This window comes from Nonomuraea endophytica, from assembly GCF_014203235.1.
Classification (GTDB): domain Bacteria; phylum Actinomycetota; class Actinomycetes; order Streptosporangiales; family Streptosporangiaceae; genus Nonomuraea; species Nonomuraea endophytica.
Genome location: NZ_JACHIN010000016.1, coordinates 170,680 through 226,602, shown reverse-complemented (window position 1 = coordinate 226,602; position 55,923 = coordinate 170,680). Strand labels below are relative to the sequence as shown.

Annotated in this window: 49 protein-coding genes and 2 pseudogenes (2 of these 51 cut by a window edge); 21 read left to right on the top strand and 30 right to left on the bottom strand. The window is 70.1% G+C overall.

Annotation, left to right across the window (positions count from 1 at the left end; genetic code table 11):
* A protein-coding gene (locus HNR40_RS43655; RefSeq protein WP_184972340.1) for a hypothetical protein crosses the window boundary here: on the bottom strand, window positions 1-1,418 show its 5' portion. Its footprint begins 346 nt before the window's first position; the window shows 1,418 of its 1,764 coding nt (coding positions 1-1,418); it begins with the start codon at window positions 1,416-1,418; its stop codon lies beyond the left edge, outside the window.
* Between the two features lie 174 nt (window positions 1,419-1,592).
* On the opposite strand from HNR40_RS43655, the gene HNR40_RS43650 reads away from it, so the two are divergent.
* On the top strand, window positions 1,593-2,273 hold the full coding sequence (locus tag HNR40_RS43650) for a DUF899 domain-containing protein (RefSeq protein ID WP_184972338.1): 681 nt from the start codon (window positions 1,593-1,595) through the stop codon (window positions 2,271-2,273).
* Here HNR40_RS43650 and HNR40_RS43645 read toward each other — a convergent pair.
* From HNR40_RS43645 to HNR40_RS43615, 8 genes and pseudogenes are all read right to left on the bottom strand, one after another.
* Window positions 2,241-3,068, bottom strand: a complete 828-nt coding sequence (locus HNR40_RS43645) for a vWA domain-containing protein (protein WP_312896754.1) — start codon at window positions 3,066-3,068, stop codon at window positions 2,241-2,243. The two genes, HNR40_RS43650 and HNR40_RS43645, sit on opposite strands and share 33 nt — an antisense overlap.
* 27 nt (window positions 3,069-3,095) lie before the next feature.
* Window positions 3,096-3,308, bottom strand: a pseudogene (locus HNR40_RS57620) (BatA domain-containing protein); the annotation flags it as partial.
* Complete coding sequence (locus HNR40_RS43640) at window positions 3,309-4,259, bottom strand: VWA domain-containing protein (protein ID WP_184972334.1); 951 nt, start codon at window positions 4,257-4,259, stop codon at window positions 3,309-3,311.
* Window positions 4,256-5,140 carry a DUF58 domain-containing protein gene (locus HNR40_RS43635; protein ID WP_184972332.1) on the bottom strand — a complete coding sequence of 295 codons (885 nt, stop codon included), beginning with the start codon at window positions 5,138-5,140 and terminating at the stop codon, window positions 4,256-4,258. The genes HNR40_RS43640 and HNR40_RS43635 overlap by 4 nt, the downstream gene beginning before the upstream one ends.
* Window positions 5,141-5,144: 4 nt before the next feature.
* Window positions 5,145-6,110 carry an AAA family ATPase gene (locus HNR40_RS43630; RefSeq protein ID WP_184972330.1) on the bottom strand — a complete coding sequence of 322 codons (966 nt, stop codon included), beginning with the start codon at window positions 6,108-6,110 and terminating at the stop codon, window positions 5,145-5,147.
* A 9-nt stretch (window positions 6,111-6,119) separates the two neighbouring features.
* On the bottom strand, window positions 6,120-6,905 hold the full coding sequence (locus tag HNR40_RS43625) for a S1C family serine protease (RefSeq protein WP_184972328.1): 786 nt from the start codon (window positions 6,903-6,905) through the stop codon (window positions 6,120-6,122).
* An 85-nt stretch (window positions 6,906-6,990) separates the two neighbouring features.
* Entirely contained in the window at window positions 6,991-7,293 is a 303-nt protein-coding gene (locus tag HNR40_RS43620; protein ID WP_184972326.1) for a YrhB domain-containing protein, read from the bottom strand.
* Window positions 7,294-7,309: 16 nt separating this feature from the next.
* A complete protein-coding gene (locus HNR40_RS43615) occupies window positions 7,310-8,830 on the bottom strand; it encodes a toxin glutamine deamidase domain-containing protein (protein ID WP_184972324.1) in 1,521 nt (506 codons plus the stop codon).
* Window positions 8,831-9,172: 342 nt separating this feature from the next.
* Between HNR40_RS43615 and HNR40_RS55575 the strand changes: the two genes are divergently transcribed.
* The 4 genes and pseudogenes from HNR40_RS55575 to HNR40_RS43605 all read left to right on the top strand — a co-directional run bounded on the left by HNR40_RS55575 (window position 9,173) and on the right by HNR40_RS43605 (window position 12,947).
* The gene (locus HNR40_RS55575; protein ID WP_246510311.1) at window positions 9,173-9,847 is read left to right on the top strand and encodes a hypothetical protein; all 675 of its coding nucleotides are present in this window, start codon (window positions 9,173-9,175) and stop codon (window positions 9,845-9,847) included.
* A gap of 57 nt (window positions 9,848-9,904) precedes the next feature.
* Window positions 9,905-11,023: pseudogene (locus tag HNR40_RS55570) on the top strand (DUF2075 domain-containing protein).
* Between the two features lie 15 nt (window positions 11,024-11,038).
* A complete protein-coding gene (locus tag HNR40_RS55565; RefSeq protein WP_246510305.1) occupies window positions 11,039-12,013 on the top strand; it encodes a hypothetical protein in 975 nt (324 codons plus the stop codon).
* Window positions 11,898-12,947 (top strand): DNA/RNA helicase domain-containing protein, encoded by a 1,050-nt coding sequence (locus HNR40_RS43605; RefSeq protein WP_246510375.1) that lies wholly within the window; start codon window positions 11,898-11,900, stop codon window positions 12,945-12,947. The genes HNR40_RS55565 and HNR40_RS43605 overlap by 116 nt, the downstream gene beginning before the upstream one ends.
* Here the strand turns inward: HNR40_RS43605 and HNR40_RS43600 are convergent.
* From HNR40_RS43600 to HNR40_RS43585, 4 genes are read right to left on the bottom strand one after another with little or no spacing between them, the layout of a single operon-like run.
* On the bottom strand, window positions 12,916-13,767 hold the full coding sequence (locus HNR40_RS43600; RefSeq protein ID WP_184972320.1) for an endo alpha-1,4 polygalactosaminidase: 852 nt from the start codon (window positions 13,765-13,767) through the stop codon (window positions 12,916-12,918). The genes HNR40_RS43605 and HNR40_RS43600 overlap by 32 nt on opposite strands.
* A gap of 1 nt (window position 13,768) precedes the next feature.
* Complete coding sequence (locus HNR40_RS43595) at window positions 13,769-15,085, bottom strand: ABC transporter substrate-binding protein (RefSeq protein WP_184972318.1); 1,317 nt, start codon at window positions 15,083-15,085, stop codon at window positions 13,769-13,771.
* Between the two features lie 3 nt (window positions 15,086-15,088).
* Complete coding sequence (locus HNR40_RS43590) at window positions 15,089-15,955, bottom strand: carbohydrate ABC transporter permease (protein ID WP_184972316.1); 867 nt, start codon at window positions 15,953-15,955, stop codon at window positions 15,089-15,091.
* Window positions 15,952-16,881 carry a carbohydrate ABC transporter permease gene (locus HNR40_RS43585; RefSeq protein WP_184972314.1) on the bottom strand — a complete coding sequence of 310 codons (930 nt, stop codon included), beginning with the start codon at window positions 16,879-16,881 and terminating at the stop codon, window positions 15,952-15,954. Before HNR40_RS43585 ends, HNR40_RS43590 begins: the two co-directional genes overlap by 4 nt.
* Window positions 16,882-17,041: 160 nt before the next feature.
* Between HNR40_RS43585 and HNR40_RS43580 the strand changes: the two genes are divergently transcribed.
* Together HNR40_RS43580 and HNR40_RS43575 are read left to right on the top strand one after the other, a co-directional pair.
* Window positions 17,042-17,932, top strand: coding sequence for a carbohydrate kinase family protein (locus HNR40_RS43580; protein WP_184972311.1), 891 nt, complete (start codon window positions 17,042-17,044; stop codon window positions 17,930-17,932).
* Window positions 17,929-19,197 carry an alpha-glucosidase/alpha-galactosidase gene (locus tag HNR40_RS43575; RefSeq protein WP_184972309.1) on the top strand — a complete coding sequence of 423 codons (1,269 nt, stop codon included), beginning with the start codon at window positions 17,929-17,931 and terminating at the stop codon, window positions 19,195-19,197. The genes HNR40_RS43580 and HNR40_RS43575 overlap by 4 nt, the downstream gene beginning before the upstream one ends.
* On the opposite strand, the gene HNR40_RS43570 is transcribed toward HNR40_RS43575, so the two are convergent.
* Together HNR40_RS43570 and HNR40_RS43565 are read right to left on the bottom strand one after the other, a co-directional pair.
* Complete coding sequence (locus tag HNR40_RS43570) at window positions 19,177-19,968, bottom strand: DeoR/GlpR family DNA-binding transcription regulator (RefSeq protein WP_184972307.1); 792 nt, start codon at window positions 19,966-19,968, stop codon at window positions 19,177-19,179. The genes HNR40_RS43575 and HNR40_RS43570 overlap by 21 nt on opposite strands.
* Window positions 19,965-21,254: a family 4 glycosyl hydrolase gene (locus tag HNR40_RS43565; protein WP_184972305.1), complete on the bottom strand. Its 1,290-nt coding sequence runs from the start codon at window positions 21,252-21,254 to the stop codon at window positions 19,965-19,967. The genes HNR40_RS43570 and HNR40_RS43565 overlap by 4 nt, the downstream gene beginning before the upstream one ends.
* A 99-nt stretch (window positions 21,255-21,353) precedes the next feature.
* Here HNR40_RS43565 and HNR40_RS43560 point away from each other — a divergent pair, with 99 nt between their 5' ends.
* Together HNR40_RS43560 and HNR40_RS43555 are read left to right on the top strand one after the other, a co-directional pair.
* Window positions 21,354-21,653, top strand: a complete 300-nt coding sequence (locus HNR40_RS43560) for a nucleoside triphosphate pyrophosphohydrolase (protein ID WP_184972303.1) — start codon at window positions 21,354-21,356, stop codon at window positions 21,651-21,653.
* A gap of 48 nt (window positions 21,654-21,701) precedes the next feature.
* Window positions 21,702-22,202: a hypothetical protein gene (locus tag HNR40_RS43555; protein WP_184972302.1), complete on the top strand. Its 501-nt coding sequence runs from the start codon at window positions 21,702-21,704 to the stop codon at window positions 22,200-22,202.
* Here HNR40_RS43555 and HNR40_RS43550 read toward each other — a convergent pair.
* Together HNR40_RS43550 and HNR40_RS43545 are read right to left on the bottom strand one after the other, a co-directional pair.
* Window positions 22,187-22,480: a hypothetical protein gene (locus HNR40_RS43550; RefSeq protein ID WP_184972300.1), complete on the bottom strand. Its 294-nt coding sequence runs from the start codon at window positions 22,478-22,480 to the stop codon at window positions 22,187-22,189. The genes HNR40_RS43555 and HNR40_RS43550 overlap by 16 nt on opposite strands.
* Window positions 22,481-22,483: 3 nt before the next feature.
* A complete protein-coding gene (locus tag HNR40_RS43545) occupies window positions 22,484-24,217 on the bottom strand; it encodes a hypothetical protein (protein ID WP_184972298.1) in 1,734 nt (577 codons plus the stop codon).
* A 131-nt stretch (window positions 24,218-24,348) separates the two neighbouring features.
* Between HNR40_RS43545 and HNR40_RS43540 the strand changes: the two genes are divergently transcribed.
* Genes HNR40_RS43540 through HNR40_RS43525 form a run of 4 tightly spaced genes read left to right on the top strand, consistent with a single transcriptional unit; the run spans window position 24,349 to window position 28,615 of the window.
* Window positions 24,349-25,146 carry a hypothetical protein gene (locus tag HNR40_RS43540; RefSeq protein WP_184972296.1) on the top strand — a complete coding sequence of 266 codons (798 nt, stop codon included), beginning with the start codon at window positions 24,349-24,351 and terminating at the stop codon, window positions 25,144-25,146.
* A complete protein-coding gene (locus HNR40_RS43535) occupies window positions 25,143-26,783 on the top strand; it encodes a peptidoglycan-binding protein (RefSeq protein WP_184972294.1) in 1,641 nt (546 codons plus the stop codon). Before HNR40_RS43540 ends, HNR40_RS43535 begins: the two co-directional genes overlap by 4 nt.
* Window positions 26,776-27,453, top strand: a complete 678-nt coding sequence (locus HNR40_RS43530; protein ID WP_184972292.1) for an ABC transporter ATP-binding protein — start codon at window positions 26,776-26,778, stop codon at window positions 27,451-27,453. Before HNR40_RS43535 ends, HNR40_RS43530 begins: the two co-directional genes overlap by 8 nt.
* Window positions 27,440-28,615: an ABC transporter permease gene (locus HNR40_RS43525; protein WP_184972290.1), complete on the top strand. Its 1,176-nt coding sequence runs from the start codon at window positions 27,440-27,442 to the stop codon at window positions 28,613-28,615. Before HNR40_RS43530 ends, HNR40_RS43525 begins: the two co-directional genes overlap by 14 nt.
* Before the next feature lie 69 nt (window positions 28,616-28,684).
* Here the strand turns inward: HNR40_RS43525 and HNR40_RS43520 are convergent, their stop codons facing one another.
* A complete protein-coding gene (locus HNR40_RS43520) occupies window positions 28,685-30,238 on the bottom strand; it encodes a PucR family transcriptional regulator (protein ID WP_184972288.1) in 1,554 nt (517 codons plus the stop codon).
* Window positions 30,239-30,337: 99 nt separating this feature from the next.
* Between HNR40_RS43520 and HNR40_RS43515 the strand changes: the two genes are divergently transcribed.
* The gene (locus HNR40_RS43515; protein WP_184972285.1) at window positions 30,338-30,862 is read left to right on the top strand and encodes a DinB family protein; all 525 of its coding nucleotides are present in this window, start codon (window positions 30,338-30,340) and stop codon (window positions 30,860-30,862) included.
* Here HNR40_RS43515 and HNR40_RS43510 read toward each other — a convergent pair.
* Window positions 30,855-31,601 carry a TetR/AcrR family transcriptional regulator gene (locus HNR40_RS43510; protein ID WP_184972284.1) on the bottom strand — a complete coding sequence of 249 codons (747 nt, stop codon included), beginning with the start codon at window positions 31,599-31,601 and terminating at the stop codon, window positions 30,855-30,857. The two genes, HNR40_RS43515 and HNR40_RS43510, sit on opposite strands and share 8 nt — an antisense overlap.
* Before the next feature lie 49 nt (window positions 31,602-31,650).
* Here HNR40_RS43510 and HNR40_RS43505 point away from each other — a divergent pair, with 49 nt between their 5' ends.
* The gene (locus tag HNR40_RS43505; RefSeq protein WP_184972282.1) at window positions 31,651-32,586 is read left to right on the top strand and encodes an ATP-binding cassette domain-containing protein; all 936 of its coding nucleotides are present in this window, start codon (window positions 31,651-31,653) and stop codon (window positions 32,584-32,586) included.
* Window positions 32,583-33,359 carry an ABC transporter permease gene (locus HNR40_RS43500; protein ID WP_184972280.1) on the top strand — a complete coding sequence of 259 codons (777 nt, stop codon included), beginning with the start codon at window positions 32,583-32,585 and terminating at the stop codon, window positions 33,357-33,359. Before HNR40_RS43505 ends, HNR40_RS43500 begins: the two co-directional genes overlap by 4 nt.
* A gap of 2 nt (window positions 33,360-33,361) precedes the next feature.
* Here the strand turns inward: HNR40_RS43500 and HNR40_RS43495 are convergent, their stop codons facing one another.
* The 4 genes from HNR40_RS43495 to HNR40_RS43480 are packed head-to-tail and all read right to left on the bottom strand — an operon-like array spanning window position 33,362 to window position 39,133.
* Complete coding sequence (locus HNR40_RS43495) at window positions 33,362-36,037, bottom strand: ATP-binding cassette domain-containing protein (RefSeq protein WP_184972278.1); 2,676 nt, start codon at window positions 36,035-36,037, stop codon at window positions 33,362-33,364.
* On the bottom strand, window positions 36,022-37,194 hold the full coding sequence (locus HNR40_RS43490) for an OmpA family protein (protein WP_184972276.1): 1,173 nt from the start codon (window positions 37,192-37,194) through the stop codon (window positions 36,022-36,024). Before HNR40_RS43490 ends, HNR40_RS43495 begins: the two co-directional genes overlap by 16 nt.
* Window positions 37,191-38,387, bottom strand: coding sequence for a hypothetical protein (locus tag HNR40_RS43485; protein WP_184972274.1), 1,197 nt, complete (start codon window positions 38,385-38,387; stop codon window positions 37,191-37,193). The genes HNR40_RS43490 and HNR40_RS43485 overlap by 4 nt, the downstream gene beginning before the upstream one ends.
* Entirely contained in the window at window positions 38,384-39,133 is a 750-nt protein-coding gene (locus HNR40_RS43480) for a hypothetical protein (protein WP_184972272.1), read from the bottom strand. Before HNR40_RS43480 ends, HNR40_RS43485 begins: the two co-directional genes overlap by 4 nt.
* Window positions 39,134-39,217: 84 nt before the next feature.
* Between HNR40_RS43480 and HNR40_RS43475 the strand changes: the two genes are divergently transcribed.
* Entirely contained in the window at window positions 39,218-39,916 is a 699-nt protein-coding gene (locus HNR40_RS43475; protein ID WP_312896750.1) for an NUDIX hydrolase, read from the top strand.
* Here HNR40_RS43475 and HNR40_RS43470 read toward each other — a convergent pair.
* Window positions 39,913-41,811 (bottom strand): 5'-methylthioadenosine/S-adenosylhomocysteine nucleosidase family protein, encoded by a 1,899-nt coding sequence (locus HNR40_RS43470; protein ID WP_184972270.1) that lies wholly within the window; start codon window positions 41,809-41,811, stop codon window positions 39,913-39,915. The genes HNR40_RS43475 and HNR40_RS43470 overlap by 4 nt on opposite strands.
* A 15-nt stretch (window positions 41,812-41,826) precedes the next feature.
* Window positions 41,827-42,354 (bottom strand): hypothetical protein, encoded by a 528-nt coding sequence (locus HNR40_RS43465; RefSeq protein ID WP_184972268.1) that lies wholly within the window; start codon window positions 42,352-42,354, stop codon window positions 41,827-41,829.
* Window positions 42,355-42,442: 88 nt separating this feature from the next.
* Here HNR40_RS43465 and HNR40_RS43460 point away from each other — a divergent pair, with 88 nt between their 5' ends.
* Complete coding sequence (locus HNR40_RS43460; protein ID WP_184972266.1) at window positions 42,443-44,137, top strand: 5'-methylthioadenosine/S-adenosylhomocysteine nucleosidase; 1,695 nt, start codon at window positions 42,443-42,445, stop codon at window positions 44,135-44,137.
* On the opposite strand, the gene HNR40_RS43455 is transcribed toward HNR40_RS43460, so the two are convergent.
* Window positions 44,112-46,736, bottom strand: a complete 2,625-nt coding sequence (locus HNR40_RS43455; protein ID WP_312896749.1) for a helix-turn-helix transcriptional regulator — start codon at window positions 46,734-46,736, stop codon at window positions 44,112-44,114. The two genes, HNR40_RS43460 and HNR40_RS43455, sit on opposite strands and share 26 nt — an antisense overlap.
* A gap of 67 nt (window positions 46,737-46,803) precedes the next feature.
* Here HNR40_RS43455 and HNR40_RS43450 point away from each other — a divergent pair, with 67 nt between their 5' ends.
* Window positions 46,804-47,895: an epoxide hydrolase family protein gene (locus HNR40_RS43450; protein ID WP_184972262.1), complete on the top strand. Its 1,092-nt coding sequence runs from the start codon at window positions 46,804-46,806 to the stop codon at window positions 47,893-47,895.
* On the opposite strand, the gene HNR40_RS43445 is transcribed toward HNR40_RS43450, so the two are convergent.
* Entirely contained in the window at window positions 47,892-49,682 is a 1,791-nt protein-coding gene (locus HNR40_RS43445) for an APC family permease (protein ID WP_246510303.1), read from the bottom strand. The genes HNR40_RS43450 and HNR40_RS43445 overlap by 4 nt on opposite strands.
* 419 nt (window positions 49,683-50,101) lie before the next feature.
* Between HNR40_RS43445 and HNR40_RS43435 the strand changes: the two genes are divergently transcribed.
* Both HNR40_RS43435 and lysA read left to right on the top strand, forming a co-directional pair.
* Window positions 50,102-50,353: an SAV_915 family protein gene (locus HNR40_RS43435; protein ID WP_184972258.1), complete on the top strand. Its 252-nt coding sequence runs from the start codon at window positions 50,102-50,104 to the stop codon at window positions 50,351-50,353.
* Window positions 50,353-51,669 (top strand): diaminopimelate decarboxylase, encoded by a 1,317-nt coding sequence (gene lysA, locus HNR40_RS43430; protein ID WP_184972256.1) that lies wholly within the window; start codon window positions 50,353-50,355, stop codon window positions 51,667-51,669. Before HNR40_RS43435 ends, lysA begins: the two co-directional genes overlap by 1 nt.
* A 210-nt stretch (window positions 51,670-51,879) precedes the next feature.
* Here lysA and HNR40_RS43425 read toward each other — a convergent pair whose 3' ends face one another.
* The 3 genes in view from HNR40_RS43425 to HNR40_RS43415 are tightly spaced (at most 3 nt apart) and all read right to left on the bottom strand, a layout consistent with a single transcriptional unit that may run on beyond the window.
* A complete protein-coding gene (locus HNR40_RS43425; RefSeq protein WP_184972255.1) occupies window positions 51,880-52,548 on the bottom strand; it encodes a response regulator in 669 nt (222 codons plus the stop codon).
* A complete protein-coding gene (locus HNR40_RS43420) occupies window positions 52,545-55,085 on the bottom strand; it encodes a DUF4118 domain-containing protein (protein WP_184972253.1) in 2,541 nt (846 codons plus the stop codon). Before HNR40_RS43420 ends, HNR40_RS43425 begins: the two co-directional genes overlap by 4 nt.
* A 3-nt stretch (window positions 55,086-55,088) precedes the next feature.
* On the bottom strand, window positions 55,089-55,923 hold the 3' portion of the coding sequence (locus tag HNR40_RS43415) for a potassium-transporting ATPase subunit C (protein WP_184972251.1). 20 nt of this gene lie beyond the right edge of the window; only the last 835 of its 855 coding nucleotides appear in the window; its start codon lies off the right edge, out of view — the gene reads right to left on this strand; its stop codon occupies window positions 55,089-55,091.

Genomic DNA, 55,923 nt, shown 5'->3' with positions numbered 1-55,923 from the left:
TGCTCGTCATCACTCCACTCTGCATAGGTTGAGCCGGCCAGCAGCAGGTTTGTCAGCGCGCCGGTTCGTTCGGCCAGGTTGATGTGCGCTTCTCGTGCGTAGCTGCTTGGGTCGAAGGGATGGAAGCGCCCCATGTCCAGCTGCTTCATGTAGTCCGCCCCCGCCTTCATCAACGTGTCGGCCGCAGTGGAGTCCTGCATCAGCGCGCCCAGGAATCGGGCGCTCACCGTGGGGTCGAGTTTGTCCCAGGGTTCCCTGGGCTCCAGGTACGGCACGTCCGGCGAGTTCCGCATGGCCTGGCCCCGAGCGAGTTTGTCGAGGATAGGCGTGATGTCTTGGGCCAGAACCCGGCTGATCGGCGAATCGGCGAAGGTGCCGATGCCGCCGCCCACCCACCAGGTGTGCTCGGATCCGATGCTGTTGATGACCGTGATCCACGCACGCTCGCGCATGTCGACGGACCCGGCGCCGGGTTTTAGCGCCCCATGCAGTGCCCTGGCGAGCGTCTCTTCATAAGCGGGAACGCCTGATGACCTGATGGTGTACGCATCCAGCATGACCCCGGCTTCGTTCGGATGCTCGGCCAGCAGGCGGCGGAATGCCTCTGGATTCGACTCGTATGCCTTGGCCAGGTTGTGCAGGTTCCAGTTGGGATCGGTGGGAAATGTGTCGGAGTTCGGTGGGCGGTTCAGCAGGTTGGCCGCTACCCGGTTGAGGAACGTACCGGACTGCGGGGCCAGCGCAACGAGGGTGGTGAGGATGTCCGACGGAGCAGTATCGATCATCTTCTGCCACTCGTTCCCGAGCCGCCCGGAGCTCTCAGCGGTGGCGAAGACCTTGGACAGCAGTCCGGGCGAGGACTCACCGGCGCGCTTGAGCGTGTCCGAAGTCAGTCCTCTGCGCGCCCCCGCGGCCTGCGTGTTCATCCAGTCACGGAGCAATTTCTGGAAGGTCGTGGGACCGAGCGCGGTCAGCAGGGCCGCCGAGTAGCCCGGGTCGTCGGTCCTGCCCTTGAGCGCGCCAAGGGCCTTCTCCACCCCGGCCCAGCTTTGCCCGGACAGGAACTGGTTGTGATGTTCGAGCGCGGCAGTGATCGCACTCGCGTCCAGCTTGGCGGCCTCCGCGGCCTCGGTCACGCTGCCGAAGGTAAACGTGCCTGTCAGCATGCCTTTCTGCTGGGTCGGCACGATCCCTTGAATGGTGTCTATGCGCCATTTGAGATCCCGCTGCGACTCGTGGAAGAACGCCCAGACGCGGTGCATCGCGGCAGCACCCCCTTGGCCGGTCCAGCCCTCGCCCGCCTCCGTGATCGCCGCCTCAAGCCCCGGACGCGTCCTGCCGAGGATGTTCTTCCCGGCTTCCATCTCGCGGATCAACTTCTCCGCGCCAAGGGGATCGATCCCGACGAACTCCCCCATGACCCCTCCCTGAGGGCGTGGCTACACGCCAGGAGTCAAACACAACGGGCGCATCAGGTGAACCCGTAACACCTCACCGTATTGAGTGACCTGACCTCCACCGATGAATTTCGCCGTCAGGGTAGGTCTACCTCTGTGCACGGCAAGTCACAGCGATGATCAATGGGGGAACCCATGAGCACCAACGCACTTCCGCCCGTCGTCGACGCCGACACCTGGCAGCGTGAGCTGGATGCGCTGCGTACCAGGGAGAAGGCAGCGACCCGGGAACTGGACGCGATCGCCGCCCAACGCCGCCGCCTCCCGATGGTGAAGATGCCCGACTACACCCTGGAGGGCGAGAACGGGAAGATCCGGCTAACGGACATCTTCGACGGCAAGAGGCAACTGATCGTCTACAACCACATGTGGTTCCCGGACGAGGAATGGCAGTGTTCAGGCTGTACCGGGCTCACCTCGCAGTACACCCGGCTGCACTTCCTGGACAACTACGACGCCCGGTTCGTCATCGTCACGCAGGGCCCGATCGACGAAGCGCTCGCCTACAAACGACGCGTAGGCAACCAGATGGCTTGGTACTCGACGGCGAACAGCTCGTTCGGCGCCGACGTGGGCGCGGGACCGGGTGAAGGATTCGCGGTCAACGTGTTCCTGCGCGACGGCGACAGCGTGTACCGCACCTGGCACACGAACGGCCGAGGTACCGAGCAGATCAGCCACACGTTCCCGCTGATCGACCTGCTGCCCTACGGTCGGCAGGAGGAATGGCAGGATTCGCCCGACGGCTGGCCGAAGTCGCCCGCCTACAGCGGCTGGCCCGAATCACCGGACATCGCCGCTCGATACGGGACGTAGGGGCCGGTTCCACCAGAGGGACAGAGCCAGGGCCAGGGCGATGAGGACGGCGCCGCCGGCAGCGAAGTAGGCGGCGGTGTCGATCCGCTGCTGGACGACGGTGAAGCTGCCGGGCAGTGTGTCGAGGGCGGTTTGGAGTTGGCCGGCGTTCTCGGCTCGGTGGTAGGAGCCGCCGGTGGTCTGGGCGATCTGCTTGAGTGACGGCTCGTCGATCGTGCGGGGGTTGCGGCCGCGGTCGAAGCCGCCGCGACCGCCGCCGCCCCAGCCGAACCCGCGCCCGTCGAACTGGGAGTTGTCGCAGACCATCGGCGCCGGGTTCGTGGTGCCGAAGCCGATGGTGAAGACGCGGACGCGCCGCAGCGCCGCTTCCTGGGCGGCGATCTGCGGGTCGACGCCCTGGGTGTTGGCCCCGTCGGTGAGCACGACGACCGCCGCGCCGGCGAAGCCTGAGCCGGAGTCCGCGGGGACGTCCGCTCCGGTGGGGGCGACCGACGGGTCGACCTCGGCGATCGCGTCGATCGATGCGAGCATGGCCTGCCCGATCGCGGTGCCCCGGGAGACGGTCAGGCCGTCCAGGGCCTCGATGAGCGTGTCGGTGTCGTCGGTGGGCGGGACGAGCAGGCCGGCGCTGCCCGCGAAGGTGACCAGTCCGATGCGCGGCCCGCCTCGCTGCGACTCGATGAACTGCGCCGCCGCCTTCCGAGCGGCGGTGATGCGGTTGGGGTCGACGTCCGTGGAGCACATGGAGCCGGAGGTGTCGAGCGCGAGCAATATCGTCGCCGAGGTGGACGGCACCGGCACGGACGCCTGTGGCCGCGCGGCTCCGAGTGCCAGGAGCGCGAGTCCGGATATGAAGAGCGCCGGGGGAATTTTCCGAATCCATCGGGTACGGCTCGGCAACGCGCTGCGTACCAGAGCAAGTGAGGTGACACGGACGGAGGCACGCCGGCGGCGGCGCCGGGCCCACTCACGGATGGCGAAGATCAGCGGGATGAGCAGAATGGACAATAGCGCCCACGGCCATGAGAACGTCATTCAGATCACCCGTCCGGACCTGAGCACGGTGAGCGCGGCGCCCGCGGTGAGCAGCACCAGGGCGAGGACGATCAGCCCGCCGGCCAGGGGCAGCGGCTCGTCGGAGACGGTGAGCCGCAGGTCGATCGTGTCGGCGATGCCGTCGAGGCGCGCGGTGTCGGAGGCGGGGTGGTAGGCGCCGCCGGTGGTCTGCGCGATCAAGGTGAGGGTGTCCTGTTCGAGCGAGGTCTGCAGGTGGTAGCCGTCGACCTTGACCGTCGTCCCGGCTGTGGTGCCGACGCCGACGGTGTGGATGTGGACGTTCGCGCGCTGTGCGATGGTCGCGGCGGGTTCGACGTCTGCGCCCTGGTTCTGCCCGTCGGAGAACATCACGATCGTCGCCGACGGCCAGTAGCCGATGTCGGGCGCGGTGCCGTCGCGCCCGATGGTGACCTGTTTGCCGGTGATCGCCGACAGTGAGGCGGTGATGGCCGTCCCCAGCGAGGTGCCGCCGGTGATCTTCAGCCGGTCGATGGCCTTGAGCGCGACGGAGTGGTCGGCGGCGGGCCGGGCGGTGGTGAGCGCGCCTCGTTCGAACGCGACGACACCGATGTCGACGCTGTCGGGCTGCGCCGCCACGAACGCGCGGGCCGCCCGTTGCGCGGCCGCCAGCCGGGTGGGCGCGACGTCGTCGGCGCCCATGCTGTTGGAGACGTCGATGGCGAGGATGACGGTGCCCGCCGTCCGCGGCACCGGCACCATGGCGGCTGGTCCCGCGGTGGCGAGCGCGAGCACCCCGACGCCGGTGATTGTCAGACTTACTCCGAGGTACGGCCGGCGGCCATGCGGCACGGCGACCCCCGCCTCCGCGAGCAACGCCGTCCGGCGGCGCGCCGTGACGACGGCCGCCCAGGCGAGCGCAGCCATGACGAGCAGCCCGACGACCAGCAGCAGCGGGGAGGAAAGGGTCATGGCGACCGGTCCCGGGTCCGGGCGACGACCTCGACGAGGGCCTCGACCAGGTCGCGGTCGGTGCCGATGCGGTGGACGGGTACGCCGGCCCGCCGCATGCCCGCCGTGAGCCGGGCGTCGCGGGCGTCGACGGCGGCCCGGAAGCGTACCCGGAGCAGCGGGTCGGCGGAGTCGACGACGAGTTGCTCGCCGGTCTCGGCGTCCTCGACGACGATCAGCCCGGCTTCGGGAAGCACGTCGTCGGCGGTGTCGGTGATCCGCAGGGCGACCACCTCGTGCCGCCGGGCCAGGCGCTGGAGCGAACGTTCCCAGTCGCCGTCGCCGATGAAGTCCGACAGCACGACGACAAGTGCGCGGCGGCGCGCCAGCCGGCCGGCGGCGTCGAGCATCTCGGCCAGGTCCGTGGTGGTGGCGCCGCGTGCCTCGGCGGTGCGTACCAGCTCGGCGCCGATCCGCAACGCGTGCCGCCGGGACGTGCCGGGCGGCACCACGCGCAACACCCCCGCGTCGAACAGCAGCGCGCCGACACGGTTGCCACCCCTGCCGAACAGCCGGGCGAGAACAAGCGCCAGCTCGGCGAGCACCTCGTGCTTGCCGCGCCCCGGCCGGCCGGCCGCCATCGACGCCGACCGGTCGAGCACGAGCCACACCGTCAGCTCGCGGTCCTCGGTGAACACCCGCAGGTGCGGCTCGTCCAGCCGCGCGGTCACGTTCCAGTCGATGTGGCGGGCGTCGTCGCCGCTCGTGTACGCCCGCAAACCGGTGAAATCAATCCCGGAGCCGCGATGCGCGGTGCGGTGGGCGCCTTGGAGCCGACCGTCGAGCCTGCGGACGACCTTCCACTCCAGGCGGAGCAGGAGCTTCTCGGGGGCGGTGGCCATGGGTTCAGCGGTTCTGCAGGACGACGTCGGGCGCCCGGACGGCCCCGAGCACCCTGGTGATGATCGTGTCCGGGTCGACGTCGTCCGCGTGCGCCTCGTAGGACAGGACCAGGCGGTGCCGTAAAACGTCGAGTGCCAGCTCGGACAGGTCGTGCGGCAGGGCGTAGTCGCGGCCGCGCAGGAAGGCCAGCGCCCGCGCGCCCGTGACGAGCGCGATGGACGCGCGCGGGCTGGCGCCGTAGGTGACGTACCGCTCCAGCTCACCGAGCCCTGCGGTCGCGGGGGTACGCGTGACGGCGACGAGCCGAACCGCGTAGTCGACGATGGCCGGATCGACGTACACCTGCTGAGCACGGGCCCGCATCGCGATCAGGTCCTCGGCCGTCACCGTCGGCTGCGGCGGCTCGGGCGGACGCAGCGCCCGTGCGACGATCGCCTGCTCCTCCGACTGCGTCGGATAGTCCACGACCACCTTCATCATGAACCGGTCGACCTGCGCCTCGGGCAGCGGGTAGGTCCCCTCGGACTCGATCGGGTTCTCCGTCGCCATCACCAGGAACGGCTCCGGCACCCGGAACGTCTCACGGCCGATCGTCACCTGGTGCTCCTGCATCACCTCCAGAAGGGCGCTCTGCACCTTGGCCGGGGCACGGTTGATCTCGTCGGCAAGCAGCAGGTTCGCGAAGACCGGGCCGAGCTCGGTTCGGAACTCGCCGGAGTGCTGGTGGTAGACCCGCGTACCCACGAGGTCGGCGGGCACCAGGTCCGGCGTGAACTGAACCCGCTGGAAACTCCCGTCGATCGCGGCGGCCAGCGACTTCACCGCGAGCGTCTTGGCCAGACCGGGCACGCCCTCCACCAGCAGATGACCGTCCGCGATCAGCGCCACGGCCATGCGCTCCAGCAGGACGTCTTGCCCGACGATCGTACGTTTGACCTCGAACAACACCTGTTCAAGCGGATGGGTCATGGCCTTCCTTCAGATCTGGGGCCCGCCCGGCGGGCCGTCCCCTTCGTCGCCGCCCAGCGCCACGCCGATCGGCACCGCGAACGCGATCCCGGCGAACGCCTCGTCGCCGCCCGGATCTGCGATCGACACCACGACCCCGATGACCAGGCCGCGAGCATCCAGCAGCGGACCGCCGGAACTGCCCGGATTGACCGAGGCATCAAACTGGATGAGCCCCCTCAGATCACCCTCCTCGGACGTACGGTCCAGACCCGACACCACGCCCGTGGAGACGCTGTACGTCAGCCCAAGCGGATTCCCAATCGCCACGACCGGCGCACCCACCGAGACCGCGCCACCGAGCGTGGCCGGAACGACGATCTCCGGCAGCTTCTCGGGCTTGAGCGTGGCGATGTCCCGCTTGGGATTCGACGACGCCACGGTCGCCTTCGCCTTGGTGCCGTCCGCGAACGTCAGGGTGACGTCCTTCGCACCCTTGACGACGTGGTGCGCCGTCAGGATCGTCCCGTCCTCGGCGGCGATCATCCCGGTCCCGAACGCCTTGCCGGCCTGGATGACCACCACCGACGGCCCGACCTTCTGAAACACCTCGGGCGTGGTCAACGTCGCGCTGGGGGTCGGCGTCGGACTCGGCCCGGGCGCGGCCTCACCACCGTTCCCGCCACTGCTTCCCAGCCAGTACGCCAGCAGTGCCACGGCCAGCAGCGCACCGCCTGCGACGACGAATCGCCGAACCCGCCCGGCCCCGGCCCCCTGAGCCTCGACCGCACCGGCATCCTGCGGCACGCGCTCCATCGCCCCATCGTCATCAAAGTCAGCGAAAAGCGCTATAAAGCCCGCCTAAGAACTCTATGAGAGCCCATCGGGCGGGCGGGGCCGTCTACTTGCCGTCAGGGGACAGGCCGTGCTCCGCGAGGTAGGCGGCGAGCTGTTGATCTTCTGGCAGTCCGTTCATCATCCAGGTGTCGCCGCTGCCCTTGACCACGACGATCGGGCCGTACCCGGGGCCGCGCACGTGAGCGAAATCGCGCGTCTCAACGAAACGTGCCGTGTTCCAGGGGAAGACGAAACACCATCCGAGGTCGTCTATTGTTTCGTCGCCGTAAAAGGCCAACGGCTCCTCGGCGGTTGAGAAGCGTGCGAGACAGCGCTCGGCCAGCACTTTGGCCTGCTCGATGTCCAACGCTCTTTCCTCCTGGCTAGTTCGTGCGCAGAAATTCGATACGGGAATACGTCTCCGGCGTCGCCCACGTTCCGGACTGGCCGTCGACGAAGTATATCTTTCCACCACGGTTCACCACGTTGAAGACGTGACCCGCGCGAGGTAGCCCAGTTCGTGGATCGACGCGGATGCCGTGGACGATTCCGCGGGCGCCGTCTCCTGACTTGAGCATCTCCGAGACGATCTCGTCATAATCTTTGACCTGGCGGAACGCCCGTCCACCGCCGACGCTGTCGGTCACACTGCCAGGCCATTTGAATGGGTGTGCTGGATGGTGCGGAACGGCGGATATAGGCGGGGAACCTCCGAGAACACGATCCACGACCACGACGCAGCTCTGGCAATTATTGCTGTATTCCCAGGCCCGTGTGGAGAACTGCGGATTCACGTCCTTAATGTTGGCGAAGTTCGCGTCGAACTCCGTCTGCTTCGCGTTGCCGGCATGACGAGTGATGGCCGGATCCTGGAAGGGCGACTTCGCTGAGATCCCTGGGTGGCTACCGTTGTTGAGTCCCTTGGGGAGGCGGTTCGCGGACGTGATCCCGGTGCCCGCACCCGCCGTGGCGACGCTGAGCATGATGTCGGGCAGGAGACGGCCGAACCAGCGGCCAGGGTCGTTCTGCAGAGTTTCCAGATCTACGAGCGCCTTGGCGAACTCGACCGGTTGCCGCCTGGCGAAGTCGGCCGTTTCTCCCGCCCCGCGAAGGCGGTTCAGATAGCCGACCGGATCAGTGATCAGGCCGAGCTGTGACCAGTTCCAGGCGCCTTTGAGCAGCGCCCAGCCTCCCTCGTTCGCGCCCTGGACGAACGGCTCCGCGATCTTGTCAACGTACTGCTGGGCGGCCTTGCCGATCTCCGGTCTGCCCAGTTTCACGCTCAGCCGGCCGATGTTGGCCGCCCAGAAGTCTCCGTACCATGCGATCCCCTTGTCGATGAGTGAGGTCGCCTGCTCCGCGAGGTCCTCCACCGGAGAGCCGGTTCGGCTGCGCGCGCCGAGCACGCCAAGGCTGGGTGCGGGCGTCTCCAGGAGCTGGGCACGGCGTCGCCGGAGGTCATCACGCTGCTCGAGAAGCCGACCACCGGCCATCGCGACTGTTTGACCCGCCGTAGTGGCCAAGCCCAGTCTGGACAACACTCCGGAAAGCTCTCGCCCCGCGTCCTGCCAGTTTCTTCCCACGCGGCCGAATTCATCGTCCAATGCCTGCATGAGTGCGGGCGAGCCGCCGACATATCCGCCGGGTGATGGCGGGAGAGCCGCCGGAGACGGGCGGACATGCGGAGGGTTGACGCCGGCCGGTTTCCCCTGGGCCGTCGCGATCTGCTCGACAGCGTCGAAGGCGCGGAGAAATGCTTGGCGCACAATCCTGTGCTGCTCGGTCAAACCCTGGTGTATGCGTGAGGCTCCGGGTCCGAGCAAGGCGCCGTCACCGAAGAGGTGAAATGCCCGCTCTAGGGCGTTTCCCTGCTCTTCGGCCAATTTCGCGATCGCGGCCAGCATCCGCTGGGCTTCTTCGGGAGGGACCATACACTCCCACCTGACATCTGTGGGGTCGCGATATTAGCCGTACACCTGACTCACTCACAAGTCGCGAGCAAGGACCGCTTTTGGTGATTACATGAAGACGGCCTTCAGCATCATCTGAGGCCCGACTACGCGTCCGTCAGCGGCACCTGATCGACAATCTCCATCGATGGGCAGGTGTCGCTGCGGCACCTGCGCCGCTACGCTTTTGATGACCATGTGATGCGGCCCGACGGGCTTCCGCGGTCGTCTGGCTTCGGCCGGTGCGGATACGCCTCCACCCGCACGAGTGACTTCGTGCTGCCTGGGGGACGATCTGTGACGGCGCTGCGGCTCTCTGTCGAGAATCTGCTGGTCTCGCCGAACGAGGCCGCGTTCGCGGAGGTGATCGCCGAGCACGTGCGGGTGACGACGGGACGTCGCGCTTCTCCTTCCGAGGTCAAGTCCTGGCAGCGGAGCCTGCCCGTCCTCGCGCGTGATCTGGCCGACGCCGGGCTGCACCGGGTCGAGATGCTGGTGGAGTACAAGCTTCCGCTCACCAGCAAGCGGGTCGACGTGGTGCTCGCCGGAGTCCATCCCCGCACCGGCGAAGACTCCTACGTCGTCGTCGAGCTCAAGCAGTGGACCCGCGCCGAACCGTCCGAACTGGGCGAACACCTCGTCATCGTGGACGGTCTGCCGGGCGGCGAACGGCTCCACCCCGCCGAGCAGGTACGCCGCTACTGCGAGTACATGTGCGACTTCCTCGGAGCACTCCAGCCGAACACCGTGCACGGCGCCGCCTACCTGCACAACGCCATGGACCTGGACATCGACGGACTGCCGGAACAGGTCCGCGACGAACGAAGCCGCCTGTTCACCAAACAACGACGCGGCGAGTTCCTCCGCTACCTCAGCGAACGCCTGTCCGACAAACCGGGCGCCGACGCCGCCGACCGGCTCCTATCCAGCGCGGTCGCGCCCAGCAAACAACTCATGACCTACGCCGCCTAAGAGATCCGCGAGCGCGAGCAGTTCACCCTCCTGGACGAACAACAGATCGCCTACGAAATGGTCATGGGCGCCGTCGACAAGGCACGACGAGCCGACACCAAACAAGTCGTCGTGGTCACCGGCGGACCCGGCAGCGGCAAAAGCGTCATCGCCCTCTCACTACTCGGCGAGCTCTACCGCCAAGGACGCTCGGCACTGCACGCCACCGGATCACAATCGTTCACCCAGACCATGCGCCGCTACCCCGGCCGCGGCAGCACCCGGATCAAGAACCTGTTCAAATACTTCAACAGCTTCACCGACGCCGAGCAGAACGGCATGGACGTGCTGATCTGCGACGAGGCCCACCGCATCCGCGAAACCTCCACCAGCCGCTTCACCCCGGCCGCCAAGCGCACCGGACGCGGCCAGCTCGACGAACTGCTGTCCGCGGCGCGGGTCCCGGTCTTCCTGCTCGACCAGCACCAAGTGGTACGGCCCGGCGAACTCGGCACCGTCACCGGCATCGAACAATACGCCCGCGCCAAAGGACATGACGTCCGGCTCGTCTCACTCGACGAACAGTTCCGCTGCGGCGGCAGCCGCAAATACGAACAATGGGTACTCCGCCTGCTCGGCCTGGCCGACGGCGGACCCATGGAGTGGGACGGGGACCAGGACTTCCACCTCCAACTCGCCCACTCCCCCCAAGAACTCGAGGCCTACCTCAGCAACAAGAGCGGAACCGCCCGCATGACCGCCGGCTACTACTGGCCCTGGAGCGACCCCCGCCCCGACGACACCCTCGTCAACGACATCGTCATCGGCGACTGGACCCGCCCCTGGAACGTCAAGAACGACCGCGCCGTCGGCGACTACCCACCCAGCATGCTCTGGGCCAGCGAACCCAACGGCTTCGGACAGGTCGGCTGCGTCTACACCGCCCAAGGATTCGAATACGACTGGAACGGCGTCATCCTCGGCCCTGACCTGACCGTCCGCGACGGACAGATCATCACCGACCGCACCTAGAACAAGGACCCGGCCTTCAAAAGCCGCAAATCCGTCCCCGACCGCGACTTCGACCAGCTCATCCGCAACATCTACAAAGTCCTACTCACCCGCGGCATGCGCGGAACAGCCATCTACGCGGTCAACCCCGAACTACGGGACCACCTCGCCAACTTGATGCGGTGAGAAGGAGCAGCTTTCGTGGCGTCGCGCTGTCTCTACCACGCAACCGCCGGCGAACTCGCCGCGCTCATCTCCGCGGGCAGGCTATTAGCCGAGCTCAGACGCGGCTATGACGAGCTGATCGGCGGCGAACTCAACCCGCAGGAAGTCGATTCCTGGCGCAACAGCATCCCCTCCGTCATTGGCCTCCTGCTGGAAGCCGGCCTGGACGACGTGCAGGTGCTGATAGAGCTGAAGACACCCATCAGCGACGTGCGGATGGACATGGTTCTGATCGGCTCCATTCCGGGCACCGGACAGATGTCACTGGTCGTGGTGGAGAATAAGCAGTGGCAATGGGCCGCGCCCGGACCGGCGCCCGAACTGGTCATCCTCTCCAGGTCGCCGAACGCCCGGCCGTACTCACACCCCATCAGGCAGGTCTGGGACTACCGCCAGGTCCTCGTGGACTATATTCCGCTGGTACGGCAGGCGGCCCAGGTTCACTGCATCGTCAACATGCACAATGCCGTAAGCGCGAATCTGGCGGCCATCCGGCCGAAGGCCGTCGGGCTGGAATATGACACCTCCCTGGTCCGGATGTTCTGCTCCGACCATCGGGAGCAGTTCAAGAAGGCGCTGCGGGCCGTACTCTCGCCGGAAAAGGCGGCTGACCACGCTCAGGAGTTTCTCGAGACGCCGGTGCTGCCGACGGAAAGCCTGATGGCGCTGGTGAGTGAGAGTGTGTGCGAGCGGTCGGTCTTTCCTCTGCTCAATGAGCAAAGGGACGCCTTCGAGTATGTGAGGGGCTGTGAACGCGAGCAAGCGGGGTGCGCCCTAGGAGGCGGTCCTGATCGTGGGCGGTCCGGGCACCGGGAAGAGCGTGATCGCCGTGGAACTGCTGGGCGCGCTGAACCGGCACGGCATCCGTGCGGTGCACGCCACCGGCAGCAAATCCTTCACGCTGACCTTGCGCGACAACGTGGAGAAGGTGAATCGGCGTGCCGCGCGTAGTTTCTCCTACTTCAACAGCTACACCCATGCGACGCCGCACGACATCGACGTTCTGATCTGCGACGAGGCCCACCGCCTCCGGGAGACGTCCGACCGCCGCCGCCACTTCGACGGCCCGCGGCAGGGACGGCCTCAGGTGCAGGAGCTGATCGAGGCGGCCGCCGTTCCGGTGTTCTTGCTCGATGAGCACCAGCTGGTCCGCCGCGGCGAGGTGGGCTCCGTTCGGCTGATCCATGACGCCGCGAACGACATGGGGGTGAAGGTTCAGCAGATCGACCTGCGCCACCAGTTCCGGTGCGGCGGTTGTCCGGAATATGTCACCTGGGTGGAGCAGCTCCTGGGGCTTGGGTGGGAGCACGGCCCACAACCGTGGCGGCCTCTGGAGACCTTCGAGCTGTACGTCGCCCGTACTCCCGCGGGCATGGAGGATTTTCTACGCGCCAAGCAGGATGAGGGCCGCACTGCCCGGATGGCGGCCGGCTTCTGCTGGCCGTGGAGCGACCCTCTGGCTGACGGAACCCTGGTGGAGGACGTTCAGATCGGTGACTGGCGTCGCCCCTGGAACTCGCGGGCCGAGCGGGAGAAGAACGGTGTCCCTCCGTCCAGTCTCTGGGCCACCCACCCGGCGGGGTTCGGGCAGGTCGGCTGCATCTACACCGCTCAGGGCTTCGAGTACGACTACGCGGGCGTCATCTTCGGAGAGGACCTGGTCTGGAGGGGCGAAGGATGGCAGGCGAACCGGCAGGCGAACAAGGATTCCCAGGTCAATGGCGCGCCCCGGTTCGGTGAGCTGGTCCGCAACACCTATCGGGTGCTGGCCACCAGGGGAATGTCCGGAGCGGTGCTGTTCTCGAAAGACCCGGAGACCAACCACATGTTCGAGCGGCTCGGCATTCCCTTGCTCAGCGGCAGGGGGTCCAGGGGGTGGCGGTGAGGGCGAGGGTTTTGAGGATGGTGCTTCTGGAGGCCTTGTTCGCGGGTGGGCACGTCGTGCTTGCCTTGGCGCCTTCGTCGGTGTATTCGATCTGGAAGACGGGCTTTCCGGCGTCCAGGAAAGTGTCGAGGACTTCGCATTCTTTCCAGGCCTGGCAGCTTTCGTTCACCGCGTAGTCGAACCTGTCGGCGAGGGCGTCTACCTGGTCCAGGTCGTTTTTCAGGCCTACGGACAGGCCGTAGGAGTGGGCCAGGTCGGCCAGGGCCTTGTTGTAGGCGAGTTGGTGGGCGCTGGTCAGGGGGAAGCCGGTGTTCTCGTTCTGGAAGGCGTCCACGTTGTCGAATTCGACGGAGTCGAAGCCCGCCTGGTCGCATTTGGCGACTCTGGCTTCCATGATGGGCAGCAGGATGCTGCGTTTGCGGATGTCGAGCCATTTCTCGCCCGGCCAGTTGTCCAGGTCGTTGCCTTTGACGGAGGCGGGGAAGCTGTTCTTGTCGGGGCGCCAGTCTTCCCAGCTTCCGGCTGAGACGTAGCAGATGGCGTGGGCGCCCGCGTTGTGGATGGCGGTTACTGCCGCTTTGTTCGGGGTCACCTTGTCGGGGCCGTAGAGGTCGATGTTGTAGACGTTGGGCTTCACGCAGGCGCCTCCGGTGTACGGCACGGCGCAGAGGTTGAGGCGGATGCCGCCTACCGTTCCGGCCCCGGTGGCCGTGGGCTGCAGCTGGTACTGCCAGCGGTCCGACGTCGAGGGGACCCAGGCGGCCGGGCTCGGGCTCAGCAGGGTGGTCAGCAAGAGGGAGGTCAGGGCGAGGAGGTTCATGTCATCCCCTTTCGAAGAGGGCGTTGACCTGGGTGTTGGCCGCGGTGAGTGCGGAGGGGGCGTCCTTTTCGCCGAGCCATACCTGTTCCATCGCGGTGCCGACGATCTCGTTGATCTCGTCGGCGTGGTCGCTCACCGGGAGCAGGAACGTGCCGTCCTTGTCGTTCGCCTGGTCGACGAAGAGCTTGACGTCGCGGCCCGCCGCCTCGTGTGCCTGGAGCGCCTTCTCCGATGAGGAGGTGATGGCGGGGAAGACGACGGCGGCCTTGGCGACGAGGTCCTGGCAGGCGGTGGAGCCGAGGAACTTGACCCACTTCCAGGCGGCGTCCTTGTGCTTGGTGCCGGAGTAGATGGAGTCGGCCAGGCCGTTGAAGGCGGATTTACGGCCCAGCGGGCCCTTGGGCAGGGGCGCGAAGGCGAACTTCTGCTCTTTCGCCCCCAGGTAGGTGGTGATCATCCAGGAGCCGGTGACGCCGAGCGCGCCCTTGCCGGCGGCCAGGACGGCGTCGGTGCCGAGTGTGCTGGTCTTGTCGTAGGGGGCGATGTATCCCTTTTCGATCAGGCGGCGGTACCAGGCCGCGGCTTCGGCCAGCTTCGGGTTGTCGTAGAAGTACTTGGTGCCGAACGGGTTCTTGTCGATGAAGGAGAAGCCGTTGGAGACCGCCAGGTTGCCCCAGCTGTTCTGGCCGAGGGAGCCGTCGTTGAGCTCGGGCACCATGCCGTACACGGCGACCTTGGTCTTGTCGAAGCCCGGCTCGTCGCCTCGTTTGCCGTTCTTGTCGATGGTGAGGCGGGCTATGGCCTTTTCGTAGGTGCCGCCGTCGGTGGGGTTCCAGGTGAGGTCGGAGAGGTCTACTCCGGCCTTCTTCACCAGGTCGGTGTTGTAGATGACGGCCATGGTGTCCCAGTCCTTGGGGAGGCCGTATCGTCCGCCGTCCTTCACCCAGGATTCGGCGAGGCCGGGGCGGTACTGCGCCAGGTCCACCTTGTCGGCTTCGACCATGGGCTGGATGTCGAGGAGCTGGCCGTTCTTGACGAACTGGGGGTAGTAGGACGCCTGCATGGTGATGACGTCGGGGGCCCCGCCGGCGACCATCTGGGTGGTGAGGTTCTGCCAGTACTGGTCCCAGGCGTTCTGGGTGATCTTGATGGTGATGTCGGGGTTGGCCTTGGTGAAGGCGTCGGCGCACTGCTGGTAGGCGGGTTGCTGGATGTCGTCCCAGAGGCCGTAGGTGAGCGTCACCTTGCCGGGTGTCTGCTGGGCGCCGCCGCAGCCGGCCGCCGCCAGCAGGGCGAGCACCAAGATGCCTCGCTTCATGATTTATCCCTTCATTCCAGAGAACTGGATCGAATCCACCAGGCGGCGGCCGAAGACGGCCACGAGCAGCAGCACGGGGATCACCGACAGCACCGAGCCGGCCATCAGGCCCGTCCAGTCGGGGTGGGTGTTGGGCGACTGCTTGAGGAACAGGCCGAGCGCGGTGGTCAGCACGCGGGTGTCCTCGCCGGGCGCGACGAGCAGGGGCCACAGGTAGTCGTTCCAGGTCCAGACCGCGGTGGTGAGCGCGAGCGTGAACAGCGGGCCCTTGGTCATGGGCAGGACGACACGCCAGAAGATGGTCCATTTGGTCGCGCCGTCGATCAGCGCGGCCTGCTCGACCTCGCGGGGGAAGCCGAGGAAGAACTGGCGCAGGAAGAAGACGGCGAACGGGGTCATCAGCAGGCTCGGGGCGATGAGGCCGGCCGTGCTGTCGAGCAGACCGAGCTCTTTGACCAGCACGAAGTTGGGCAGAAGCGTGAAGATCGGCGGGACCATCAGCGCGCCGACGAACAGGCCGAACAGGACGTCGCGCCCGAAGAACTGCAGGCGGGCGAAGGCGTAGCCGGCCATCCCGCAGAACAAGGTCTGAAATATCGTGATCAGGCCGGTGTAGACGATCGAGTTGCCGAGATAGCGGAAGAAGTTCAGCTCCGCCCCCGACCCCCCGGCCGCCCGCGACTCCTCAGGGCTCACCAACCCCAAAACCCGCTCAAAGTTAAACAAAGTAGGGTTCTGCGGGAAAAATCCGGAATTGTCTCCTGCCAGCTCTCTACCCGGCGTCATCGCCGTCCTGATCATCCAGTAGAGCGGGAACAACGAGATGACGATGGCCAGGATCAGGCAGGCCCACCCGAGTGCGCGTCTCATGACAGGTCCGAGGTCGAGGCGCGCAGAAGGCGCAGCTGTACGAAGGTCAGCACGCCCAGCACGAGCACCAGGGTCAGGGCCATGGCCGAGGCGTAGCCCATCTGGAAGTTCGTGAAGGCCCGCTGGTAGATGTAGAAGTAGATCACCCGGGTCGCGTTGACCGGGCCGCCGCCCGGCTTGGTGGCGACCGCGACCGTGTCGAAGAGCTGCACCGCCGAGATCAGCGAGATGACCAGCACGAACGCCAGGATCGGCCGCAGCAGCGGCAGCGTGACCTTGAAGAACAGCCGCAGTTCCCCCGCGCCGTCGATCGCGCTCGCCTCGTAGATCTGTTTGGGGATCAGCAGCATCCCCGCATAGAGAAGCAGCGCGGTGTAGCCGGTCCCGCTCCACGAGTTGATCAGCGAGATGCTCGGCAGCGCGAGGTCAGGCGAGGTCAGGAAGCCCTGGTTCTGCAGTCCGACACCGACGAGCAGGTGGTTGACGAAGCCGAGGTTGGCGTCGAGCAGCCACATCCACAGCAGCGCCGTGGTGACGCCCGGGACCAGCCACGGCACGACGAGCAGCGTCCTGACCACCAGGGATCGGGTCAGCCTGTGCAGCAGCGCCGCGAGCAGCAGCCCGAGGCCCACCTGGACGGCCACCGTCATGACGACGTAGAACCCGGTGACCTTCATGGCGTTCCAGAACAGCGGATCGGCGACCAGCCGCTCGTAGTTGTCGAGGCCGACGAACTCGGGCTCGGACAGCATGTTCCAGTCGGTCATCGAAAACCAGGCGCCGCGTACCGCCGGATAGAGGTAGAACACCCCGAACCCGATCAGGACGGGGGCCAGGAAGACGAGCGCGAGCCGGCCGTCGCCCCGTTTGCGGGTCCGGGGTGCGGCATGTTTGACGGACGCCGGCCGTACCAGCGTCGACGTCATCGGCGCCCGCCGTTCGGCGGCGGGCTGACTGGGCCGGGCATGGGACCTCCTGGCGGGGGGATTGCGTTGGAGCCCATCATGATGACTTTCGAAAACTTGTCAATGCCCTCGGAAACGAAAGTATTGACAAGTTACTGAAGGCGCTGCGAGGGTCCGGGGCATGGACTTCGACCTACTCGTCGTCGGTGACGCCAACCCGGACGTGATCGTCGCCGGCGCGCCCCGGGTCCCCGCCTTCGGTCAGCGCGAAGAGCTCGTCGAGGCGGGACGGCTGACGCTCGGCGGCTCCGGGGCGATCACCGCGTGCGGCGCGGCCCGGCTCGGCCTGCGGACCGCCTTCGCCGGCCGGGTGGGCGATGACGCGGCGGGCCGGTTCGTCCTCGATGAGCTGGACAAACGCGGCGTCGACGTCTCGTTCTGCGTGGTGGATCCGGGTGCCGAGACGGCGCTCACGGTCGTGCTCACCGACGGGAGCGACCGGGCCATTCTGACCGCGACGGGCTGCCTGGACCGGATGACGGTCGCCGACATTCCGGACGGCCTGCGGGCCGCCCATGTGCACGTCTCATCCTATTTTCTGCAGCCGGGGCTGGGCCCGGGGCTGGCGGAGTTCTTCCGCACGGTCGCGGCCACCACCTCGCTCGACACCAACGACGACCCGTCCGGCCGGTGGAAGGGCCTGGACGAACTGCTCGCCGTGACCGACTATTTCCTGCCGAACGACCGCGAAGCGCTCGCCGTCACCGGCGCCGCCACCGTGGAGGCGGCGGCGGCCGAGCTCGCCAGGATCACCACGCCGGTGATCAAGTGCGGCGCCGACGGCGCCCTCGCCGTGCACGACGGCGCCGTGATCCGCGTTCCCGCCACACCTGCCCAGGTCGTGGACACCGTGGGCGCCGGTGACAGCTTCAACGCGGGCTTCCTCGCCGCGCGGGCGAACGGCCTCGCCGTACGGCGGAGCCTGGCCGTGGCCGCGAAGGCGGGAACCCTCTCGACCCGAGCCGCGGGGGGCACAGCGGCGCAGCCCACCTGGGAGGAAGCCACTTCATGAAGATTGTTTTCGTCGGCGCGGGCAGCGTCGTGTTCACGCAGGGCCTGCTGGCCGACCTGATGGCCTTTCCGGAGCTCAAAGACGCCCATATCGCCCTGCACGACATCGACGCCGAGCGGCTGGACGTGGCCGAGGCGGTCGCCCGGCGCATCGGCGTCACCAACCTCAGCGCCAGCCTCGACAGGAAGAACGCGCTGGAGAACGCCGACTTCGTGATCAACATGATCCAGGTCGGCGGGCACGCGGCGACCGTGACCGACTTCGAGATCCCCGCCCGCTACGGCCTGCGCCAGACCATCGCCGACACCATCGGGGTCGGCGGGGTCTTCCGCGCGCTGCGCACGTTCCCGGTGCTCGACGCCCTGGCCGCCGACATGAACGCGGTCTGCCCCGACGCCTGGCTGCTCAACTACACCAACCCGATGGCCATGAACGTCTGGTACCTGTCCGGCAAAGTACGCAACGTCGTCGGCCTGTGCCACTCGGTCTACTGGACCATGCACGACCTTGCCGCCCTGGTCGGCGTGCCGTACGAGGAGGTCACCTACCTCGCCGCGGGCGTCAACCACCAGGCGTGGGTGCTGCGCTTCGAGCGCGACGGCGAGAACCTCTACGACCGGCTCGACGTCCGCGACCCCGAGCTGAGCCGCCGGGTCCGGGTGGAGATGTTCCGCCGGCTCGGCTACTACCCGACCGAGACCAGCGAACATTCCGCCGAGTACCTGCCGTGGCTGCTCAGGCACGACAGCGAGATCGAACGGCTGCGCATCCCGGTCGGCGACTATGTCCGCATCAGTGCGGAGAACCTCGCGGAATACGGGCGCACCCGCGACGCCGTACGGCATGGTCAGGCCCTGACCGTCGAGGGCACGAACGAGTACGCCCCGCAGATCATCCACAGCATCGCGACCGGCACGCCGCGCATCGTCTACGGCAACGTCGTCAACGACGGCCTGATCTCCAACCTGCCCGCGGGCTGCGTGGTCGAGGTGCCGTGCGCGGTCGACAGCGGCGGCGTGCGGCCGACCAGGGTGGGCGCGCTGCCGCCGCAGTGCGCGGCGCTCAACCAGGCCTACGTCAGCGTCGCGGAACTGACCGTCCGCGCCGCGCTGGAAGGGCGTCCCGACCATGTACGGCATGCCGTCATGGTCGACCCCAACGCCTCGGCGACCCTTCCGTTGGAGGACATCTCCCGCATGTGCGACGACCTGACCCGGGCGCACTGGGACCTGCTGCCCGATTCTCTACGCCAGCTGAACCTCTAGCCCGCCCGCGCGCAACGACTCCACGACCTCGGGATCGGCCTGCTCGCCGGTGATGAGCAGGTCGACGCCGTTCAGCGGGCAGATCGGGGCCATCTCGATCACGCCGAGCTTCGTGGAGTCGGCGACCATGATCCGCCGGGTGCCCGCCCTGAGCATGCGCTGCTTCATCTCCGCGTCGGGCAGGTTGACGTTGGTGAACCCGCCCTCCGGGTGCACCCCGCCGCAGCCGAGGAAGACCTTGGCGGCCCGCACGCCCTCCAGGAGCTTGCTGGCCAGCGGGTCCACCAGCGAATGCTGGGCACGGCGCAGGCTGCCGCCGGTCACGATGATCGCGAACCTCGGGAGCGCGGGCTCCAGCTCCAGCGCGGTGCGCAGGCCGTTGGTGAACACCGTCACGTCGGTCAGATCGGTACGCGCCACCATCTCCCTGGCCACGTACGTGGTCGTGGTGCCGGCGCCCATGAGCACGCTGTCACCGGAACGCACCAGGTGGGCGGCGAGCTTGGCGATATGGGCCTTCTCGACGGCGGCGGCGCCGAGTGACTGCTCGAACGACGGTTCGCCGGGCGCCGCCGGAGGACCGGCCGCCACCGCTCCGCCGCGGACGCGTCGTACTTTGCCGTGCTCTTCGAGCGCGTCGAGGTCCGCGCGGACGGTCACGCTCGACACGCCGAACGCCTCGGCCAGCTCGGCCACCCGCGCGAACTCCTGCTCCATCAGCAGGCCGAGCATGCGCTCGCGCCGCACCTCCGTGGGCACGGGCTCGGTCATCGCCGCACCCCTTCCGGCATGAGGTCGCCGTGGGCGTCGATCAGCTCGTCGCACAGCGCCTCGATGGCGTGCAGCGGCAGCGTCGCGGCGGTGTTGGGGTCGACCATCGCGGCGTGGTGGACGTGCCGCCTCTCCCCATCGAGTACGGCGCGCACGGTCAGCTCCACCACGTTCTGGAAGGTCCGGTTGAGCGCGACGAGCTGGACCGGGAGCTCGCCGATCCGCTTGGGGTGGATGCCGGCGGCGTCGACCAGGGCCGGAACCTCCACGCAGGACTCGCGCGGCAGGTTCTCGATGAGGCCTTCGTTCGGGACGTTGACGTAGACCTCCTTGGGCTGGCCGGTCAGCATGGCCAGCATCGCCACGGACGCGGGCTCGGGGTGCTGCCAGCGCACCAGCAGCGAGCGTCCCGCCGACAGCGCGCGCCTGGTCTCCTCGTAGCGGTGCAGGGTCTGGCCGCTGCGCCTCAGGTATTCCTCGACCTGGACGCCGAGGCGCGAGGTCTCGTCCTTGTGCCGCATGAACCAGGGGAAGTACTCGGCCGCGTGCTCGCTCGACTCCGTCGGGAAATATCCGAAACGCCGGTAGATCTCCACGCGGACATGCTGATCGTCGGCGGCCAGGGCGGCATCGAGCTCCGGATAGAGCGAACGCCCCTCGGCCTCGAACCGCAGCACGAACGACTGATGATTCAGCCCCGCCGTGACGAACTCCACCTCGTCCAGCCCCCTGCCCACCAGATCGGCGAGATACAGGTGGGTGTCGCAGACCGCGTGACACGAGCCCGCGAACCTGGTGAAACCGGTGGCGAGCTGCACCGCCAGACCGGTCATCGCCATCGGATCACTGCAGCTCAGCAGCCACGCCTCGGGGCACAACTCGGCCATCTCGTGACCCAGCTCGACGAACGTCGGGATGCCGCGCAGGCCGCGGAAGATGCCGCCTATGCCGATGGTGTCGCCTATGGTCTGGCGCAGGCCGTACCGGTGGGGGATCTCGAAGTCCTTGAGCGTCGCCTCGAACCCGCCCACGTCAATGGCCGCCACCACAAAATCGGCCCCCGCCAAAGCCCGCCGCCGTTCAGCACTCACGCTGATCACCGCCCGCGCGTCCGCCTCGGCATCCAGCGACCTGACCAGCGCCTCCGCCGTGGCCCTGAGCCCCGGATCGCCGTCATGAAGCACGATCTCCAACTGCCCGCGCAGAGCAGGGTTGAGCAGCAGGTCAGAGAGCACCCGGCGGACCAGCTCAACGTCGCCCAGCCCGACGAGAACGATCCGTCGCATCGCCCACCTCCTGTGCTGAGCAATCTAGACGACCCCCGCGCCTCCACGGTACGGGCTCTCTGATCGACCTTCGCGAGCGCCTCGTTAGGCTCGCGCGTCATGGGGAAGCTGGTGCGGGACAACATCCCGGAGATCATCCGCCAGAACGGCGGCGAACCGGTCGTTCGTGTGCTTGACCTGGCGGAGTATCGCCAGGCGCTGGTGGAGAAGCTGTTCGAGGAGGCCGCCGAACTCCGCGACGCCTCGGCCGATGAGGTCGCCGAAGAGATCGCGGACGTGTACGAGGTGCTCCGAGCCATCGCCACCGCCGACGGGCACGACTGGGCCGTGATCGAGAAGGCTGCCGCTGCCAAGCTTGAGGAGCGGGGGGCGTTCCGGGACCGGCTCTACCTGGCGTGACACCTTGACAGGTGTACGTGAGAGTACGGGTTGGGTAGTGTCCCGGTCGTGCGCCCAGACATTCGACGACTGGCAGCCGCGGCGATGCTTGTTTCGCTGGTGACTCTTACGGGATGCACAGGGGACGCCGACAAGCCCACTTTGGACGAAGCCACGAAGCTACTCATCGCGGAAGGCGACCGAATACTGGCCTCGCAAGACCTGGCCTCATCGGGTTCCGCCGCCGCCACGGAACGGGCGGATCGCAACAGTGAAGTGGGATGCCTGAAAGGTCAGGTCCAGCGTTTCTTCCGCGCCGAGGGCTACTTCAAAGACCCGCCCTATGTGCCCGCGCCGAGCAATGCGGTAGGTCTGATGGCCAGTGCACTACGGCTGCGTAGTTACGAAGTGATTGTGGATAACGCGGACCTTGGTGATGAGAATCTGGGGACCGCGGTATTGCGGCACCCGACCAGCGGGATCACCTTCCTGATTGCCGTGCGTACCGCACAGAAACCCAACATCATGATCGTCGGCAAGACCGGCTGCTACCCTCAGATGGTTAGTTGAGCCGCCTCGGTACGTGCGAGCTGGGCTTGCTTGCGCAGGCGGTCGGCAGTCGAGGTGCAACTCTCCCGTAGCAGGTCGATCTCGTGGTGCAGTTGCACGGCCCGCGAGGTGAAGCGGTCCGAGGACGGCCCCTTCCAGAAGGCGTCGACCTCCTGGGGCCGTGCCAGAACGCCGGAGAAAACCCTGTCCAGGTCTTCGGCGTACTGGATGAACGCGGTCGCGAGCAGTTCCTTTTCAGCCGCCTGTCGAAGCAGGTCACTTTGGCTCGGGACGGTCATTTCTCATCCTCCCCGCTGTTGCAGGGCCTTGAGCAAGGCATCGTAGAGCCGGCCGCGGAACGCCATGCGAACCTCATTCTCCTGGGCCGCCGTCAATGGCTTCTGACCGTGCTGAGTGAGTGAATCCTGCACCCACTCAGCCTGCCGCGCCACAATGCCATCCGCAACGGTCTCCGCCGTGGCCGGGGTCTTCTTGTCGAGGTAGTCGGTTATCGCCCCCTTTAGCCCGTCTTTTGCCGTGTCCAGGCCGAAGTCGCGGGCCGTGGCTGCTGTGGGGTCTTGGATGGGCCAGTATTTGTTGGAAAGCCATGACACAGGCAGCAAAGACACCCCCGCCACCCAATCCGCGTACTCGTCATCAGCCCACTCCGCATAAGTGGTCCCGCTCAGCATCAGGTTCGCCACTCCCCCGGCCAGCGCCGCACGGGACGTGTACTGGTCCTGGGTGGCCTCGTCGCCGAAGGGGCGGAAACGGCCTATGTCCAAGCTCAGCGTGTAGTCCTGGGAGGCTTTCATCAGCAGCTTGGCCGCGTCGCTGTCCTGCATCAGGACGCCGACGAAGCGGGAGGCGTCGTCGGGGGTGAGGGTGTCCCAGGGGGATGTGGGGTAGATGGCGGTCAGTTCGGGTGAGTCGCGTTTGGATTGGGCTCGGGCCAGCTGGTCCAGGTAGGGGCCCATGTTTCTGGCCAGGGTTTCGCTGATCGGCGAGTCTCGCCAGATGCCCCAGTCGGTGGAGATCCAGGGGCTGTCCTCGGCGCCCAGGTTGCGGATGATGTTGAACATCGCCTGGTCGCGGTGGGGGCCCTCCGACAGGGCTTGGTTGAGGACCGCGGCCAGCTTGGGTTGGAGGCCGTCTATGCCGCTGAGCTGGATGCGCTGGGGGTGCAGCAGCCAGCCTGCCGCGTTCTTGTTGGTGGCCAGCAGCGTCTGGAGGGCACCAGGGTCCTTGGAGTAGGCGTCTACCAGGGCGTTCAGGTTCCAGTTGGGGCTGGTGGGGAGGTCGGCGGCCAGGGGGCGGCCCAGGACTCTGGTGGCCACCTGGTTCAGGAGTCTGCTCGACGGGCGGGCCAGCGTGATCAAGGCGGTCAGGACGCCGGGCTGGGTGGTTGTGAGGAAGGTGTCCAGCCATTTCGCGTCGAGGCGGCCGGCGCGTTCGGCGTTCGTGTATGCCTGGGCCAGTGGTCCCAGGCCGCTCTGCTGGAGGACGCCGGGAGGCAGGCCCTTGTCCATGGCCGGGCCCCTGTTCTTCATCCAGTGCATGAACAACGCGCGGAACCTGTCAGGGCCGAGGGCGTTCAGCAGGGCGGCGGCGTAGGCGGGGTCGTTCAGGTGGGATTGCGTGGCGGCCGCGGCTGCGGTTATCGCGCTCCAGGTCTCTGGGGTGTGGTCGATTTTCAGCTTCTTCAGGGCGTCCGCTATGCGGCGGCCGTCGGACGTGCCCTGGCGGGCGGCTTCGGTTTCGCTGATGAACGGCAGGGATCCGCTCAGGAGGCCGGTGCCGGGGGCCATTTGGCGGAGCGTGTCCACGCGCCATTTCAGGTCGCGCTGGCTTTCGTCGAGAAAGGCCCAGGATTTGTGCATGGCCGTGGTGCCGGCGGGGCCGGTCCAGGAGGGGCCCGCTTCGGCGATGGCCGCTTCCAGGCCGGGCCTCGCGCGGCCCAGAACGGCCTGGCCGCCGGCCATTTCCCGCATCAGTTGCTCCGCCTGACGGGGGTCGATCCCGACGAACTCCCCCATGGCCCCTCCCCGAGGCTGTGGCTACAAGGGAGGAGTCAAGCACACCGTCAGAGCTCGGTAAATGCCAACTGATACATGGCGGATACGCGGGCACTACGGGGTGGATGGATGCGGGGGCCAGAGTGTCCGGCATGAAGAAACGACTGGCCGTCTGCGGCCTGCTGGGGCTCGCGCTGCTGGCGGGCTGCGGCGCAGAGAGTACGGCTGCCGCCCCGGAATCCGGGGCGAAGGACAAGCGGCACGAGCGGGAAACACTGATCGCGGACTGCATGAAGCAGAAGGGCTTCAAATATGTGATCCACGTGCCGCCGTTCAAGCAGTCCGACCTTGAGAAGCGGGTGGCGAGCGGCGACTACGCGAGTTTGAAGGAGGTCCGCTCCAAGTATGGGTTCGGGGCCTTTTCCCGGTTTGTCTATAAAGACGAGGGGGGCGAGCCGGAAAGGAAGGATCCCAACGAGGCCATCAAGGCGGGGTTGGACAAGGGGCAGCTGGAGGCGTACGAGCTGCAGGCCAAGACCTGCTACACCACCGCGGTCAAGAAGGTCTTCGGGTTCGAGGTCAAGTCGCTGGCCGACTTCTCGGACCTGACGGCCAAGGAGATCGAGAGGGTGGACAGGGAGCTCAACGGCGACGCCAAGCTCAACGAGCTGGCCGGGCCGTTCGCGCAGTGCCTGACCGGCAAGGGGGAGAAGGTCAGCTCCAGCAAGCCTCTCGACCTGGCCGCCAGGGGTTCGCAGGAGTGGGAGGAACTCGTCGCGAAGCAGAAGGAGCCGTCGGCCGCGGCGGCGCGGCCGTATCTCACGAGAGAGATCAAGTCGGCGCTGACCGACCTGGAGTGCGGCAAGGAGTTCTACGCCGCGTTCAACCCGCTGAGCACGCGGCTCAACTCCGAGGCGCGGGTGAAGTTCGGCTTCCTTCCGCAGTCGTGAGGAAGAAAAAGCTGCTGGTCGTGCTGGCCGGCGTCGTCGTGGTCGCGGGGGCGGGCTGGGGAGTGAGCACGCGGCTGCGCTCGCCGGCGGACGAGGCCGCGCTGCGCACGCCGCCCAAGCCGTCGCTGGTCACCGCGCTGGTGGAGCGGCGCAAGCTGGTCAGCACCGTGGTCGTCGCGGGCACTCTGGAGTACGGCTCGCCCCAGCCGATCATGCTGGCCGGAGTCGTCGGCGGCAGCGAGGCGCTCCAGCGCGCCACCCGCGCCCCGGTGCCGGGAAAGGTCAGGGACGGCGGCGTGCTCATGGAGGTGAACGGCCGCCCGGTCTTCGCCTTCACCGGCAAGGTGCCGATGCACCGCACGCTGGCCCCTGGCACCAAGGGCGACGACGTCCGGCAGTTGCAGCGGGCGTTGCGGGTGCGGGTGTCGGGGGTGTTCGATCCGGCCACGGTCGCGGCGGTGACCCGGTTCTACGCCAAGAAGGGGTACGCGGCGCAGCAGCCCACGATCGAGGCCAGGCAGCGGCGGGACGAACTTCGCCGGGCCGTACAGACTGCACAAGAAACGCTGGCCGACCAGCGCAAGGCCCTGGAGCAGGGGCGGGACGTGGGGCCGCTCAAGCTCAAGCTGGCCAACGCCAAGCAGGACCTGCGGGAGGCCGACCGGGCGCTGGAGGAGGCGGCCCACTTCACCCCCGAGGACGCGGCCAAGGTGGAGGCGGCCGAGGCCGCCGTACGCGCTGCTGAGGAGAAGCTGCTGGAGGCCGAGCAGGAGGCGAACCGTCCCGCCCCCAGCCCCACGCCGACCCCGTCGGACGGCAGGTTGAAGGAGCTGCGCGTCGCGAACGCGCGCGCCGACCTGGACGCCGCGCGCCGGGCGCTCGACCGCGTCCAGGTGGAGGCGGCGCAGGCGCGCGAGCGGCGGCTGACCGAGGCGCGCAAGGCGGTACGGCTCGCCCGCGAGACCCTCGCCACGGCCGAGCAGGCGTTGCGGCAGGCCAGGCAGCTGTCCCCGGTCAAGCTCAAGGTGGCAGGGGCGCAGAAGGACCTGGCGGCGGCCAGGGCGATCCTCGCGGAGTACTCGCTCACCTACGGCACGACCGTCCCGGCGGGCGAGGTGGTGTTCCTGCCGAAACTGCCGGCCCGGCTGCACAAGGCGGCGGTCAAGGCGGGCGGGATGGTGGACAAGGCGTTCGCCACCGTGACGAGCTCGACGTTCGTGGTGTCCGGCTCGGTCGAGACGGCGGAGGCGAAGTTGTTGAAGCACGGGCTGGCGGCGGTCATCGAGACCGAGGCGGGCAAGGCCATTCCCGCCACCGTCAGCTCGGTAGGAGCGGGCAAGGCCAAGCTCGGCTCGGAGGCGGTGCTGATCACGCCCAAGTCGATGGCCGGGCTCAAGGGCCTGTCCGGCGCGGGCGTCACCGTGCGGGTGACGGTCGGCGCGACCCGGGAGAAGGTCCTGTCGGTGCCGGTCGCGGCCGTGGTCACGGCGGCGGACGGCCGGCCTCGGGTGCAGGTCGAGGTCGGTGGGGACCGGACGAAGGAGGTCGAGGTACGCACCGGGCTGACCGCCGACGGCAACGTCGAGGTCGCCGGCGAGCTCAAGGAGGGCGATCGGGTGGTGGTCGGCGGTGCCTGAGGCGGTGATCGAGCTGACCGGGCTGACCAAGGAGTTCCCCGCCGACCCGCCGGTGCTCGGGCTGTCGCAGGTGTCGCTGCGCGTGGGCGCGGCCGACTACGTGGCGGTGGTCGGCCCGTCGGGATCCGGCAAGTCGACGCTTCTGAACGTGCTGGGCCTGCTGGATCGTCCCACCTCCGGCAGCTACCTGCTGGACGGCATCGAGACCACCTCGATGCCCGACAGCGCGCGGACCAGGCTGCGCGGCAGCCGTATCGGCTTCGTCTTCCAGTCCTTCCACCTGCTCGCGCACCGCAGCGTGGTGGAGAACGTGATGCTCGCCGAGGTGTACGGCGGGCGCGACCGCAAGAACCGCAGAACCCGCGCCCTGGAACAACTCGACCGGGTCGGACTGTCCCACCGGGTCAACTTCCCGCCCGAACGGCTCTCCGGCGGCGAACGCCAGCGCGCCGCCATCGCCCGCGCCCTGCTCGGCGAGCCCTCGCTGCTGCTGTGCGACGAACCGACCGGCGCGCTGGACAGCAAGAACACCGAGACCGTGCTCGCCCTGTTCGACGACCTGTGCGCGCAGGGGCTGACGATCGTCGTCATCACCCACGAGAACGAGGTGAGCGGCCGCGCTCAGCGCCGGCTGCGGATCACGGACGGAGTGCTCAGTGAAGATCCTTGATCTGTGGAACGAGGCGGCGGCCGGCCTGCTGGCCCGTCCCGTCCGCTCGGCGCTGACCGCGCTGGGCACCGTGCTGGGCATCGCCACCCTCGTCATCACGCTGGGCACCGCCGCCACCGCCGGCAACCAGATCGTCGGCCGCTTCGACGAGCTGACCGCGACCTCCGTCACCGTGGACGTCCCGGGCGACGACCGTCCGCTGGTCGGCTGGGACGACGTGCGGGAGGTGACGCGCCTGCGCGGGGTGACCTCGGCCGCCGCGGTGGCCGAGGCCAAGGAGAGCGCCAACATCAGCGTCCGGGCCAACGAACTCGTCGACCCCAGCCGGATGACCGAGCTGACGCTGACCGTGGTCGCCAGCAGTCCCGGGCTGCCCGAGGCGGTCAAGGGCCGCATGCTCCAGGGCCGCTACTTCGACGCCGGCCACCTGGCCCGCGGGGACAGGGTGGTGGTCCTGGGCGAGCGGGCCGCCCAGTTGCTCGGGGTGACGCGGCTCGACCGCGCTCCGGCCGTGTTCATCGGGACGCACGCGTACACCGTCATCGGAGTCCTCGGCGACCTGCGGCGGGAAAAGAGCCTGGGCAGCGCGGTACTGCTGCCGCCCACCATCGGCCAGCGCTTCGGCCTGCGCGAGGTCACCCGGGTTCTGATCAACACCAGCATCGGCGCGGCCGACCTCATCGCGAAACAGGCGCCGCTCGCGCTCAGCCCCTCCAACGCCGCCATGCTGCAGGTGACCGCGCCGCAGAGCCCGACCAGGGCGCGCGACGGGGTCGAGAACGACGTCAACGCGCTCTTCCTGATCCTCGGCCTGGTCTCGCTCGTGGTGGGCGCGGTCGGGATCGCGAACGTCACGCTGGTCACGGTCATGGAACGCGTCACCGAGATCGGCCTGCGCCGCGCCCTCGGCGCCGCCCGCCGGCACGTGGCCGCCCAGTTCCTGCTGGAATCGTCCCTGACCGGCCTCACGGGCGGCGTGGTCGGCGCGTCCGTGGGGGTGGTGGCGATCGTGGTGATCTGCGCGGTCAAGCAGTGGACACCCGTTTTGGATGTACGGCTCGCCGTCGCTGCCCCGATCGCCGGCGCCCTCGTGGGCCTCCTCGCCGGCCTCTACCCCGCCCTCCGAGCCGCCCGAATGGAACCCGTAGACGCCCTCCGCTGACCCACACCCCAGCCCGGGAAACCCCGGGAAACCCGCGACACCGCAGGGTCGCCCAGGCCGGTGGGGGTGTCAAGGTGGGGGTTGGGAGAGGCGGAGGCGGAGCCAGGTGGTGAGGCGGGCGTCGGGGGTGGAGAGGTCGTAGCCGGAGGACTCCAGGCGCCGTAGCCGGTAGCGGAGGGTGTTGGGGTGGACGGCCAGCGAAGCGGCGGCGGCGCGGATGTCGCCGTGGGCCTCCAGCCAGGCGGTGACCGTCTCTTCGCCTGCGGGCGGGGAGAAGGTGTGGAGCAGGAGGTTCGGGTGGGCGGCGAGCAGGGATTGGAGTTCGATGAGGGCGGCGGCGGGCCGTACCTCGTCGATGGTGGCCACCCGCGCGCCCGAGGAACGCAGGACGGTGAGCACCAGGTCGGCGTGGCGCAGTGAGGTGGCGAGCGTGTCGGCGGTGGCCGGGGAGCCCACGGCGGCGGTCAGGCGGTGGCGGGGGGCCAGGCGGCGGGCCAGGTCGGCGGCGGTTTCGCGGGCGGTGCGGAGGTCGGGCGCGGGCAGGAGGCAGTAGACGGTGTGGTCGCGCAGGACGCAGGCGGCCGAGCGGCGGTAGGCGTCCAGGTAGGTGGCGACGGCGTCGAGCAGGTGCTCGGGCTGGCCCTGTGAGGTGATGGCCAGGACCGTCAGACCCGTGCGGGGCAGGCCGAGGCGGCGGCAGGCGGCGGGGTCGCCGTCCAGGGCCTCACCGACCAGGCGGCCGCGCCGTTCGCGGTCGGCGTCGCGGGCGGTGCGGGCGCGCAGCAGGTGGGCTCCGGCCAGGCGGGCGAACTCTTCCGCGAGCACCAGGCGCTCTTCCGGCAGCCGCTCGTGGCCTTCCAGGATCCAGAGCATGCCGAGCGGTTCGGGACCGCTGCGGATGCCCACGCCGATGCGCCAGACGCGCTGTTCGGGGCTGTCGAACGGCTCGCCTGTGTGGAAGCGCAGCGCCTGCTGGGTGGTCAGGAGCAGGCGGCGGGTCTCGCGTGGCGCGTTGGAGGCGGGCACGGATTTGGTGAGGATGACCTGGCGCTGGAGTTCGTCGTTGACCTGGCCGGGCACGGCCGAGTACGCCAGCAGCCGCCATTCGGTGTCCAGGATGCCCACGGGGCGGTCGAACGTCTCGGCGATGACGTTGACGAGCGCGTTCAGGTCGCCGAGGGGCACGCTGCCGAGGTCGCGGCCGGGCGCTTCGAGCGGGCCGGGGGCGGAGATCAGGCTGTCGCCGAGCAGCACGGCGTCCTCGACCATCGTGTGCAGGAGGCTCCACGGCATCTGCGTATGCAGCGCGACCAGAGCGATCCCGGCGGCGCGGGCGGCGGGCGCGAGCCGTTCGGCGGCGGCGACGTCGGCGCGGACCACCGCTGCCGCGGCGCCGGTCAGGCCGTGGAGCGTCGTCTCGGCGTCGGGCGAGCCGGCGGTCAGGCCGACGAGCAGGACCAGCGTTCCCGGGCGGGGCGCGTCGTCGAGCACCGGGTCGAGGATGGCGGGCCCCGACACGGGCACGTCCACGCCGTGCGGCGCTTCGACGACCGTGACGTACTGCGGGCCGATCCGCTCGATCACCTGGGCGAGCGACGGTTCCAGATATTCGACCTGCTCCATCCTTGAAGTATCGGCCAAGGGAGAGGATGCATCATCGTCGGATCGGCCAAGGATTTATCCCGTTGGCGGGTGCGGGCCACCCGCCTAGGATCGCTGTCCATGGTCACCAAGCGCGCGGAACTGCTCGTCCACCAGCTCGACATCGCCTGGGCGCTGTTCGAGTACCACCTTGACGGGCTCGACGACGAGGCGGCGCTGTGGGAGCCGGCCCCCCACGCCTGGAACGTACGGCTCGGCGCGGACGGGCACTGGGTGGCCGACTGGGCCGACAGCGAGCCGGACCCCGTGCCGGCGATGACGGCCGGCTGGCTGATGTGGCACATGGGCTACTGGTGGACGACCACGCTGGGCCACTGCTTCGGCGACGGCGCTCCCGAGCGTGAGGAGATCGTCTGGCCGGGCGACGCCGCGGCGGCGGCCGAGTGGCTGCGCGGGCTCAAGGACGCCTGGCGCGAGGGGCTGCTCGGCCTCACCGACGCCGAGCTCGACTCCGGCGACAGGGTCGCGAATCTGCCGTGGGGGCAGGGCCAGACGATGGCCGGCGTCGCCGGATGGCTGATCGTGGAGCTGACGAAGAACGTCTCCGAAGTGGGGTACGTCCGCATCCTGCGCGCGGCTAGCTGACGCCGCCCCGGCGGGCGATCAGCTGCTCCACCCCGTCGAGCAGCAGGCTGAGGCCGAACAGGAAGTCGTCGTCGTTCACCCAGCCCTCGGCGCCGGAGAAGACGCCGCCGCGCACGGCGGCCGACAGGGCGGGGTAGGTGGCCGGGTCGAGGACCTCGGCGAGCGCGGCGCCGAACTCGTCGGCGCCGGAGATCCCGGCCTTCTCGTACGCGGGATCGCCGGCCCCGTAGACCACGGCGGCGTCGGTCAGCGCGTACCCGGTCAGGGTGCTGGCCACGTTGATGCGCTCACCGTCGTCGAGCCCGGTGCCGTCGAGTGCGGTCAGCACGCGGTCGAGCCAGAGCAGCCGGCGCGGGCCCATGGGCGGCACGAACGGGCTGATCGTCAGCACCCACGGGTGTTCGAGGATGATGTCGCGCTGGGCGCGGGTCCAGGTGGCGAGGTAGTCGCGCCAGGGCAGTCCCGCCGGGTCGGGCGGCAGCGGCGCCACGGCGTCGGCCATCGCGGTGAGGAGGTCTTCCTTGCTGCCGACGTAGCGATAGAGCGCGGTCGCCGCGACGCCCACGCGTGAGGCGACGCCGGCCATCGACACCCCGCCGATGCCGTCGGCGTCGGCGAGCTCGATGGCGGCGGCGGTGATCATGGCCAGGTCGAGTCGCGGCCGCGGCCCCCGGCGCGGCGCGGGCTCGCGGCCCCACATCCGCTCGATGACGGGGGGCAGTGGCCTTTCCTGGTCCATCGAGGTCCTCCCTTGACTCGCTCCTAGGATTCTGCATTATCTTAAAACTATGAACGCCATACACAGTACGTCATTCACAGATGCCATTGTGGCACGGGGGCTGGTGAAGTCGTTCGGCGACACGCGGGTGCTCGGCGGGATCGACCTGACCGTGCCCACGGGCTCGCTGCTGGCACTGCTCGGCCCCAATGGGTCGGGGAAAACAACGACGGTTCGCATCCTGACCACGCTGCTGCCTCCGGACGGCGGCAGCGCGGTCGTGGGCGGGCACGACGTGGTGCGGGACGGCGTCGCCGTACGGCGGGCCATCGGCCTGACCGCCCAGCAGGCCACCGTGGACGACCTGCTCACCGGCAGGGAGAACCTCGAACTGTTCGCCGGCCTCTACCACCTCGGCGGCCGCCGGGGCCGGCGGCGGGCGCGGGAGCTCCTGGAGCGCTTCGACCTGGCGGACGCCGCCAACCGGCGCGTGGGCACCTACTCGGGCGGCATGCGCCGTCGCCTGGACCTGGCGGCCAGCATGGTGTCGGCGCCGCCCATCCTCTTCCTCGACGAGCCGACCACGGGCCTGGACCCGCGCAGCCGGGTGGAGCTGTGGGCGGTGATCCGCGAACTGCTCGCCGCCGGGACGAGCATCCTGCTGACCACGCAATACCTGGAGGAGGCCGACCAGCTCGCCGACCGGGTCGCGGTGATCAGCCGGGGCCGGGTGGTGGCCGACGACTCCCCCGAGGCACTCAAGCGCCAGGTGGGCGCCGAGCGCCTCGTGCTGCGGCTCGCGCCGGCGGACGTGCCGCGCGCGAGCGCCCTGCTCTCCGCTCCGGGCGGCGCGGAGCACGAGATCACGCTGGCCGTCCAGGGTCCCGACCACCTCCGCCACACCCTGGACGAACTGCACCGGGCGGGCATCCCGGTCGAACGCGTCGAGCTGCGCACGCCCACGCTCGACGACGTCTTCTTCGAGCTCACGGCGGTGGCGGCATGAGCGCGCCGCTGACCGCCGCGGCCGACCTGCGCCGCCTGGTCGGCCGTGACCTGCGCCGCGAGCTGCGCACCCCGGACAGCCTGATGGTCAACCTGGCGCTGCCGGTGATCATCATGGTGTTGTTCGTGTACGTGTTCGGCGGCGCGATCACCACGGGGTCGAGCGGGCTGGACTACATCGACTTCGTGGTGCCCGCCGTCCTGCTGATGTCCGGCGGTTACGGCGCCGCCCTCACCGCCGTGACCATCGCCGACGACCTGACCGGAGGCATGATCGACCGCTTCCGCACGCTCCCGATCAGCGGCTGGGTGGTCCCGGCCGGGCACGTGGTGGCCTCGCTGGTGCGCAACGTGGTGGCGTCGGCGATCGCGCTGGCCGCCGCGGTCGTGCTCGGCTTCCGGCCCACGGCCTCGCTCGCCGAGTGGGCACTGGTGCTGGCGCTGGTGACGGCGTACATCCTGGCGATGTCGTCGCTGGCGGTGATCTGGGGGCTGGCCGTGCGCTCGACGCAGGCGGCGGGGGCGTTCAGCTTCGTCGTGCTCTTCCTGCCCTATCTGTCGGACGGGGTGGTGCCGGCCGAGACGATGCCGCCGGTGCTGCGCGACTTCGCCACCCACCAGCCGATCACGTCGGTGGTGGACACACTGCGCGCGCTGCTGCTGGACCAGCCGATGGGCTCGTCGGCGGCGGTGGCGGCCGCCTGGCTCGGGGGCGCGGTCGTGGTCAGCATCCCGATCGCGGCCGTCATGTTCAGGCGGCGGACCGCCGGGTGATCTCACCCCCAGCCGACGCCGCGTCTGGGGGTGAGACGGGCCGAGAGCACCGCGACGGCGATCAGCGAGTAGGCGACCGCCAGCGCGGCGCACATGAACAGGTCGAAGAACCACTGCCCGGAGGTGTGCGCCCACAGGGCCTCCCGCTTGCCGGGCAGGCCGGTCAGGGAGGCGGCGGCGGCCAGGCCCCAGCGGTCGGGCAGCAGCGCGGCGGTCACCGCGAGCGCGCCGCCGCCGGACAGGTCCGCGGTGGAGCCGTTCAGGGCGATCTGGGCGACCGAGGTGAGCGTGACGGCGAGAACGGCCTGCTCCAGCTTGCGCACCGAGACCGAGATGAGCAGCCCGAGTGACATGGCCGACACCGACAGCACCGCCAGCACCAGGAAGAGGTCCAGGGTGGGCGTCGTCCACAGGGACGCGGCCGGTCCAGGCCGGATCCAGGTGAAGACCAGCGCCATGATCAGCGCTTGCAGGATCGCCACGGCGGCGAAGACCTGCCATTTCGCCGCGAGCACGGCGGTGACCAGGACGCCGGTGCGGTGTTCGCGGGTGATCGTGCCCATCTCGGCGACGATGTCGCTGTAGGTGAGCGCCTGCCCGCTGAGCATCGCCAGCGTGGTGAGCAGGCTGATCGCGGTGACCGCGTCGCCTGATGCGCCCTTGCCGAGCCCGTCGGGGCCGGTGACCCAGGCGGCCAGCGCCGCGGAACCGGCCGCGACCAGGAACGGCATCAGCGCCACCGCCCACATCCTGACCGGCCCGGTCGAACCCGCACGTACGCCGCGGGTGGCCAGCAAGGCCACCTGACGGGACAGCAGCACGCGCCACTGGCGGGTGAACGTGGCCGGCGGCCGTCTGCGCTTGACCCTCGGGCCCGGCCCGGCTTCGCTGCCCCGGGCCCGGATCTGGGCGGCGGCGTCGCGGGCTTCTGCGTCGGCCTGGCGGCTGCCGTACCGGAGGGCGAAGGCGTCGGCCTGGACGTCGAGGTCCTTCATCAGCGCGGCCCAGCGCTCGCGCTCGAGGTCGGGCAGGACCCGCTCGGGTGGGCCGTAGAAGACGGGTCTGCCCTGTTTGACCACGACGAGGACCTGGTGGGCCTGGCCGAGGTGTTCGACGGCGTGCGTGACGATCATGACGGTGGCCTCGTGGGTCTCGGCGTAGTCGCGCAGGAAGGTCATCACCTCGTGGTCGAGCCCGGGGTCGAGGCCCGAGGTCGGCTCGTCGAGGAGCAGGAGTGTCGGCTTGTTCAGCAGTTCCATCGCGATCGACACACGGCGCTGCTGACCGCCCGACAGGGCGCTGACGCGGTAGTGGCGGCGTTCGTCGAGCTTGAGGTCGCGGCAGACCTCGCCCACCCGGGTCCCGGCGCGGCGGCCCGGCCCGCGCAGGCGGTAGGCGTAGCGCAGGAGCTGGTCGACGGTGAGCGTGGCCAGCAGGTCCGTGCCCTGCGGCACGAACCCGAGCCGCTCCCTGATCTGCGGCCCGTGCCCGGCCAGCGACAGCCCCTCGAAATACAGCTCGCCCGCGCTCAGCGGCAGCTCACCCAGCAGCGCGCTGAACAACGAGCTCTTGCCCGCCCCCGACGGCCCGAGGATCGCCAGCAGCGTGCTCTCCGGCTGCACGAACGACATGTCCCTGATCCGGAAGTACTTGTCGGTGCTCGCCTCCAGCCCCAGGGCGACGACCTTGCGTTCGCCGAGCCTGCTGACGTCGAGCGCGTCGAGACCGGGCAGCACGTAGTAGCGGTACTCGCCGAAGTCGAAGTGGTCGCCCGGCGCGAGCAGCGCCTCGCGTACCGCGCCGCCGCCGATGTAGGGGCCGTTGCCCCGGCCGAAGTCGCGCAGCCGCAGGTGCTCGCCGTCGCGGGCGAGGCGGAAGTGCCGGGGCGCCGCATAGGGCTCCCCCAGCCGGTACGGCTCCGCCGAGTCGGCCCCGAACACGTTCTCCCCCGGCCCCAGGTCGATCCGGAAGGCCGGCGGGCGTACCGGCTCCACCTCGGCCGGCGGCGCCACCGTGGCCGCCCGCCTGACCCAGGCCGGCGCCTGCCCGCCGAAGCGGAGCTGGTCGGCGACCCACGCCTTGTCCGGGTGGAAGCGCAGCAGGGAGCGGAGGTAGGCGTCGAGCCTGCGGCCGTACAGGCGTTCGGCCAGCCGTACCCGGGCCGAGGCGACCTGGAGTGACTGCTCGCGCAGCGCCTCGGCGCGCACCCGGTCGGCGGTGGCCGCGCCGAGCGCGGTCTTGGCGCGGGCGGCGGCCTCGCGGGCGGCGGCCAGGTGGCGGGCGCGGGAGCGGCGGCGGCGCTCACGCACGGCGGCGTCGTCGAGCCCGGTGTCGCCGGGACGCCGCTCGCGCTCCTCCTCGGCGGTGAGCGGGCGTTCGAGCGCGGCCACCCTGGCGTCGGCCAGGCGGGAGGTCTCGCGGGCGGCCGCCTCGCGGGAGCCGGCCTCGGCGATCTGGCCGGGCAGCGGCGCGATCTGGCGCTGGTGGCGGATGTACTCCTGGTGGTAGACCTGCTGCGCCTCGCCGATGATGACGTCGCGGTGCGGCGAGCTGATCGGCTCGGGACGCGGGGCCTTGGGCCGGTCGGGGATCTGGCGCAGGCCGTCGCGCAGGCCGTGCCACCAGTCGCTCCACCGGGTACGCACGTCGTAGGCGAGCGGCTTCATGGTTTCTGGCATTGTTCCCGCCTGATGACGACCTTGCGGTTCTGGTTGGCCTTGGCCGGGTCGAGCCGGCCGCCGGGCAGGGTGTCGTCGACGTGGTCCGGCCAGTCGGTGGCGACGCCCCTGGCGATGATCTTGTTCTCCGGCACGCCCAGCGAGACGAGGATCTCCTTGACCCGATCGGCCCTGGCCTGGGAGAGCGGGCGGTTGATCGCGTCGCCGCCCTCGGATGAGGTGGTGCCGATCAGCTCGACCGGCCGGTTGGCGCGGGTCAGGTCGGGGGCGAGCCCGCGCAGCGTGGCCGTGGCCGCCGCGGGGTGGCGGAAGTCCGCCTTGCCGCGGATGAAGCCGACGTCCCCGGCGTTCTGCAGGACCACGTCGCCGCAGGAGCGCGTCGGCGTCGGCGTCGGCATGGCGATCGTCTCGACCGGGGGCAGCCCCGGCATGGCCGAGGGCCGGCCGGGGCCCGTCGTGATCTCGGCGCAGGCGGCGCCGGCCGCGGTGGCGGCTTTGGTCCAGATCTGGCCCAGGTTCTCGCTCACCCTCGGCGGCAGGTCCACCTGCGGGTCGGCGGCCACCCCCAGCCCGTCGAACAGCACGCGCCGCCCGGTCAGGTCGGGCAGCAGCTTGCCGCCGGCGAGGTGGTCGGTGAGGTCGTCGGGGTCGGCGTCCAGCACGCCGTCCTGGGTGAAGTTCAGGTCGCCCATGGTGGACAGCGCGGAGTCGACCACGACGATGCTGCCGCCCTCCCCCGCCATGCGGGCGGCCACCTCCAGCGCCTTGAGCACGTCCGCCTCCGCCTTCACGGCCTTGGCCTGCGCGTTGATCGCGGCGGAGATGTCGGTGACGTGCCGGTTCACGCTCGCCTCCAGCGCGGGCGTGTTGGCGGCCGTGGAGCTGAACCGGGTGGAGTAGATCGGCTGCGGGTCCCCGTCGAGCCGGACGGCGTACACGCTGTGGCGCGCCATCAGGACCTTCCTGATCAGGGCATTGAGCTCGGGGGAGATCACGGGCGCGGGCGAGTTCGACCGGGCGCCGATCACCAGCGCCAGTGAGCCGCCGTCGCCGACGCAGGCCAGCGGCTTGGCGGGCGGCTGGTCCACGCCGCACGCGGTCATAACGGCCGTCAGCACAGGCGTCAGCACGATGCCCGCGAGCACGGTTCTTCTCATGGGTCCTTCTTCCAGTGCGGGCGGTGGTCGGACTGGAACATCGCGTCGGTGGCGCTCGGGTCCTGGTGGTACGCCGCGTGGTGGACCCGGACCATCTGCTTCAGCTCCTCGGCGAGCGCGGCACGGGTGCCCATCTCGGCCAGATGCCGCTGCCTGGCCTCGCGCAGTTCCTCGGCGTACTGCATGCGCTCGCTCTGCGCCCTGCTCAGCCGGGCGCTGGAGGCCGCGGCGGCCTCGGTGACCGTCCGCAGGTTGCGCATCGCGCGGGCGTAGGCGGAGCGGGCCGGATGCGTGGTCAGGTAGCCGCCGAGCGCGGCGACCAGGCCGGTCGCCAGGTAGAGCGCGAGGAAGACGCCGGCCATCCCGAGGGCGGCGGGCAGGTCGGGCGTGGCGGCGGGGCCGCCGATGACGATCGCGGGCGGCGCGCCGGCGTCGCCGAAGAAGTAGCGGAGCGCGGCGGCGCCCACGCCCAGCACCAGCCAGACCAGGAAACAGAGCACGACCCAGCGGATCCGCCGCTTGGTGCCGGCGCCCGCCTCGCGGGCCTGGACGCCGATCTGGTGGCTCAGGTACAGGGCGGTGGTGGTCAGCCCGGCCACGATCAGCGCCCCGGCCACCGGTGGCAGGTCGGCCAGCAGGATCTGCATGACCTGCCAGAACGCGGCGGCGTCCGCGCCCGCGGCCATCACCAGCGCCACCACGTGCAGGAACGTCGCCGGTGAGCGCCCGGCCAGCAGCGGCGGGTCGGCGAACCCCGGCCGCGCCGGATCCTGGCCGGCCAGGCGCTCCCTGGCCGAGTCCACGGCGGTCCTGGCGTCGGCCAGGCGGCGCTGCAGGTAGTCGTCGGTCTTCTCGTACTGGGCGAGGGCCGGCTCGATCGCGTTGAGCCTGACCACGCTCTCCACCTGGAAGCCCGCGTACTCGGCGGCGGCCTGGTGCTGCCAGGTCTCGTGCCAGGCGTTGATCAGGTTGTCGAGTGATCCCGCGGTGAGCTCGTCGGTGCCGGGCGCGAGCCGCTCGGCGTACGACTGGGTCAGCACGAGATGTCCCGCACGGTCGACCGGCGTCGGCCGGAAGCTGTTGCGGGGCGGCGGCGGGGCGTGCGCCTCCTGGAACGGCATGCCGCCCAGGCCGGTGATGCGCAGGTCCCGTCTGCGCAGCCACCACTGCCTGAACGCCCGGAACACCTTCATGCGCTCTCCGTCGGTTCGTCGCGGATCCATCGGGGCAGCTCGGGCGCGCTCAGCTTGAGCAGCAGGTTGAGCAGCCCGGGATCGGGGTGCCGGGCCAGCAGCCCGGTCAGGTAGACGGCGCGCCGCCGCCGGAAGTGCTCGTGCACGCGCAGCGCCCGTGCCCGCGCCACCTGCGGTCGCAACGCCTGCCGCTCGGCGAGCGAGACGGCCCGTTCTCTCTGCTCGTCCAGGCGCGCGTGCAGGGCCTCGAAGGCGCGCAGCGCCCGTAGCCGGGCGTTCTCTCTGGCGGTACGGCGGCGCCGTTCGATCAGCGCGTCGGGATGGGTGAGCGGGTCGAGCTCGGCCCGTCCCCTGCGCAGGTCTTCCTTGGTCAGGGGCCGCGCGCACTCCTCCACGGCCAGGTGCAGCCGGTGCCTTGCCTCCTCCAGCTCCCTGGCCAGCGCGTCCTTGGCGGCCACGGCCCGGCCGTGCCGCTCGCCGAGCCTGGCCAGCTCGTCGTCCCCGGCGACCCGTTCGGCGGCGATGCGTTCGAGTGCCTCGCTGGTCAGCATGGCCAGGTAGGCGGTCTCGGGTGCGGGGGCGCCGTCCTCGCCCTCGTCGGCCACGTGGCGCAGGAGCTCGGCCAGAAGCTTGCGCCGGCCGTCGCGCTTTCCCGCGGAATGGTCGGCGCGGCGTGTTTCCGGCGGATAGGGGATGGCTTCCTCGGGAGGGCCTGCCCAGCTCGCCGTGTCACCTATATCACCCATCAGGCTTTTCTCTAACTTTAGGTCGATGTGACCTTATCAAGGGGGCGATGTTTAGGTCAAGGTGACCTTAGGTATTCTCTAGGAGTGTCCAAGTACGACGGGACGGCGCCGGTCGCGGTGACGGTCGATCTGGTGATCTTCACGCTCCGCGAATCCGCCCTGCAGGTCCTCCTCATCGAGCGCGGCAAACCGCCCTTCATGGGCGGGCTCGCGCTGCCCGGCGGGTTCGTCCGCGACCACGAGGACCTGCGCGGGGCGGCGCTGCGCGAACTGGGCGAGGAGACCGGGGTCGACGGCGCCAAGCTCCACCTGGAGCAGCTGCGCACGTTCGGCACCCCGGGGCGCGACCCCAGGGTCCGCACCTTCACCGTCGCCTACCTCGCCCTCGGCCCCGACCTCCCCGCCCCCGTGGCCGGCACCGACGCCGCCCACGCCCGCTGGATGCCCGTGGCCCAGGCCCTGTCGCCCTCGGTCGAGCTGGCCTTCGACCACCAGGCGATCCTCCGGGAAGGGCTGGACCGGGCGCGGGGCAAGCTGGAGTACACGACCGTGGCCGCCGCCTTCTGCCAGGAGCCGTTCACGCTGGCCGACCTGCGGCACGTGTACGAGGTGGTGTGGGACCTGGACCTCGATCCGAGCAACTTCCGGCGCAAGGTCCTGAAGGCCGACGACTTCGTGGTCCCCACCGGGGCGTTCCGGGCCCCGGAGGTGGGCCGGCCGGCCGAGCTCTACCGCCGCGGCCGGACCGAACTCCTCTATCCCCCGATGGTCCGGCCCGCCTAACGGGAGCTGTCGGGCTGGGCCGGGGTGTCCAGGGCGCCCAGGTCGATCAGGCGGAGAACGAACTCGGCGGCGTTGCGGGCCGCCTTCGGCTGGTGGCGGTGGGTTTTGCCCACTCCCCAGTCGCTGATCGCCTTGATGACGATCCAGTCGGCCCCGTGTTTGGCGGCGGCCGCGTACACTCCGGCGCCTTCCATTTCGCCGCCCAGCGCGTCGGGGTGGGCGGCGATCAGGCGGGCGCGTTCCTCCTCGGAGTTGAGCAGCGTGTTGCCGGAGAGCATGACCCCGATGTGGGGTTTCACGGTGTCCACCGCATAACAGCCGTTGAGCAGCCTGACCGAGGGCTCCGCGCGGGCGCCTCTCGGGATCTCGACCGGTCCCGACGCGCCGTCGACGATCTTCTTCAGGTCCAGGACCCGGATCTGGTTGGCGACCAGCACGTCACCGATCCGCTGCTTCCCCTTGCGCAGCCCGTAGCAGATGCCGGTGAGGATGACGTAGTCCGGCCGCAGGTCCCCGATGAGCGTCTGGGCGGTGAGCATGGCACCGGCGGTGGCTGTGGTGCCGGGTTCCGACCGGGCGAGCAGGATGGTGGCCTTGCTGACCACGCCGAGGTGGAAGACGGCGTGCGAGCCGCGGAACTCCACCTCGGGCGCGTGCTCGGTGTGCGCGCGCACCACGGCCTTGACCTGCTCGTGCTCCACGCCGGTGGCGACCAGGAGCAGCACCTTCGTCGTGGCGTCCATCGCGATGAGCTCCCTGTCTAGTCTGGCGCGGCGTCGGCGGCGGGCCGCCAGGTACCAGCGGCCCGCGGTCCCCGCGACCAGGACGCCGGTGAGGGCCACGATGCTGGTGAACCAGCCGACGACGACGACTTCCGGCGTCGCGGGGCTCAGGTGCGGCGGGTCGGTCAGCAAGAGGCGCTGGGAGAGCCAACGCACGGCTGACCAGTAGGTGGCAGGACGGCCTGCGCAGTCGTTCCCGCAGGCTTCGGCCTCGGAGTCGGCGACCAGTGCCGCTTCGACGAACACGAGGGTGGCACCGGCGAACAGGTAGAGAAGGAGGCCGGAGACGGCTTGGCGTTCGCTGGGCTCCCGTGGGTGCGCCCGGGGCAGGGAGACCAGGAAGGCCAGGCCATCGCCTTGGTCATCAAGTTGGGCGTGCCTGGCTCGGGCGAGGAAGGCCGTGCGCATGGCCTCGGTGGTGACGCCGTTCAGCACGCATACGAGGCTGCCCCGGTCCTCCCCCCAGCCTCCGGGCAGCGCCGCCAGTCGGTCCACGATCGCCTTGATCAGCGACTCGGCGTGCTCAAGCCGCGCCTGGTGACAGAGGGCGACGGACCAGTGCTCGTTGCGCAGTTCCTCAGTGATGACACGATGGTCGCGCCCGCGTTCCACGACTGGGCGTAGGGCCTGCCACACCAGGTTGATCGCCATGGCGACCAGGACCACGGTCACGTGGCAGACGCCCAGCACGGGCAGGGTGAGCACCACGACCAGCCACTCTTGCCGGACCAGCGCCAGCGGGATGAGCGCCAGGCTGAGCACGAGCATCACCGCGGGCGGGGCGAAGGCTACGAACAGGTCCCAGAACCGATCGGCCAAGCGCAGCCAGGCGCCTCTGGTTCCGGGGGGCGGGCGGCGGCCGAGCGGGGGTTCCAGCACGGCGAACTCGGTCTCGCCGCGCCAGACGAGGCGGCCTTCGAGGGCGGCGCCGTACAGCTGGAGTGACAGGGGGGTGCGGGAGCGGATGGCGCCGAACACGCCGCGCGGCCGGGCGGTGCGGCGGACCTGGCGGCCGTGTTCGGCGGTGCGGGCGGCGCGGGCGGCGGCCCGTGCCTGGGCGAAGGTCACGGCGGGCGCGTAGGCGCGGCCGGGGTCAGCGTGGTCCGCGGACATGGTCGATCGTAGGCATCAGACTTGCCCACTCATGGTGTTTCGGATGAAATGCGCGGCCAGGACGAGGGTTCCGCTCCCCTCGACCGCGATGAGCATCATGAGGCCGGCGGAGTGCGGGGCGTTCATCCAGGCCGCCGAGAGTGCTATGAAGGCGGTGAGGCAGAACAGCGTGAGGTCCACGGCGAGCTGGAGGATCTTGCGTTGCCCCCGGCGCGCGTCGACGCGGTGGCGGTGTTCCCAGGTGAATACGCCGTCGGCCGGGTGGCCGAGCCGCACCAGCTCGGGCGTGATCGCGTGCTGGATGTGCCGTCCGATGGCGGTGATGCGGTCGTCGTTGATGAGATAGGTCCAGCCGAGGATCATGCAGACCGGCGGGAGCAGGGTGAGCATGGCGGACGCGCCCGTCTCGATGGCCCCCGCGATCACCAGGGCGAACGCGCCGAGCGAGGTGTAGACGAGGTTGTCGCGGGTGGAGATGCGCAGCCGCTGCTCTTCTTTGAGGTGCTCGTACTCCAGGAGCAGCAGGCCCGAGTCGTCCCGCATGCAGCCTCCCTCCCGTTTTAGGTCAGTTCGACTATAAAGACTGCCGTACGATAAGGTCAAGGTGACCTTTAAGGTGGAGGGTGAGCCGATGACGTGGTGGCAGGGCGAGGACGGGTCCCCGCGCGACCTGGTGGTCGTGCTGACGGCGCTGCCCCTGGAGGCCGACGCGGTCCGCCGCCTGATGCGCGACGTGGAACGCCGCGTGCACCCGTCGGGCACGGTGTTCAGCGTCGGGGAGCTGCCGGGCGTGCGTACCAAAGTGGTGCTCGGGATCACCGGTGAGGGCACCAAGGAGGCGGCGGTCATCACCGAGCGGGCGATCGAGACGTTCCGGCCCGCCGCCGTGCTGCTGGTGGGCGTGGCCGGGGCGCTCAAGGACAGCGTCGGGCTCGGCGACGTCGTGGTGGCCAAGCGTGTGCACTGCTACTCCGGCGGCAAGGAGACGGCAGAGACGTTCAAGTCCCGGCCGCGTACGTGGGACGCGGCGCACCGGCTCCTCATGCTCACCTACGACCTCGACGTCGACTGGCCGGACGAGCCGCCGAAGGTGCATCACAAGCCGATCGCCTCCGGCGACACGCTGCTGACCAGCAGGCGCGGCCCGCTCGCCGCCATGCTGGACGAGCGCTTCGAGGACGCCGTGGCCATCGAGATGGAGGGCGCGGGCGTGGCCATCGGCGCGCACCTGCGCGAGACCAACGCGCTGGCCATCCGGGGCATCAGCGACCGCGCCGACGAGCACAAGCAGGCGGCCGACGCGGGCGGCTCGCAGGAGCGCGCCGCCGCCAACGCCGCCGCCTTCGCCGTCGCCCTCATCGCCGCCTACGCCGCCACGCTCAAGAAGGTCAAGAAGGCCAAGCCGGTGCCCGGCCACCCCGGCGGGGAGATCCTGGCCGCCAGGCTCGCCGGCTCGGTCACCAGCCTGTGCTTCGGCCCCGGCCGTACGCTGCTGGCCGCCGCGCTGAGCGGCCCGATCCGCCGCTGGCGGCTCGACGACGGCGAGGAACTGCCCCCGATCCACACCGCCACCTGGATGCCGCCGCGCTACGGCGTGCGCGTGGCCGCCTCCCCCGGCGGCGGCCCGGTCGTGGTCCGCGACGGCTACCGGTTACGCGCCCTGCAACCGGACGAGCCGGACCACCCACCGGTCGAGCTGGGCAGCGTCACCTACCCCGGAGAGCTCTACTTCGCCAGCACCGCCTCCTACGCGCTGCTGTCCTGGGCCACGATCTTCCGCCTCCGCTCGACGGCGACCGGCGCCGACCTGCTCTCCTTCACCGCCGTGGCCGCCTCGATCTCGGCCGACGAGAGCACGCTGGCCGTCGCGAAGGGCCTGGTCAGCGGCGGCAGGCACGTCCAGGTCTACCGGCTGAGGCCCGGCCAGGACCCGGTGCCGACCGGGCCGCCGATCGAGCTGCACCAGGCGGCCGGCATGGCCCTGCAGATCGCGCTGTCCCCCGACGGCACCCTGCTCGGCGGCATGACCGCGCGCTGGGCAGGCGTCTTCGACGTCGAGCGCGGCGTGCCGATCATGCCGAGGTCCGGCGGCGGTGACCTGTGGAGCCAGTTCTTCCCCGAGGCGATGAGCCTGGTGTGCACCCCGCGCGGGCGGCTGCTGCACATGAGCAAGGGCCGGGTGCTCCAGCTCGACGTCAACAGCCGCGACGACGCGCCGTTCCTGCCCGGCGGCGGCGGGTACCGGCGCCTGGTCATGAGCCCGGACGGGCTGCTGGCCACCGGCGACGCGGCCGGCTGGGTCAGGGTGCGTCCCTGGCAGGACTGAACTCCGACAGCGCGGCCAGTTCGGTGCGCGAGCTCACGCCCAGCTTGGGGAAGGCCTTGTAGAGGTGCTGGCCCACGGTCCGCGGGCTGAGGAAGAGCCGGGCGGCGATGTCCCTGTTGGCCAGCCCCTGCGCCGCGAGCTGCACGATCTGCCGCTCCTGCGGAGTGAGCGCGGCCAGCGGGTCGCGCGCGCCGGAGCGCGAGGTGGTCCATCCGGCCGCGTCGAGCTCGGCCCTGGCCCGCGCCGACCACGGGTGGGCGCCGAGCCGCTCGAAGGTCTGCAGCGCCGAGGTCAGCGGCGGGCGGGCGTCCACCCGGCGGCGGGCCCGCCGCAGCCACTCGCCGTAGAGCAACTGGGTGCGCGCCTGCTCGAACGGGCGGGTGCGCAGCTTGAGCGCGGTCGTGAAGTGCTCCTCCGCCGGCTCGACCAGGGCGCGGCAGCGGGCGGCGAGCGCGTGCGCCCACGGCTGGTCGAGGATGGCCGTCCACTCGGCGAACCTGGCCAGCGGCTCGACCGCCCGGGTCGGCCGGCCGCAGCGCACCGCCGCCTCCACCAGGTCGGGGACGACGCGCATGGCGGAGATCTGGTTGCGGGCCCTGCCGTACAGGAGGTCCTCGAAGACGAGCAGGGCCGCCTCGGCGCGGCCGAGACCGAGGTCCAGCAGCGCCCGCGCCTCGCCGAAGCCCGCGCACGCGCTCTCGTCGCCCTCGATCGCGCCCAGGTAGGCCAGCAGCGCACCGGCCTGCGTCGCCCACTGCGGCTGGGCGGTGTCGCGGGCGATCCGCACCGCCTCGCCGGCGTGCGCGCGGGCGTCGGCGTGCCAGCCGAGCGCGAGCTGGGTGCCGGCGAGGTACGTCAGGGACTGCGGCAGCAGGCCGACCCGGCTCTCCTCCCTGGCCTGGGCGGTGGCCCTGGTGGCCAGGTCGTGGGTCTGCCGATCCGGCTGGGCCAGGCCGAGCGCGCCGACCAGCAGCAGGCCGCGCCGGTCGAGCTCGGCCAGCTCGCGCGCGGCCGCCACCACCTCGGGCAGCGGCGGCAGCCCTTCAGGGGGACGGCGCAGCGCGAGCGCGGCGAACCACCGGCACAGCAGGTAAACAGGCGTCACTGGGTCGTCATCCGGCAGCCGCAGGCCGGCGAGCTGCCGGTCGGTCCTGGCGGCCATGTCGCGGTCACCGTCGAGCCAGACCAGCGAGGAGGCGTCGAGCAGCAGCCAGGCCGCCGCCTGCGGATCGTCGTCGGCGAGGCGGTCGATGCCGATCGACAGCTGCGCGTGGGCGCTCGGCAGCAGTCCCATGCCGTAGTCGGCGCAGGCGCGCACCCGGATCAGGCGGGCGGCCAGCTCCGGGTCGGCGTAGGCGCCGGTGGCGTGCTCGGCGATGGCGCGGGCGTGGTCGAATCGCCCGCCGTACTCGGCCGCCTCGGCGGCGAGCGTGAGCCGCCTGGCGCGGTCGTGCGCGTCGGCGCTGAGCTCGGCGGCTCGCTGGTAGGCGGCGGAGGCGGCCGCTCCGCCGCCGCGCTCGGCCGCGCGCTTGGCCGTGCCTTCCAGCTCGTCGGCGAGCTTCTGGTCGGGCGCGGTCGCGGCGGCCGCCTGGTGCCAGGCCCGCCGGTCGGCGTCGCGCGGGTCGGTCAGGGCTCCGGCCAGGGCAGCGTGTACGGCCAGCCGTACCTCGTCACCGGCGGCGCCCTGAACGGCGGCCCGCACGAGCGGATGCCGGAACCCCAGGCGGCGCCCCTCGATCGTGACCAGCCCGCTCTCCCTGATCGCCGCCAGGTCGGCGGCGGTGCCGCCCAGTTCGCGCCCGGCGGCCAGCACGACGTCGAGCTGGCCGGTGCCGTCGAGGGCGGCGACGGTCAGCAGCGTCCTGGCGGCGGCGGGCAGCGCGCCGGCCCGGTGCTGGAACGCCTCCTGCAGCCGCCCGGTCAGCGGGTGCAGGCCGAGCGACTTGGGCAGCTCGACGAGGGCCAGCGGGTTGCCGCCCGCTTCGGCGAGCACACGATGGCGCAGCTCGGACGGCAGGTGGCCGGCGGTGGCGTCGAGCAGCCCGGCGGCGTCGGCGGGCAGTAGGGCGCCGAGCCGGACCTCGGGCAGTCCGGGCGCGGGGAAGCCGGGCTCGCGGGCGGCGAACAGGAGGATGACGCCGTCGGCGTCCAGCCGCCTGGCGGCCACGAGCAGCGCGTCGGCGGAGGCGTGGTCGAGCCAGTGGGCGTCGTCGACCAGGCAGAGCAGGCCGCCGTCCGCGGCCAGTTCCGACAGCAGGGACAGCACGCCGAGCCCGACGAGGAAGCGGTCGGCGGCGGCCGGACCGAGGCCGAAGGCGCCGCGCAGCGCGTCGGCCTGCGGCGGCGGCAGGTACGGCAGGTGCCCGAGCACGGGCTGCAACAGCAGGTGCAACCCTGCGTAGGGCAGTTCGGCCTCGGCCTCGACACCCGCGCCGCGCAGCACCCGCATCGGCCCGGCGACGGAGGCGGCGTGGTCGAGGAGTGAGGTCTTGCCGATGCCGGGGTCGCCGCGCAGCACCAGAGCGCCGCCGGCGCCCTCGCGGGCGTCTGACAGCAACTGGCTCAACGCGGCCTGCTCGCCGTCGCGCCCCCACAGCACGTGTCGCAGCCTATTACCTATGAGATGACTCATTCACCACATTTCGCCCGAGTACTACTGTCGCGGCATGACGCCTTTCCGGATCGACATCCCGCAAGAAGACCTTGATGACCTGCGCGAACGACTGCTTCGCACGCGCTGGTCCCCCGAGCTGCCCGGCGCCGGCTGGGCACGCGGCGTACCCGTCGACTACCTCAAGGGCCTGGCCGACTACTGGGCCAACGACTTCGACTGGCGCAAGGCCGAGGCCGAGCTCAACCAGTGGCCGCAGTACCGGACCGAGATCAGCGGCCAGACGGTGCACTTCCGGCACATCCGCGCCGAGCGCGAGGACGCGCTGCCGCTGCTGCTCCTGCACGACAACCCCGGCGGCGTCATCGGCCTGCTGGACGTCCTCACCCCGCTCTCGCGCGACTTCCACATCGTCGCGCCGACCATGCCGGGCTTCGGCTTCTCCACGCCCGTCGCCAGCACCGGCTGGACGGTCCCGCGCACGGCCGGGGTGTTCGCGGAGCTGATGGCGAGCCTCGGCTACAAGCGCTACGGCGCCCACGGCGGAGGCGGCGGCGCCAACCTGTCCATGGAGCTCGGCCGCCAGGTGCCCGAGCGGCTGGCCGGGATCCACGTCAACGCCTACGTCACGATCCCGGCCGGGGAACTGCCCGAGCTGAACGAGGACGAGCAGCGGCGACTGGGCCTCATCCAGCACTTCATGCAGGACGGGATGGGCTTCAACATCATCATGACCACCCGGCCGCAGACCATCTCGCACGGCCTGCACGACTCACCGGTCGGCCAGGCCGCGTGGATCGTGGAGAAGTTCAAGGAGTGGACCGACGGCAGCGCCGAACTGCCCGAGGACGCCTTCTCCCGCGACCGCATCCTGACCGAGGTCAGCACCCAATGGTTCACCGGCACTCAGGGCTCGATCTCGCAGAGCTACCGCGACGTCTCCGAGGACCCGAACGCCTGGGGCCCGAAGGCGCCGGTCACGGTGCCGACCGCCTTCGCGGTGGCGGCCAGCGACGTGACCGTACGCAGCCTGGCCGAGCAGGAGACGAACGTGACCCGGTGGACCGAGTTCGACCGCGGCGGCGCGTACCTGGCGCTGGAGCAGCCGGACCTGCTCATCTCCGACCTCCGCGCGTTCTTCGGCTAGACGTACTGGCCCTCGACCGGCTCGGTCAGGCGGAAGCGCATCCTGCACACCACCGCGTCGGTGCGTTTGCGCAGCGCCCTGGCCAGGACGGCACCGCGCTGGTTCTGCAGCAGCCGCTGCCAGGCGTGCTCAGGCTCCACCTCGGCGATCAGCACGAACACGTGCGCCTCCGGCACCTGCTTGAGGTAGGTGACCAGCGGGTCGTCGAGGCGGCGCCGGGCGTCGAAGAGCTGGACCAGCTCGACGTCCGGGTGCCAGAGCTCCCAGTCGGCGACGAAGCGGCGGGCGGCGCCCTCGTCCTCGGGGTGGGCGATGTTGACGGCCACCACGCGGTCGCCGAGCGAGAGGGCGGCGGCCAGCGCGTCGCGGCTGAGCCGGTTGACCGCGTGGACCGGCACCACGACCAGTGAGCGGCGCGGGCGCGGCGGGGCGGGCGTGCGGCCGAGTTCGAGGCGCTCGCCGATCCGCGTGTACGAGCGGTTGACCCACGTCATCGCCGCCACCATCAGCGGCAGCGCGACCACGATGAGCCAGCCGCCCTCGGTGAACTTCGAGACCGTCACCACGATCGCGGCCACGAACGTCAGCAGGGCGCCGAAACCGTTCAGCGCCACCCGCCACTGCCAGCCCGACGGCCGCTCGGCCAGCCAGTGGCGGACCATGCCGGTCTGGGAGAGCGTGAAGCCGACGAAGACGCCGATGGCGAACAGGGGCACCAGCAGGTTCATGTCGCCCTGGGCGGCGACCAGCAGGACGGCGCTGGTGACGGTGAGGAAGGCGATGCCGTACCGGTGGACGTGCCGGTCGGCGCGCAGCGCGAACAGGTGCGGCAGGTTGTTGTCGGCGGCCAGCAGCTGGGCCAGCACGGGCAGGCCGCCGAAGGAGGTGTTGGCGGCCAGCGCGAGCAGCACGACCGTGGAGAACTGCACCAGGTAGAACAGCCACCCGTCGCCCAGCGCCGCCTGCGTGACCTGCGCCAGCACGGTCACGCCCTCGACCGGGGCGATCGAGAACTTCTCGATCAGCGCCGCGATGCCGATCAGCATGACGGCCAGCAGCCCGCCCAGCACGACCTCGGCGTTCTGCGCCCGCTTGACCCTGGGCTGCTTGAAGGACGGCACCGCGTTGGCGATGGCCTCGACGCCGGTCAGCGACGCGCAGCCGTTGGCGAACGCCTTCAGCAGCAGGAGCAGACCGACCGTCTGCAGGCCCGTGGCGGTGTGGCCGGGGTCGACGGCGGCCTCGCCGCGGACCAGCCCGGCCACGATCACCAGCATGATCGAGCCGATGTAGATCACCGTGGGCACGATGAACGCGCGGGCGCTGTGGGCGATGCCCTTGAGGTTGATCGCGGTAATGAGCGCCAGCACGCCCAGGCACAGCCACACGGTGTACGGCAGCAGCCCGGGGAAGGCCGAGGTGAGCGCGGCGACGCCGGCCGCCACGGAGACGGCCACGTTGAGCACGTAGTCGATGATGAGCGAGGCCCCGGCCACCAGGCCGGCCCGGCGGCCCAGGTAGGCCTTGGCCACGCCGTACGCACCGCCGCCCTGGGGAAAGGCGGCGATGACCTGCCGATAGGAGAAGGTCAGCACGGCCAGCAGCGCCGCGATGGTCAGCGTGACCGGGATGGTGAACCCGAGGCCGGCGCCGCCGGCGAGGGCCAGGACGAGCACGATCGCCTCGGGACCATAGGCGACCGACGCCATCGCGTCCAGCGACAGCGCGGCCAGCCCACCGATGACGCTCAGCCTGTGGCGGTCACCGGGGGCTTGAACTGCGGACATCGAAGCCCTCCAGAAGGGGGATGACGGCCCCATGGTCGGCCCCGGCACGTCGGCGGCCACGTGCCTGGGCAACTCGTCGACGGCCATCAGAACTTCCCCGGGTGCCGGATGGCGAGGAGGAGGTATGCGAGCAGGGCCACCACGATCAGCAGCCCCACGAGGTTTTCGAGACTCACGCGCTCATGGCAGCCTTCCCGGCGCGGGCCGCACAACCCCCCTTTACGGGATCATCACGACATTCCCCTTGATTACTTCGCCTTGTTGACGCCACACCGGCTCCCCGGAGGCCGATGTCAACCAGGCGTCATCGTTGCGGCCGAACGCGTCTGGATCCCGTAGCGAAGCGGCCACCGGGGGCCTTCTCCGGCCTAGCGTCACATTCGTACGACTTCTCCCAGGAGGATCACGAAATGTCAGACGTGCCGCTATTTGTCCCGGTCCACCAGGGCCGGTTCAGCTCTTCGCTCCGGCTGTTCCGCACGGCCGCGGGCAGGCGTACGGCGGTGGCCTTCAGCTCGCCGCTGCGCGTGGCCGCGGTGCTGGGCAGCGAGCAGGCGTGGGTACGGCTCACCGAGCCCGCCCTGCGCGGCATGCTCCGCGACCTCGACGTCACCGGCGTCGTCGTCGACCCCGCCGGGGTCATGGCCCGCGCCACCGCCGGAGCGGCCTGATGTGCGCGCTCGGACAGGACCTCGCCACGACCACGGAGACCCCTCCCGCCGAGAACCCCTGGCCGTCGACCACGCTCTTCCGCGAGGACGGCGACGCCACGACGGCCGGCGTCTCCCTCGTGGAGATCGCCCGCCTCTACGGCACCCCCGCCTACGTCGTGGACGAGGCCGACGTGCGCCGCCGCTGCCGCGAGTACGCCGACGCGCTGCCCGAGGGCACCGTCGCCTACGCGGCCAAGGCCTTCCTGTGCCGGGCTATGGCCGGCTGGGTCCGCGAGGAGGGGCTCAGCCTGGACGTCTGCTCGGGCGGCGAACTGGCCATCGCCCGCTCCGTCGGCTTCCCCGCCGAGCGCATCATCTTCCACGGCAACGCCAAGACGCCCAGGGAACTGCACGACGCGGTGGAGGGCGGCGTCGGCCGCCTCGTGATCGACAACCTCGCCGAAGTGCACCGGGTCGCGGCGCTGGTCCCTGAGGGGCGCCGGCAGAAGATCCTCATCCGCGTCGTCCCGGACACCGGCGACGCCGTGCCCAGCCAGAAGTTCGGGCTGTCCATCGCCACCGGCGAGGCGGGCGTGGCGGTCGCGCGGGTCCTCGCCCAGCCCGAGCTGGAGCTCGTGGGCCTGCACTGCCACCTCGGCTCGCAGATCGACTCGGCGCGGCCGTACGAGGAGGCGGTGCGGGCGCTGGCCGAGCAGCTCGCGCTCATCCGCGACGCGCACGGCGTGGTCCTGCCCGAGCTGGACCTCGGCGGCGGCCAGGCGATCGCCTACCTGGACTCCGAGCGCGGGCTCGACCCCCGCTCGTTCGCCGCGGCGCTCACCGCCGCGCTGGAGGAGCGCTGCGCCGGGCTGGGCCTGCCGGTGCCGCGGCTGATCGTGGAGCCCGGCCGGTCCATCAGCGGCCCGGCGGGGATGACGCTCTACCGCGTCATCGCGGTCAAGCGCGGCGGCGGGCGCGTGTTCGTCGCGGTCGACGGCGGGATGAGCGACAACCCCCGCCCCTCCCTGTACGGCGCGCGCTACACCGTCAAGATGGTCGGCCGGCGCTCCCGCGAGGCGGCCCGCCCGGCCACGGTCGTCGGCCACCACTGCGAGACCGGCGACGTCCTGGCAGAGGACGTCCCGCTGCCCGCCGACGTGCGCCCCGGCGACCTGCTCGCCGTGGCCGCCACCGGCGCCTACCACCACTCGATGGCCTCCACCTACAACGCGACCGGGCGGCTGCCCGTCATCGCGGTGTCGGCCCGGCGGGCCCGTCTGGTCGTCAGGCGCGAGGAGCCGGACGATCTGTTCCTGCGTGAAGTGGGGCTCTGATGGGCATACCGGATTATCTACCCACCCGTGTCGGAAGGAGCATGATGCGGTCGCAGAAGCCGCGCCCCGAAACGCTTGGGCTCCTCGTACTGATCGCCGTCGCCGCGGTGATCACCCTCCTTGTGGAGGTTCTTCCCTAGTAACACCGAAGCCGCGCTCGTGAGTTCACGAGCGCGGCTTCTTCGTGTTCGGGGCGTGTTCAGGGCGTGTTCAGGGCTGGAAACGGTAACCCATGCCGGGTTCGGTGATCAGGTGCGCGGGGTGGGCGGCGTCGGGCTCCAGCTTGCGGCGCAACTGGGCCATGTACTGACGCAGGTAGTGGGTCTCCTTGACGTACTTCACACCCCAGACCTCGGTGAGGATCTGCCGCTGGCTGACCAGCTTGCCGGGGTTGCGCAGCAGAAGCTCGAGTATGTGCCACTCTGTGGGCGTCAGCCGTACCTCGCCGGAGATGGTTTTGCTGGTCAGGTCGACGAGGTGCTCGCCCACCTTGACGCGGGCCAGTTCCGACTCGTGCAGCGTGGTGCGGCGGGTGACCGCCCTGATGCGGGCCAGCAGCTCGTCGATGCCGAAGGGCTTGGTGACGTAGTCGTCGGCGCCCGCGTCCAGGGCGTCGACCTTGTCCTGGTTGCCGGCCCGGCCGGACAGGACGATGATCGGGACGGTGGTCCAGCCGCGCAGGCCGTGGATCACGTCCACGCCGTCCAGGTCGGGCAGCCCCAGGTCCAGGATGACCAGGTCGGGGTGCCAGTCGGCGGCCTCGCGCAGGGCCGAGCCGCCGTCGTGGGCCACCGCCACGTCGTAGTGGCGGGCGACCAGGTTGATGCGCAGCGCCCGCAGGATCTGCGGCTCGTCGTCGACGACGAGGATCCTGGTCATGCCGTCAGCTCCTTGATGGGCATCGTGAGGATCATGGTGAGACCTCCCCCTGGTGTCTCGTCGGGGACCAGAGTGCCGCCCATCGCCTCGGCCAGGCCCCGGGAGAGAGCCAGGCCCAGGCCGACACCGGTGTGGTTGTCGCGGTCACCCAGTCGTTGGAAAGGCAGGAAAACACGGTCGTGGGCATCGGGCGGGATGCCGGGACCGCGGTCGATCACCCGGATCTCCACGTGGTCGCCGTGCCAGCTCCCGGTGATGATCACCTTCTTGTCGGGCGGGCTGTAGCGGACCGCGTTGGACATCAGGTTGACCAGCACACGTTCGAGCAGCGTGGGATCGGCGATGATCTCGGGCAGTTCGATGGAGATGTCGCCCTCTACCCGCTCGCGCAGCGGGCCCAGGTCGTCGACGGCCCGCGGCACCACCTCCTCCAGCGCCACCGCCTGCAGGCCGACGCCGAGCACCCCGGCCTGCAGCCGGCTCATGTCGAGCAGGTTCGCCACCAGGCGGTCGAGGCGGGCCAGCGACTCATCGGCGGTGGCCAGCAGCTCGCTGCGGTCCTCCGGGCTCCAGTCGATCTCGTCGCTGCGCAGGCTCTCCACCGCCGCCTTCGCCGAGGCCAGCGGAGTACGCAGGTCGTGGCTGACCGCGGCCAGCAGCGCGGTACGCATCTTGTCCGCCTCGGCCAGCGGCTTGGCCTGCCCGGCCTCCTCCTCCAGCCGCTGCTGGCGCAGCGCCACCGCGATCTCCGCGGCGAACGACTCCAGCACCCGCCGGTCGGAGGCGTCCAGCAGCCCGCCCCGCGCGGCGAGCACGAGGTCCTCCTCGATCACCACGTCGGTGTCGCCGCCTGACGGCGTCGTGCACGGCGTGCCGCCGGTCGTGGCGATGATGCGCCAGGCCGCCGGGTCGGTGTGGTCGTCGGGCGCCCTGCCGGTGTCCGGCAGGCGTTCGAGCAGCGTGACCGAGGTCAGCCCGAACGTCTCCCGGACCCGCACCAGCAGCTCCGAGACCGCGGACTCGCCGCGCAGCACGTGCCCGGCCAGCGTCGAGAGCAGCTCCGCGTCCGCGCTCGCGCGCGCCGCCTCCCTCGTACGGCGGGCCGCCAGATCCACGATCGTGGACACGGCCGCGGCCACCAGCACGAACACGATGAGCGCGAAGAGGTTCTCCGGATCGCTGATCGTGAACTCGTTTATCGGCGGCGTGAAGAAGAAGTTGAGCAGCAACGACCCGCCCACCGCCGCCGTGATCGCCGGCCACATGCCGCCGATCAGCGCCACCCCGACGGTCATGACCAGGAAGAACAGGATCTCGCTCGGCAGCGACAGGTCATCGCGGAACGGGATGAGCCCCGCCGTCAGCAACGGCATGCCCAGCACCGCCGCCAGCCAGCCGATCAGCCGCCGGGTGCGGGTGAGCGCCGCTCTGGTGCGTTGCGGGCGGCGGCGGCCCTTCTTCGCCTCCTCGTGCGTGATCATGTGCACGTCGATGGAGCCGGACAGCGCCGTGGTGTCCACGCCGACGCCGCGCGAGAAGATCTGCGCGAACCTGCCGCGCCGGGAGGCGCCGAGCACCAGCTGGGTGGCGTTGACGCCGCGGGCGAAGTCGAGCAGCGCGCGCGGGATGTCGTCGCCGACCACCTGGTGATAGGTGCCGCCCATGCTCTCGACCAGGGTCCGCTGCCTGGCCAGGCTGGCCGGATCGCCGCTGGACAGGCCGTCGGCCCTGGTCACGTGGACCGCGAGCAGGTCGGCGCCCTTGGTGCGGGCGGCGATGCGGGCGGCCCGCCGTACCAGAGTGTCGCCTTCTGGACCGCCGGTCAGGCAGACGACGACACGCTCGCGCGCCTCCCAGGTGCCCTTGATGCCGTGGTCGCTGCGATAGCGGTCGAGTTGTTCATCGACTTTTCCCGCGACCCACAGCAAGGCCAGCTCGCGCAGGGCGGTGAGGTTGCCGACTCTGAAGTAGTTGGACAAGGCGGCATCGACCTTCTCCGGGGCGTAGATGTTGCCGTGAGCCATCCGGCGGCGCAGGGCCTCCGGTGACATGTCGACCAGCTCGATCTGTGTGGCACGGCGAACCACCTCGTCGGGGACGGTCTCCCGCTGCGGGATGCCGGTGATCTGCTGGACGACGTCGTTGAGCGACTCCAGGTGCTGCACGTTCACGGTGGAGATGACGCTGATGCCGGCGTCGAGGATCTCCTCGATGTCCTGCCAGCGCTTGGCGTTCCTGGAGCCGGGGACATTGGTGTGCGCCAGCTCGTCGATGAGCGCGATCTTCGGCGCGCGTTCCAGGATGGCGTCCACGTCGAGCTCGGTGAAGGTGGCCCCCCGGTGGACCATCATCTTGCGGGGGATCACCTCCAGCCCGTCCAGGAGGTCCTCGGTGTTGGGACGGCCGTGGGTCTCGACGAGACCCACGACCACGTCCCTGCCTCGCTCCAGCGCCCGGCGGCCTTCACCCAGCATCGCGAAGGTCTTCCCCACCCCTGGTGCGGCGCCCAGGTAGACCCTCAGCCGGCCGCGCGGCATGCCCTACTCCTTGTCGAGTGCCAGGTTGAGCATGAGCACGTTCACTCCTGGCTCGCCCATGAAGCCGAGCGCGCGGCCGGTGGTGTTGTCGGCGATCAGCTTCCTGACCGCCTCGACCGGCTTGCCGCGCTCCTTGGCCACGCGGGCCGCCTGCAGCTGCGCGTAGGCGACCGAGATGTGCGGGTCCAGGCCGGACCCGCTGGCGGTGACCGCGTCCGCGGGCACCTTCACGTCCGTGACGTTCCCGCGCACCGGCACGGTACGGCCGGCCGCGTAGTCCTCACCGGGTTTGCCGCACTCGACCTTGACGCCCTGGAACTCGGCGACGAAGGGCTGGGCTGGGCAGGCCTGGTTGACGCTGACCGCGCGGGTCGGCGTGCCGATGGCCGGGAAGACCTTCAGCACGGCGCCGACGCCGTCGGGGGCGCAGAACGGCCGGGCGCCGCTGACGCCCTCCAGCTCGCCGATCGCCTTGGAACGGGCGCAGACCTGGGTGAGCAGCGACTGCTTGCCTTCCTTGGCGGCGTCGTCGGCGCCGTTCGGGTCGGGAAGCACGTCCAGGACGTCCTCGGGGCCGAGGTTGCTGGCGGCGGTGGACAGCATGTCGTAGCCGTCACCGGCCGCCGACGGGCGGCTCTGGAAGTACTTCTTGACGGGATTGCCGTCAGCGTCGGTGAACTTCTGGCCGATCAGCTCGCTGCCCTTGTCGGTCATCGAGCCGTTGGCCTTGTGGTTGAACACGGCCTGCGCTACCCCGGTCACCAGGAGCGGGTAGATCGCGCCGGTGACCAGCGTCAGGACGATGACCGCGCGGACAGCCGCGAGGTGCTGGCGGATC

What these genes read in the sequence shown, in the direction of transcription:
- HNR40_RS43650 (WP_184972338.1), top strand. Translation starts at nt 1,593, where the DNA reads ATGAGCACCAACGCACTTCCGCCCGTCGTCGACGCCGACACCTGGCAG.
- HNR40_RS43560 (WP_184972303.1), top strand. Translation starts at nt 21,354, where the DNA reads ATGGGGAAGCTGGTGCGGGACAACATCCCGGAGATCATCCGCCAGAAC.
- HNR40_RS43550 (WP_184972300.1), bottom strand. Translation starts at nt 22,480, where the DNA reads ATGACCGTCCCGAGCCAAAGTGACCTGCTTCGACAGGCGGCTGAAAAG.
- lysA (WP_184972256.1), top strand. Translation starts at nt 50,353, where the DNA reads ATGTGCGCGCTCGGACAGGACCTCGCCACGACCACGGAGACCCCTCCC.
- HNR40_RS43520 (WP_184972288.1), bottom strand. Translation starts at nt 30,238, where the DNA reads ATGGAGCAGGTCGAATATCTGGAACCGTCGCTCGCCCAGGTGATCGAG.
- HNR40_RS43495 (WP_184972278.1), bottom strand. Translation starts at nt 36,037, where the DNA reads ATGCCAGAAACCATGAAGCCGCTCGCCTACGACGTGCGTACCCGGTGG.
- HNR40_RS43490 (WP_184972276.1), bottom strand. Translation starts at nt 37,194, where the DNA reads ATGAGAAGAACCGTGCTCGCGGGCATCGTGCTGACGCCTGTGCTGACG.
- HNR40_RS43590 (WP_184972316.1), bottom strand. Translation starts at nt 15,955, where the DNA reads ATGAGACGCGCACTCGGGTGGGCCTGCCTGATCCTGGCCATCGTCATC.
- HNR40_RS43635 (WP_184972332.1), bottom strand. Translation starts at nt 5,140, where the DNA reads ATGGCCACCGCCCCCGAGAAGCTCCTGCTCCGCCTGGAGTGGAAGGTC.
- HNR40_RS43575 (WP_184972309.1), top strand. Translation starts at nt 17,929, where the DNA reads ATGAAGATTGTTTTCGTCGGCGCGGGCAGCGTCGTGTTCACGCAGGGC.
- HNR40_RS43505 (WP_184972282.1), top strand. Translation starts at nt 31,651, where the DNA reads ATGAACGCCATACACAGTACGTCATTCACAGATGCCATTGTGGCACGG.
- HNR40_RS43545 (WP_184972298.1), bottom strand. Translation starts at nt 24,217, where the DNA reads ATGGGGGAGTTCGTCGGGATCGACCCCCGTCAGGCGGAGCAACTGATG.
- HNR40_RS43500 (WP_184972280.1), top strand. Translation starts at nt 32,583, where the DNA reads ATGAGCGCGCCGCTGACCGCCGCGGCCGACCTGCGCCGCCTGGTCGGC.
- HNR40_RS43625 (WP_184972328.1), bottom strand. Translation starts at nt 6,905, where the DNA reads ATGGAGCGCGTGCCGCAGGATGCCGGTGCGGTCGAGGCTCAGGGGGCC.
- HNR40_RS43565 (WP_184972305.1), bottom strand. Translation starts at nt 21,254, where the DNA reads ATGCGACGGATCGTTCTCGTCGGGCTGGGCGACGTTGAGCTGGTCCGC.
- HNR40_RS43465 (WP_184972268.1), bottom strand. Translation starts at nt 42,354, where the DNA reads ATGCGGGACGACTCGGGCCTGCTGCTCCTGGAGTACGAGCACCTCAAA.
- HNR40_RS43510 (WP_184972284.1), bottom strand. Translation starts at nt 31,601, where the DNA reads ATGGACCAGGAAAGGCCACTGCCCCCCGTCATCGAGCGGATGTGGGGC.
- HNR40_RS43570 (WP_184972307.1), bottom strand. Translation starts at nt 19,968, where the DNA reads ATGACCGAGCCCGTGCCCACGGAGGTGCGGCGCGAGCGCATGCTCGGC.
- HNR40_RS43580 (WP_184972311.1), top strand. Translation starts at nt 17,042, where the DNA reads ATGGACTTCGACCTACTCGTCGTCGGTGACGCCAACCCGGACGTGATC.
- HNR40_RS43600 (WP_184972320.1), bottom strand. Translation starts at nt 13,767, where the DNA reads ATGAACCTCCTCGCCCTGACCTCCCTCTTGCTGACCACCCTGCTGAGC.
- HNR40_RS43425 (WP_184972255.1), bottom strand. Translation starts at nt 52,548, where the DNA reads ATGACCAGGATCCTCGTCGTCGACGACGAGCCGCAGATCCTGCGGGCG.
- HNR40_RS43445 (WP_246510303.1), bottom strand. Translation starts at nt 49,682, where the DNA reads ATGTCCGCAGTTCAAGCCCCCGGTGACCGCCACAGGCTGAGCGTCATC.
- HNR40_RS43615 (WP_184972324.1), bottom strand. Translation starts at nt 8,830, where the DNA reads ATGCTGGCCGCGATCGCGAAATTGGCCGAAGAGCAGGGAAACGCCCTA.
- HNR40_RS43640 (WP_184972334.1), bottom strand. Translation starts at nt 4,259, where the DNA reads ATGACCCTTTCCTCCCCGCTGCTGCTGGTCGTCGGGCTGCTCGTCATG.
- HNR40_RS43630 (WP_184972330.1), bottom strand. Translation starts at nt 6,110, where the DNA reads ATGACCCATCCGCTTGAACAGGTGTTGTTCGAGGTCAAACGTACGATC.
- HNR40_RS43540 (WP_184972296.1), top strand. Translation starts at nt 24,349, where the DNA reads ATGAAGAAACGACTGGCCGTCTGCGGCCTGCTGGGGCTCGCGCTGCTG.
- HNR40_RS43480 (WP_184972272.1), bottom strand. Translation starts at nt 39,133, where the DNA reads ATGGGTGATATAGGTGACACGGCGAGCTGGGCAGGCCCTCCCGAGGAA.
- HNR40_RS43585 (WP_184972314.1), bottom strand. Translation starts at nt 16,881, where the DNA reads ATGACGTCGACGCTGGTACGGCCGGCGTCCGTCAAACATGCCGCACCC.
- HNR40_RS43485 (WP_184972274.1), bottom strand. Translation starts at nt 38,387, where the DNA reads ATGAAGGTGTTCCGGGCGTTCAGGCAGTGGTGGCTGCGCAGACGGGAC.
- HNR40_RS43595 (WP_184972318.1), bottom strand. Translation starts at nt 15,085, where the DNA reads ATGAAGCGAGGCATCTTGGTGCTCGCCCTGCTGGCGGCGGCCGGCTGC.
- HNR40_RS43515 (WP_184972285.1), top strand. Translation starts at nt 30,338, where the DNA reads ATGGTCACCAAGCGCGCGGAACTGCTCGTCCACCAGCTCGACATCGCC.
- HNR40_RS43420 (WP_184972253.1), bottom strand. Translation starts at nt 55,085, where the DNA reads ATGCCGCGCGGCCGGCTGAGGGTCTACCTGGGCGCCGCACCAGGGGTG.
- HNR40_RS43450 (WP_184972262.1), top strand. Translation starts at nt 46,804, where the DNA reads ATGACGCCTTTCCGGATCGACATCCCGCAAGAAGACCTTGATGACCTG.
- HNR40_RS43460 (WP_184972266.1), top strand. Translation starts at nt 42,443, where the DNA reads ATGACGTGGTGGCAGGGCGAGGACGGGTCCCCGCGCGACCTGGTGGTC.
- HNR40_RS43470 (WP_184972270.1), bottom strand. Translation starts at nt 41,811, where the DNA reads ATGTCCGCGGACCACGCTGACCCCGGCCGCGCCTACGCGCCCGCCGTG.